The 57,078-nt window shown below is 58.1% G+C and carries 50 protein-coding genes, 1 other RNA gene and 7 pseudogenes (1 of these 58 only partly in view); 31 read left to right on the forward strand and 27 right to left on the reverse strand.

Features of this window, described 5'->3' with window-relative positions:
- Positions 1-127: 127 nt before the first annotated feature.
- Positions 128-895, reverse strand: coding sequence for a GntR family transcriptional regulator (locus C8K63_RS28795; RefSeq protein ID WP_108219783.1), 768 nt, complete (start codon positions 893-895; stop codon positions 128-130).
- Positions 896-1,156: 261 nt separating this feature from the next.
- Between C8K63_RS28795 and C8K63_RS28800 the strand changes: the two genes are divergently transcribed.
- The 11 genes from C8K63_RS28800 (at position 1,157) to C8K63_RS30270 (ending at position 14,255) form a co-directional block, all read left to right on the forward strand.
- On the forward strand, positions 1,157-2,851 hold the full coding sequence (locus tag C8K63_RS28800) for a lactate permease LctP family transporter (RefSeq protein WP_108219784.1): 1,695 nt from the start codon (positions 1,157-1,159) through the stop codon (positions 2,849-2,851).
- Positions 2,852-3,001: 150 nt separating this feature from the next.
- Positions 3,002-3,826 (forward strand): (Fe-S)-binding protein, encoded by an 825-nt coding sequence (locus tag C8K63_RS28805; protein WP_108219785.1) that lies wholly within the window; start codon positions 3,002-3,004, stop codon positions 3,824-3,826.
- Entirely contained in the window at positions 3,823-5,277 is a 1,455-nt protein-coding gene (locus C8K63_RS28810) for a LutB/LldF family L-lactate oxidation iron-sulfur protein (RefSeq protein WP_108219786.1), read from the forward strand. Before C8K63_RS28805 ends, C8K63_RS28810 begins: the two co-directional genes overlap by 4 nt.
- A complete protein-coding gene (locus tag C8K63_RS28815; protein ID WP_108219787.1) occupies positions 5,277-5,948 on the forward strand; it encodes a lactate utilization protein in 672 nt (223 codons plus the stop codon). The genes C8K63_RS28810 and C8K63_RS28815 overlap by 1 nt, the downstream gene beginning before the upstream one ends.
- Complete coding sequence (locus tag C8K63_RS28820) at positions 5,945-8,755, forward strand: FAD-binding and (Fe-S)-binding domain-containing protein (RefSeq protein WP_108219788.1); 2,811 nt, start codon at positions 5,945-5,947, stop codon at positions 8,753-8,755. The genes C8K63_RS28815 and C8K63_RS28820 overlap by 4 nt, the downstream gene beginning before the upstream one ends.
- 202 nt (positions 8,756-8,957) lie before the next feature.
- Positions 8,958-9,233, forward strand: a complete 276-nt coding sequence (locus C8K63_RS28825) for a hypothetical protein (protein ID WP_108219789.1) — start codon at positions 8,958-8,960, stop codon at positions 9,231-9,233.
- 326 nt (positions 9,234-9,559) lie between these two features.
- Positions 9,560-9,838, forward strand: a complete 279-nt coding sequence (locus tag C8K63_RS28830; RefSeq protein ID WP_108219790.1) for a hypothetical protein — start codon at positions 9,560-9,562, stop codon at positions 9,836-9,838.
- A gap of 94 nt (positions 9,839-9,932) precedes the next feature.
- Positions 9,933-10,326: a transfer-messenger RNA gene (gene ssrA, locus C8K63_RS28835) on the forward strand.
- Positions 10,327-10,513: 187 nt separating this feature from the next.
- Complete coding sequence (locus C8K63_RS28840) at positions 10,514-11,770, forward strand: integrase domain-containing protein (RefSeq protein ID WP_108219791.1); 1,257 nt, start codon at positions 10,514-10,516, stop codon at positions 11,768-11,770.
- Positions 11,771-12,674: 904 nt separating this feature from the next.
- Positions 12,675-13,391 carry a hypothetical protein gene (locus tag C8K63_RS28850; protein WP_108219793.1) on the forward strand — a complete coding sequence of 239 codons (717 nt, stop codon included), beginning with the start codon at positions 12,675-12,677 and terminating at the stop codon, positions 13,389-13,391.
- 615 nt (positions 13,392-14,006) lie between these two features.
- The gene (locus tag C8K63_RS30270; RefSeq protein WP_146176416.1) at positions 14,007-14,255 is read left to right on the forward strand and encodes a hypothetical protein; all 249 of its coding nucleotides are present in this window, start codon (positions 14,007-14,009) and stop codon (positions 14,253-14,255) included.
- Here the strand turns inward: C8K63_RS30270 and C8K63_RS28855 are convergent.
- Both C8K63_RS28855 and C8K63_RS28860 read right to left on the reverse strand, forming a co-directional pair.
- Positions 14,201-14,356, reverse strand: a pseudogene (locus tag C8K63_RS28855) (helix-turn-helix domain-containing protein); the annotation flags it as partial. The gene C8K63_RS30270 and the pseudogene C8K63_RS28855 overlap by 55 nt on opposite strands.
- Before the next feature lie 131 nt (positions 14,357-14,487).
- Positions 14,488-15,096, reverse strand: coding sequence for a LysE family translocator (locus C8K63_RS28860; protein ID WP_108219795.1), 609 nt, complete (start codon positions 15,094-15,096; stop codon positions 14,488-14,490).
- A 459-nt stretch (positions 15,097-15,555) separates the two neighbouring features.
- On the opposite strand from C8K63_RS28860, the gene gcvA reads away from it, so the two are divergent.
- From gcvA to pcaF, 7 genes and pseudogenes are all read left to right on the forward strand, one after another.
- A complete protein-coding gene (gene gcvA, locus C8K63_RS28870; RefSeq protein ID WP_108219797.1) occupies positions 15,556-16,458 on the forward strand; it encodes a transcriptional regulator GcvA in 903 nt (300 codons plus the stop codon).
- Between the two features lie 66 nt (positions 16,459-16,524).
- Positions 16,525-16,770, forward strand: a pseudogene (locus C8K63_RS28875) (integrase); the annotation flags it as partial.
- Complete coding sequence (locus tag C8K63_RS28880) at positions 16,767-17,060, forward strand: hypothetical protein (RefSeq protein WP_108219798.1); 294 nt, start codon at positions 16,767-16,769, stop codon at positions 17,058-17,060. The pseudogene C8K63_RS28875 and the gene C8K63_RS28880, both read left to right, overlap by 4 nt.
- Before the next feature lie 202 nt (positions 17,061-17,262).
- On the forward strand, positions 17,263-18,102 hold the full coding sequence (locus tag C8K63_RS28885) for a 3-keto-5-aminohexanoate cleavage protein (protein ID WP_108219799.1): 840 nt from the start codon (positions 17,263-17,265) through the stop codon (positions 18,100-18,102).
- Positions 18,099-19,088, forward strand: coding sequence for a porphobilinogen synthase (gene hemB, locus C8K63_RS28890; protein WP_108219800.1), 990 nt, complete (start codon positions 18,099-18,101; stop codon positions 19,086-19,088). The genes C8K63_RS28885 and hemB overlap by 4 nt, the downstream gene beginning before the upstream one ends.
- Entirely contained in the window at positions 19,088-19,765 is a 678-nt protein-coding gene (locus C8K63_RS28895; RefSeq protein WP_158273968.1) for an alpha/beta hydrolase, read from the forward strand. Before hemB ends, C8K63_RS28895 begins: the two co-directional genes overlap by 1 nt.
- 15 nt (positions 19,766-19,780) lie before the next feature.
- Complete coding sequence (gene pcaF / locus C8K63_RS28900) at positions 19,781-20,986, forward strand: 3-oxoadipyl-CoA thiolase (RefSeq protein ID WP_108219802.1); 1,206 nt, start codon at positions 19,781-19,783, stop codon at positions 20,984-20,986.
- Here the strand turns inward: pcaF and C8K63_RS28905 are convergent.
- From C8K63_RS28905 to C8K63_RS28930, 5 genes and pseudogenes are all read right to left on the reverse strand, one after another.
- Positions 20,970-21,926, reverse strand: a complete 957-nt coding sequence (locus tag C8K63_RS28905; protein WP_108219803.1) for a DMT family transporter — start codon at positions 21,924-21,926, stop codon at positions 20,970-20,972. The two genes, pcaF and C8K63_RS28905, sit on opposite strands and share 17 nt — an antisense overlap.
- A gap of 438 nt (positions 21,927-22,364) precedes the next feature.
- On the reverse strand, positions 22,365-23,195 hold the full coding sequence (locus tag C8K63_RS28910; RefSeq protein WP_108219804.1) for a helix-turn-helix domain-containing protein: 831 nt from the start codon (positions 23,193-23,195) through the stop codon (positions 22,365-22,367).
- 404 nt (positions 23,196-23,599) lie between these two features.
- Positions 23,600-23,884, reverse strand: a pseudogene (locus C8K63_RS28915) (reverse transcriptase domain-containing protein); the annotation flags it as partial.
- 226 nt (positions 23,885-24,110) lie between these two features.
- A pseudogene (locus C8K63_RS28925) lies at positions 24,111-24,640 on the reverse strand (class I SAM-dependent methyltransferase); the annotation flags it as partial.
- A gap of 349 nt (positions 24,641-24,989) precedes the next feature.
- The gene (locus C8K63_RS28930; RefSeq protein WP_108219806.1) at positions 24,990-26,378 is read right to left on the reverse strand and encodes a PLP-dependent aminotransferase family protein; all 1,389 of its coding nucleotides are present in this window, start codon (positions 26,376-26,378) and stop codon (positions 24,990-24,992) included.
- 348 nt (positions 26,379-26,726) lie between these two features.
- Here C8K63_RS28930 and C8K63_RS28935 point away from each other — a divergent pair, with 348 nt between their 5' ends.
- Positions 26,727-27,932 carry a benzoate/H(+) symporter BenE family transporter gene (locus C8K63_RS28935; RefSeq protein WP_108219807.1) on the forward strand — a complete coding sequence of 402 codons (1,206 nt, stop codon included), beginning with the start codon at positions 26,727-26,729 and terminating at the stop codon, positions 27,930-27,932.
- Between the two features lie 103 nt (positions 27,933-28,035).
- On the forward strand, positions 28,036-29,274 hold the full coding sequence (gene glyA, locus C8K63_RS28940; RefSeq protein WP_108219808.1) for a serine hydroxymethyltransferase: 1,239 nt from the start codon (positions 28,036-28,038) through the stop codon (positions 29,272-29,274).
- Positions 29,275-29,730: 456 nt separating this feature from the next.
- Here the strand turns inward: glyA and C8K63_RS28945 are convergent, their stop codons facing one another.
- Entirely contained in the window at positions 29,731-29,994 is a 264-nt protein-coding gene (locus tag C8K63_RS28945) for a hypothetical protein (RefSeq protein ID WP_108219809.1), read from the reverse strand.
- A 203-nt stretch (positions 29,995-30,197) separates the two neighbouring features.
- On the opposite strand from C8K63_RS28945, the gene C8K63_RS28950 reads away from it, so the two are divergent.
- From C8K63_RS28950 to C8K63_RS28960, 3 genes are all read left to right on the forward strand, one after another.
- A complete protein-coding gene (locus tag C8K63_RS28950) occupies positions 30,198-30,659 on the forward strand; it encodes a cysteine hydrolase family protein (RefSeq protein ID WP_108219810.1) in 462 nt (153 codons plus the stop codon).
- Positions 30,660-30,972: 313 nt separating this feature from the next.
- Positions 30,973-31,140, forward strand: coding sequence for a hypothetical protein (locus C8K63_RS30560; protein WP_177413328.1), 168 nt, complete (start codon positions 30,973-30,975; stop codon positions 31,138-31,140).
- A gap of 409 nt (positions 31,141-31,549) precedes the next feature.
- On the forward strand, positions 31,550-31,900 hold the full coding sequence (locus C8K63_RS28960) for a DUF6124 family protein (protein WP_108219811.1): 351 nt from the start codon (positions 31,550-31,552) through the stop codon (positions 31,898-31,900).
- 89 nt (positions 31,901-31,989) lie between these two features.
- Here C8K63_RS28960 and C8K63_RS28965 read toward each other — a convergent pair whose 3' ends face one another.
- The 4 genes from C8K63_RS28965 to C8K63_RS28980 all read right to left on the reverse strand — a co-directional run bounded on the left by C8K63_RS28965 (position 31,990) and on the right by C8K63_RS28980 (position 35,124).
- The gene (locus C8K63_RS28965) at positions 31,990-32,898 is read right to left on the reverse strand and encodes a YeeE/YedE thiosulfate transporter family protein (RefSeq protein WP_108219812.1); all 909 of its coding nucleotides are present in this window, start codon (positions 32,896-32,898) and stop codon (positions 31,990-31,992) included.
- 314 nt (positions 32,899-33,212) lie between these two features.
- The gene (locus tag C8K63_RS28970; RefSeq protein WP_178086801.1) at positions 33,213-33,533 is read right to left on the reverse strand and encodes a hypothetical protein; all 321 of its coding nucleotides are present in this window, start codon (positions 33,531-33,533) and stop codon (positions 33,213-33,215) included.
- A 51-nt stretch (positions 33,534-33,584) separates the two neighbouring features.
- Positions 33,585-34,418 (reverse strand): phosphatase PAP2 family protein, encoded by an 834-nt coding sequence (locus tag C8K63_RS28975; RefSeq protein ID WP_108219814.1) that lies wholly within the window; start codon positions 34,416-34,418, stop codon positions 33,585-33,587.
- A 34-nt stretch (positions 34,419-34,452) separates the two neighbouring features.
- On the reverse strand, positions 34,453-35,124 hold the full coding sequence (locus tag C8K63_RS28980) for a histidine phosphatase family protein (protein WP_108219815.1): 672 nt from the start codon (positions 35,122-35,124) through the stop codon (positions 34,453-34,455).
- A gap of 394 nt (positions 35,125-35,518) precedes the next feature.
- On the opposite strand from C8K63_RS28980, the pseudogene C8K63_RS31315 reads away from it, so the two are divergent.
- Both C8K63_RS31315 and C8K63_RS31320 read left to right on the forward strand, forming a co-directional pair.
- A pseudogene (locus tag C8K63_RS31315) lies at positions 35,519-36,445 on the forward strand (methyl-accepting chemotaxis protein); the annotation flags it as partial.
- Positions 36,440-37,303, forward strand: coding sequence for a methyl-accepting chemotaxis protein (locus C8K63_RS31320; RefSeq protein WP_371319131.1), 864 nt, complete (start codon positions 36,440-36,442; stop codon positions 37,301-37,303). The pseudogene C8K63_RS31315 and the gene C8K63_RS31320, both read left to right, overlap by 6 nt.
- Before the next feature lie 73 nt (positions 37,304-37,376).
- Here C8K63_RS31320 and C8K63_RS28990 read toward each other — a convergent pair whose 3' ends face one another.
- The 8 genes and pseudogenes from C8K63_RS28990 to C8K63_RS29025 form a co-directional block, all read right to left on the reverse strand.
- Complete coding sequence (locus tag C8K63_RS28990) at positions 37,377-37,682, reverse strand: XRE family transcriptional regulator (protein ID WP_108219817.1); 306 nt, start codon at positions 37,680-37,682, stop codon at positions 37,377-37,379.
- On the reverse strand, positions 37,675-38,040 hold the full coding sequence (locus C8K63_RS28995; protein WP_108219818.1) for a type II toxin-antitoxin system RelE/ParE family toxin: 366 nt from the start codon (positions 38,038-38,040) through the stop codon (positions 37,675-37,677). The genes C8K63_RS28990 and C8K63_RS28995 overlap by 8 nt, the downstream gene beginning before the upstream one ends.
- 168 nt (positions 38,041-38,208) lie before the next feature.
- Positions 38,209-39,666 (reverse strand): D-aminoacylase, encoded by a 1,458-nt coding sequence (locus C8K63_RS29000; RefSeq protein ID WP_108219819.1) that lies wholly within the window; start codon positions 39,664-39,666, stop codon positions 38,209-38,211.
- A gap of 1 nt (position 39,667) precedes the next feature.
- Positions 39,668-39,745: pseudogene (locus C8K63_RS29005) on the reverse strand (MurR/RpiR family transcriptional regulator); the annotation flags it as partial.
- A gap of 17 nt (positions 39,746-39,762) precedes the next feature.
- Entirely contained in the window at positions 39,763-41,208 is a 1,446-nt protein-coding gene (locus C8K63_RS29010) for a SulP family inorganic anion transporter (RefSeq protein WP_108219820.1), read from the reverse strand.
- Positions 41,209-41,410: 202 nt separating this feature from the next.
- The gene (locus C8K63_RS29015) at positions 41,411-42,304 is read right to left on the reverse strand and encodes an NAD-dependent epimerase/dehydratase family protein (protein WP_108219821.1); all 894 of its coding nucleotides are present in this window, start codon (positions 42,302-42,304) and stop codon (positions 41,411-41,413) included.
- Between the two features lie 103 nt (positions 42,305-42,407).
- On the reverse strand, positions 42,408-43,319 hold the full coding sequence (locus tag C8K63_RS29020; protein ID WP_108219822.1) for a LysR family transcriptional regulator: 912 nt from the start codon (positions 43,317-43,319) through the stop codon (positions 42,408-42,410).
- Positions 43,320-43,452: 133 nt separating this feature from the next.
- Positions 43,453-44,043 carry an NAD(P)H-dependent oxidoreductase gene (locus C8K63_RS29025; RefSeq protein ID WP_108219823.1) on the reverse strand — a complete coding sequence of 197 codons (591 nt, stop codon included), beginning with the start codon at positions 44,041-44,043 and terminating at the stop codon, positions 43,453-43,455.
- 163 nt (positions 44,044-44,206) lie between these two features.
- Between C8K63_RS29025 and C8K63_RS29030 the strand changes: the two genes are divergently transcribed.
- Complete coding sequence (locus tag C8K63_RS29030) at positions 44,207-44,521, forward strand: putative quinol monooxygenase (RefSeq protein WP_108219824.1); 315 nt, start codon at positions 44,207-44,209, stop codon at positions 44,519-44,521.
- Here the strand turns inward: C8K63_RS29030 and C8K63_RS29035 are convergent.
- The gene (locus C8K63_RS29035; RefSeq protein WP_108219825.1) at positions 44,511-45,275 is read right to left on the reverse strand and encodes a sulfite exporter TauE/SafE family protein; all 765 of its coding nucleotides are present in this window, start codon (positions 45,273-45,275) and stop codon (positions 44,511-44,513) included. The genes C8K63_RS29030 and C8K63_RS29035 overlap by 11 nt on opposite strands.
- 217 nt (positions 45,276-45,492) lie before the next feature.
- On the opposite strand from C8K63_RS29035, the gene C8K63_RS29040 reads away from it, so the two are divergent.
- The 4 genes from C8K63_RS29040 (at position 45,493) to C8K63_RS29055 (ending at position 47,870) form a co-directional block, all read left to right on the forward strand.
- The gene (locus C8K63_RS29040) at positions 45,493-46,377 is read left to right on the forward strand and encodes a LysR substrate-binding domain-containing protein (protein ID WP_108219826.1); all 885 of its coding nucleotides are present in this window, start codon (positions 45,493-45,495) and stop codon (positions 46,375-46,377) included.
- A gap of 42 nt (positions 46,378-46,419) precedes the next feature.
- Positions 46,420-46,998 (forward strand): NAD(P)H-dependent oxidoreductase, encoded by a 579-nt coding sequence (locus tag C8K63_RS29045; protein ID WP_108219827.1) that lies wholly within the window; start codon positions 46,420-46,422, stop codon positions 46,996-46,998.
- 49 nt (positions 46,999-47,047) lie between these two features.
- Entirely contained in the window at positions 47,048-47,419 is a 372-nt protein-coding gene (locus tag C8K63_RS29050) for a MerR family transcriptional regulator (protein WP_108219828.1), read from the forward strand.
- 106 nt (positions 47,420-47,525) lie between these two features.
- Complete coding sequence (locus tag C8K63_RS29055; RefSeq protein WP_007988984.1) at positions 47,526-47,870, forward strand: cupin domain-containing protein; 345 nt, start codon at positions 47,526-47,528, stop codon at positions 47,868-47,870.
- 33 nt (positions 47,871-47,903) lie between these two features.
- Here the strand turns inward: C8K63_RS29055 and C8K63_RS31070 are convergent.
- The 3 genes and pseudogenes from C8K63_RS31070 to C8K63_RS29065 form a co-directional block, all read right to left on the reverse strand.
- Positions 47,904-48,014, reverse strand: a pseudogene (locus C8K63_RS31070) (outer membrane lipoprotein carrier protein LolA); the annotation flags it as partial.
- A 17-nt stretch (positions 48,015-48,031) separates the two neighbouring features.
- Positions 48,032-48,919, reverse strand: a complete 888-nt coding sequence (gene mmsB, locus C8K63_RS29060) for a 3-hydroxyisobutyrate dehydrogenase (protein ID WP_108219829.1) — start codon at positions 48,917-48,919, stop codon at positions 48,032-48,034.
- A gap of 10 nt (positions 48,920-48,929) precedes the next feature.
- Entirely contained in the window at positions 48,930-50,456 is a 1,527-nt protein-coding gene (locus C8K63_RS29065) for a CoA-acylating methylmalonate-semialdehyde dehydrogenase (RefSeq protein WP_108219830.1), read from the reverse strand.
- Between the two features lie 150 nt (positions 50,457-50,606).
- Here C8K63_RS29065 and C8K63_RS29070 point away from each other — a divergent pair, with 150 nt between their 5' ends.
- A complete protein-coding gene (locus C8K63_RS29070; RefSeq protein ID WP_108219831.1) occupies positions 50,607-51,557 on the forward strand; it encodes a LysR family transcriptional regulator in 951 nt (316 codons plus the stop codon).
- A 4-nt stretch (positions 51,558-51,561) separates the two neighbouring features.
- On the opposite strand, the gene recD is transcribed toward C8K63_RS29070, so the two are convergent.
- Complete coding sequence (gene recD / locus C8K63_RS29075) at positions 51,562-53,670, reverse strand: exodeoxyribonuclease V subunit alpha (RefSeq protein ID WP_108219832.1); 2,109 nt, start codon at positions 53,668-53,670, stop codon at positions 51,562-51,564.
- Positions 53,667-57,078: the 3' portion of an exodeoxyribonuclease V subunit beta gene (recB, locus tag C8K63_RS29080; protein WP_108219833.1), read on the reverse strand. The gene runs 278 nt beyond the window's last position; 3,412 of the gene's 3,690 nt are visible here — the last part of the coding sequence; the start codon falls outside the window, past its right edge; the stop codon is at positions 53,667-53,669. The genes recD and recB overlap by 4 nt, the downstream gene beginning before the upstream one ends.

The following is a 57,078-nucleotide window of genomic DNA, read 5'->3' on the forward strand; positions in this document are numbered from 1 at the left end:
CTTGGAACACAAGGCGCGCAAGCTGGGCATGCAGTTGGTGATGGCTGGATAATTTTTAGAGCAAAAACAATGGGTTATTTTTTGTTTGATAAGAGCTGCCGAAGGCTGCGATCTTTTGTTTTAACGATCACATCCCCTTGCGCCGCTCTGCCCTGGCCATGCGCTGCACTTCCTGACGCACTTCTTCCAGCACCTCCTGCACATACAAAATGTGTCGACTGGAAACTTCCCGTGCCTGCTCCGCCCGCCCTTCGATAATCGCCTGATACAACTCCCGGTGCTGCGCAATCAACATGTCGCGGGTTTCAGTACGCTGCTTGTACATGCCACCGATGTTGGTCACCACGTTGCGCTTGAGCAGGTCGAACAGCCCGCGAATGGTGTGCAGCAACACGGCATTGTGGCTGGCCTCGGCGATCGCCAGGTGAAACTTTGCGTCCGCAGCCCCCTCTTCGGCACGACTCACCTCTTCATGACGGGAATAGCAGTCCTGCAATTCGTTGAACGCAGCGGTCAGCCGCTCGCGATCCACATCAGTGGCACGCAGCGCCGCGTAGTAGGCGCAAGACGCTTCCAGCGTATGGCGAAACTCCAGCAGATCGCGCTGCGCCTCGGGATTGCTTTCCAGCAGATGCAACAAGGGATCACTGAAGGTGCTACCCAGCGACTCCACCACATAGTTGCCGCCGCCCTGACGACTGACCAGCAGGCCCTTGGCGGTCAGCTTCTGAATGGCTTCGCGCAACGAAGGGCGTGACACGCCAAATTGCTCAGCCAGCGCGCGCTCGGCCGGCAAGCGCTCACCCGCTTTCAGCGTGCCCTCGAGGATCATGCCCTCAAGCTGCTCGACAATATCGTCAGACAAACGGCGCTGACGAATCTGATCAAACCCCATAACTCGATTACTCCACGATCCGACGGCTCGCCGGGGCTCTATTCTGGCCTATCGGCGCCACGCCAGCACCTGCCAAAGCGCATTTGGTCATACCAGACAGACGACTTGCGCACTTCGCATTCGACAAAAGTTTTAGGGCGGCAAATTGACACACCGCCTACAAGGCTTTTACCCTAGCCAACAGCGATTGTAAATTGGTCTTACCAATTATCCAAGAACGCTGAACAGTGCCTGACCAACAACAATTAGGGGCCACCCCATATGCAAACCTGGCAACAGCTCTATACCCCGCTCGGCAGCCTCGGCCTGTCCGCACTCGCAGCCGTTATCCCCATCGTGTTTTTCTTCCTGGCTTTGGCCGTGTTCCGCCTCAAAGGCCATGTGGCCGGCAGCATCACCCTGGCTTTGTCGATCCTGGTGGCGATCTTCGCTTTCCAGATGCCGGTCGATATGGCGCTCGCCGCCGCCGGGTATGGCTTCGCTTATGGCCTGTGGCCGATTGCCTGGATCATTGTGGCAGCGGTGTTCCTCTACAAACTGACGGTCAAGAGTGGGCAGTTTGAAGTCATCCGCAGCTCGGTCCTGTCGATCACCGATGACCAGCGCCTGCAGGTCCTGCTGATCGGCTTCTGCTTCGGTGCCTTCCTCGAAGGGGCGGCCGGTTTCGGCGCTCCGGTGGCGATTACCGCAGCCCTGCTGGTAGGACTGGGCTTCAACCCGCTGTACGCCGCCGGCTTGTGCCTGATCGCCAACACCGCGCCGGTAGCCTTTGGCGCGCTGGGCATTCCGATCATCGTTGCCGGGCAAGTGACCGGCATCGACGCCTTCAAGATCGGCGCCATGACCGGTCGCCAATTGCCGCTGCTGTCGATGTTCGTGCCGTTCTGGCTGGTGTTCATGATGGATGGCCTGCGCGGCGTGCGGGAAACCTGGCCCGCCGCCCTGGTGGCCGGCTTGAGCTTTGCCGTAACCCAGTACTTCACCTCGAACTTCATCGGCCCGGAGCTGCCGGACATCACCTCGGCCCTGGCCAGCCTGATTTCCCTGACTCTGTTCCTGAAAGTCTGGCAACCAAAACGCGCCGCCGGCCAACACATCGTCGGCGCTGTCTCGGCCTCCGTGGTAAGCGCCAGCGTCGGAGGTTTCGGCCAGAAGCGCACCACCGTGGCTTCGCCTTACAGCCTTGGGGAAATCTTCAAGGCCTGGTCGCCGTTCCTGATCCTGACCGTACTGGTCACGATCTGGACCTTGAAACCGTTCAAGGCGATGTTCGCCGCCGGCGGTTCGATGTACAGCTTCGTATTCAACTTCGCCATCCCGCACCTGGACCAGATGGTGATCAAGGTCGCACCGATCGTGGCCGCGCCGACCGCCCTTCCGGCAGTGTTCAAACTGGACCCGATTTCCGCCACCGGCACGGCGATTTTCTTCTCGGCGCTGATCTCGATGCTGGTCCTGAAGGTCAACTTCAAAACTGGTCTGACCACTTTGAAAGAGACCTTCTACGAACTGCGCTGGCCGATCCTGTCCATCGGCATGGTGCTGGCGTTTGCCTTCGTGACCAACTACTCGGGCATGTCCTCGACCATGGCCCTGGTACTGGCGGCGACGGGTGCGGCCTTCCCGTTCTTCTCGCCGTTCCTTGGCTGGCTGGGCGTGTTCCTCACCGGTTCCGATACCTCGTCCAACGCCCTGTTCAGCTCGCTGCAAGCGACCACCGCACACCAGATCGGTGTCAACGACACCCTGCTGGTGGCCGCGAACACCAGCGGCGGCGTGACCGGTAAAATGATCTCGCCACAATCGATCGCCGTGGCCTGTGCCGCGACCGGCCTGGTGGGCAAGGAATCGGATCTGTTCCGCTTCACCCTCAAGCACAGCCTATTCTTTGCAACGATTGTCGGCTTGATCACGTTGGCCCAGGCCTACTGGTTCACCGGCATGCTGGTGCACTAAGGACTACAGGCAACACGATAAAAACCGACGCCGGGCCACGCCCCCGGCGTCCGCTATTCACACCCCGGTCTGTAAGGCTGCTGAAAGCTTCCAACACTATATTCAGCAGCCTCGACAGACGAATAACCGGGATCACCCGGAGACCGCCTGATGAGCGAGCTTTTTTACAACGCCGTGCCGAACGCGACCCGTGTCGCCCCGCCACTGCCCGAGCCTCGGCAATACCCCTGCGAGAAACCGTCACGGGTCTACCTGTTCGGGACCTGCGTGGTCGATTTGTTCTACCCGCAAGCCGGGATGGACGCGATCCACCTGCTGGAGCGCGAAGGCATTCGTGTCGAATACCCGCAAGGGCAAAGTTGCTGCGGCCAACCGGCCTACACCTCGGGTTACACCGAACAGGCACGGACCGTGGCGCGCTCGCAACTGACGCTGTTTGCCGGCGACTATCCGGTGGTGGTGCCGTCAGGCTCTTGCGCGGGCATGCTGCGCGAACATTACGCCGACTTGTTCAAGGACGAGCCGGAGACGTTGAAACAGGTTCAGGCCCTGGCGGCCAGAACCTACGAGCTGGCCGAGTTCCTGTTGTTTGTCTGCAAGGTGCAGCTCAAAGACAGCGGCGAGCCGGTAAAAGTGGCGCTGCACACCTCGTGCTCGGCACGCCGCGAGATGAACACCCACCTGCACGGCCGCGAATTATTGGCGCAGTTGAGCAACGTGGAACGGGTCGACCACGACCACGAAAGCGAATGCTGTGGCTTCGGCGGGACATTCAGCGTCCGTATGCCAGACATTTCCGGCGCGATGGTGGCTGACAAGACCCGGGCGTTGAAGGAATCCGGCGCGCACAAGATATTGAGTGCCGACTGCGGCTGTTTGATGAACATCAACGGCTCGCTGGAAAAACAGCAGGAAGCGTTGCGCGGTCAGCATCTGGCCAGCTTCCTCTGGCAGCGTACCGGAGGTGCCCAATGAGCACTTCCGCGATTATTCCTACGGTTGCCGTAGAAGAAGATTTTCGCACCCGCGCCCACAAGGCGTTGGGTGACGCGCAATTGCGAAACAACTTTCGCAAGGCGATGGATTCACTAATGAGCAAACGGGCAGCGGCGTTCAGCGATGCCCATGAAAGAGAACACTTGCGCTCACTGGGCAATGCAATCCGTGCCCGCGCGCTCTCCAAGTTGCCCGAGCTGCTCGAGCAACTGGAACAGAACCTGACCCGCAACGGTGTGACAGTGCACTGGGCGGAAACGGTGGACGAGGCCAATGGCATCGTCCTCTCGATCATCCGCGCTCACGAGGGGCGGCAAGTGATCAAGGGCAAATCGATGGTCAGCGAAGAGATGGAGATGAACCATTTCCTCGCTGACCGGGGCATTGAATGCCTGGAATCGGACATGGGCGAGTACATCGTCCAGCTCGACCACGAGAAGCCTTCACACATAATCATGCCGGCAATCCACAAGAATGCCGGTCAGGTCGCGTCCTTGTTCCACGACAAACTTGGCGTGGAATACACCAAGGACGTTGACCAACTCATTCAGATCGGTCGCAGAGTCCTGCGGCAGAAATTCTTCGAAGCGGACATCGGCGTCTCCGGTGTCAACTTCGCCGTGGCCGAAACCGGCACCCTGCTGCTGGTGGAAAACGAAGGCAACGGCCGCATGACCACCACGGTGCCGCCCGTGCATATCGCCGTCACCGGCATCGAAAAAGTCGTGGAAAACCTGCGCGATGTGGTGCCACTGCTGTCGCTGCTGACCCGCTCGGCCCTGGGCATTCCGATCACCACTTACGTCAACATGATCTCCGGCCCGCGCAAGGAACATGAACTCGACGGCCCGCAGGAAGTGCACCTTGTACTGCTCGACAATGGCCGCAGCCAGGCCTTTGCCGACAGCGAATTGCGCCAGACCCTGAACTGCATTCGCTGTGGCGCCTGTATGAATCATTGCCCGGTCTACACCCGAATCGGCGGCCATGCCTATGGGGAGGTTTACCCCGGCCCTATCGGAAAAATCGTCACCCCGCACATGGTCGGCCTGGCGAAAGTGCCGGATCACCCGAGCGCCTCGTCGCTGTGCGGCGCCTGCGGTGAAGTTTGCCCGGTGAAAATCCCGATCCCTGCTCTGTTGCGGCGCCTGCGGGAAGAAAACGTCAAGGCCCCGGACAGCCCCCATCAAGTGATGCGCGGTCAGGGCAGCAAGTATTCGCGCAAGGAGCGGTTCATCTGGAATGCCTGGGCGAAGCTCAACAGCTCGCCGACGCTGTATCGCCTGTTCGGATTCTTCGCCACCCGTTTGCGCGCCCTCACACCGAGCAATGTCGGCCCGTGGACGCAAAACCACAGCGCCCCCAAACCCGCCGCCCGCTCACTGCATGACATGGCCCGCGAGCATTTGGCCAAACAGGGAGACCGTTGATGAGCGCCAAGCAAAATATCCTCGCCAAACTGCGTAAAAGTCTGACAGGTACCACGCCAGTGGCCGACAACTTCGATGTCGATTTGGTGACCCAACCTTACACCTACGCGCCTGAGCAGCGCATTGCGCAACTGCGCCAATTGATGGAAGCGGTGCACACGGAAATCCATCTGACGTCCGGCCAGGAATGGCCAGCTCTACTCGCACAATTGCTGCAGGACCGCCAATTGCCGAGTCTGCTGATCGCACCGACAACGCCCCACGGTCAACGGATCACGCAGCACTGGGCGAACAATCCCGGCCTGCCAATGCTCAAGGCCTACGACCGCCCGGTTGAAGAATGGAAGGCCGAGCTGTTCAACGACACCCCGGCCAGCCTGACTGGCACCCTCGGTGCCATCGCGGCAACCGGCAGCCTGATTCTCTGGCCGACCCGGGAGGAACCACGCCTGATGAGCCTCGCGCCACCGGTGCATTTCGCCCTGCTCAAGGCCAGCGAAATCCGCGATAACTTCTATCAGGTGCAACAGGAGTTCGAATGGGCCCAGGGCATGCCGACCAATGCGTTGCTGGTGTCCGGCCCGTCGAAGACTGCCGACATCGAGCAAGTGCTGGCGTACGGCGCCCACGGTCCGAAAGACCTGGTGGTGCTGATCCTGGAGGACCAATGAGTCTACCGGCCGCTTTCCTGCACGATGCACAGCAACTGATTCCACAAGAGCGACGGTTCGACGACCCGCTGTCGACCCTGGCCTTCGGCACCGACGCCAGTTTCTATCGGTTGATTCCGCAACTGGTGATCCGTGTCGAGTCCGAAGACGAAGTGGTGGCGCTACTGAAACTGGCGCAGCGCGATCAAGTCCCGGTGACTTTCCGTGCTGCCGGCACCAGCCTCTCTGGTCAGGCCATCAGCGACTCGGTTTTGATCGTGCTTGGGGATAACTGGAACGCTCGCGAGATCCGCGGGCAAGGCACACAGATTCGCCTGCAACCGGGCGTGATCGGCGCCCAGGCCAACGCTTGGCTGGCGCCTTTCGGACGCAAGATCGGCCCGGACCCGGCCTCGATCAACGCCTGCAAGATCGGCGGCATCGTCGCCAACAACGCCAGCGGCATGTGCTGCGGCACCGCGCAAAACACCTATCACACCCTGGCTGGCATTCGTCTGGTGCTGGCCGACGGCAGTCGTCTCGACACCGAGGATGCCGCCAGCGTCGCGGCATTTCGCCAAAGCCATGCCGCATTGCTGGAACGCTTGGCGACCCTGGGCCGCGAGACCCGGGCAAACGCCGAGCTGGCTGCGAGAATCCGCCACAAGTACCGTCTGAAAAACACCACCGGCCTGTCGCTCAATGCCCTGGTGGATTTCGACGAGCCTGTGGATATCTTGAGCCACTTGCTGGTGGGCTCCGAGGGCACGCTCGGGTTCATCAGTGCCGTGACCTACGACACGGTGATCGACCATCCGAACAAGGCCTCGGCCCTGATTGTGTTCCCGGATGTCGAGACCTGTTGCAACGCGGTCACCGTACTGAAAAGCCAACCGGTGTCGGCCGTGGAACTGCTTGACCGGCGCAGCCTGCGTTCAGTGCAGGGCAAACCCGGCATGCCCTCTTTCGTACAGCATCTGTCGAACAATGCCTGCGCCTTGCTGATCGAATCCCGCGCCGCATCGTTCACCTTGCTGCACGAACAACTGGCGCAGATCATGGCGTCGCTGAAGGCGTTCCCGGTGGAAAAGCAGGTCGACTTCACCGAAGACCCGCAGGAAAACGCCCGTCTCTGGGCCATCCGCAAAGACACCTTCCCGGCCGTCGGCGCGGTACGCAAGACCGGCACCACGGTGATCATCGAAGACGTCACCTTCCCGGTCGAACAACTGGCCATCGGCGTCAACCGCCTGATCGAACTGTTCGACAAACATCACTATGACGAAGCGATCCTTTTCGGACACGCGCTGGAAGGCAATCTGCATTTTGTCTTCACCCAAGGCTTCAACACCCCGGAAGAAATCGCACGCTATCAAGCGTTCATGGACGACGTGGCGCAACTGGTGGCAGTGGAGTTCGGCGGTTCGCTGAAAGCCGAACACGGCACCGGGCGCAATATGGCGCCGTTCGTCGAACTGGAATGGGGCAGCGATGCCTACCAATTGATGTGGCAGCTCAAGCGTCTGCTGGATCCCAACGGCATTCTCAACCCGGACGTGGTGCTCAGCGAAGACCCACAGATCCACCTCAAGCACCTCAAGCCATTGCCGGCCGCCGACGAGATTGTGGACAAGTGCATCGAATGCGGCTTCTGCGAACCGGTCTGCCCGTCGAAAGGCCTGACCCTGAGCCCACGCCAACGCATCGTGATCTGGCGCGACATTCAGGCGAGAAAACGCGCCGGCATCGACACCACCGAACTTGAAGCCGCGTACGAATACCAGGGCATCGATACCTGTGCCGCCACCGGCCTGTGCGCGCAACGTTGCCCGGTCGGCATCAATACCGGCGAGCTGGTGAAAAAGCTGCGCGGCCGAAAGGCAACGCATACGAAAACAGCCAACTGGCTTGAAGGAAATTTCGACATGGCACTGCAAGGGGCGCGTTTTACCCTGCATGTGGCCAATGGCGCGCGGATGTTGCTGGGGGCGCCAAGATTGGCGAAGTTGTCGGCGACGCTGACGCGCCTGTCCAAGGGTCAGGTCCCGCAATGGACCAACGCGATGCCGCAACCGGAAAAAGCCATTCGCTTCAGCCCGACAGTGACGGACGCGCGCCCGCGTGTGGTCTATCTGGCGGCCTGTGTATCCCGTGCCATGGGGCCTGCTGCGAGCGACACGGAACAAATGTCGCTGCACGAAAAGACCCGAGGCCTGCTGGAAAAGGCCGGCTACCAGGTGGTATTCCCGGACAACCTGGACAGCTTGTGCTGCGGTCAGCCATTCGCCTCCAAAGGTTACGCCGAGCAAGCCGAGCACAAACGACAGGAACTGATCGGCGCCCTGCTCCACGCCAGCCGTGGCGGGCTCGACCCGATCTACTGCGACACCAGCCCCTGCACCTTGCGCCTGGTTCAAGACCTCGGTGAAGTCCGTCTGGACCTGTACGACCCGGTACGTTTCATCCGCACGCACCTGATGGATCGCCTGGATTTCACGCCTCAGGAAGCGCCGATCGCCGTGCACGTAACCTGCAGCACACAACACCTCGGGGAAAGTCAGGCGCTGATCGATCTGGCGCGCAAATGCAGCAAAAACGTGGTCATTCCCGAAGGCATTCACTGCTGCGGCTTCGCCGGCGACAAGGGATTCACCACGCCGGAGCTGAACGCCCATTCGCTGCGCACGCTCAAGGACGCGGTGCAGCAGTGCAGCGAAGGGATTTCTACCAGCCGCACCTGTGAGATCGGTCTGACGCAACATGGCGGCATTGACTACCACGGACTAGTCTATCTCGTGGACCGCGTGACCCAGGCCAGGGTGCCCTGATAGCAGGATCTACAGGAAGGTGCATAGAGTTGCATTCCTTAACGCTACTTGCCGGAGTCGACAGCTCTACAGTGGAAAAACATAACCCTGACGTGCCGCCGCAGTCCACTGATCAAGTCCCGCAAATGTGGGACCTTCCCAAAACTCGGTTGTCCGATTTGATGGCCAGCAAAGCCTGGCCTTTCAGTCCAAGGAGATACACATGAATCGTTCTGTGCTGTTAGGTTTTTTCGTTGTTGCTTCCATGATGGCTTCCACTTCGTTTGCGGCCGAAAAAGACCAATGCGCGCTCAACCTGCAAACCATCGAAAACGCAAAGGCACAGATTCCCGGGGAAATGCTTGACCAGGTGGATGCCTCCGTCAAGAAAGCCAAAGCCGAGCAGGCAAAAGGCACCAAGGCAGGTATTGATGATTGCATCGCCGAGACCAACCAAACCATCATGGACGTCACGAACGCGCACAAAGGCGCGAAGTAACTCTGCCCAAGGCCAACCTTCGGGTTGGCCTTGTCGGCGTACATCAACAACGGAGTACTGGCAGCCGGGAGTTCAATGCCCGGCTGCGTCCGACACGAAGCAAACCAAAACCCGCCAGTTGCGGGTTTTGTTGCATCTGGGGTCTGGAAATGTGTAACCGCCCGCATCGCTGGAAAAAGCTCGACACGTTTTCTGAAAAAACCGAATTCTTGCGTTGAATCGTAGTCTTTGAGGTAAGCCCCATCAGATCGTGGCTGATTTTTCCGGCTCGGCTTGGCCGTCCACTCATACGGCAGCACCAAGACCATCAGTTCAAGGAGATATCCATGAAACGCACCACACTCGCTGGTCTGTTCATTTCTGCTGCAATGCTCGCCTCTCCTGTATTTGCTGCAGACAACAACCTTTGTACGAGCAAGCTGCAAGAGCTCAAAGGCAAAGTGAATGCGCTGCCGGCGACCTCCACCAACACCTCAATGGAAATCAAAAGACTGATGTCCAGCGCCGAAGCCTCACAAGCCTCCGGAGACGACAAAAAATGCGTCACCGAGGCCACCCAGGCGATGGCACTCGCTGACAAACAGAGCAACGAGCCAAACCCATGATCTGTGGTGGTCAACCTTCGGGTTGGCCTTCCGGGGCGTGATGACGTACACTGTACATGCCTGCTGCTCACTTGATTCAACGAGCATCAGGCTCGGGGCCGTTTAGGATTCGACGCCGGTTGCGAAACTTTAGGTGCATGCCGAGTTGGTAACAGAACTCGTAAATCCACTGTTGCAACTTCCTATAGTTGCCAATGACGAAACCTACGGGGAATACGCTCTCGCTGCGTAAGCAGCCTTAGCCCTTCCCTCCTGGTACCTTCGGGTCCAGCAATCATCAGGGGATGTCTGTAAACCCAAAGTGATTGTCATATAGAACAGAATCGCCGTGCAGTACGTTGTGGACGAAGCGGCTAAAACTTACACAACTCGCCCAAAGCACCCTGCCCGTCGGGTCGCTGAGGGTTAACTTAATAGACACGGCTACGCATGTAGTACCGACAGCGGAGTACTGGCGGACGGGGGTTCAAATCCCCCCGGCTCCACCACTTCATCATCTAAAGACGTCCACGGACGTCTTTTTTTGTGCCTGAAATCCAGTGAAATCAAGGGTTTGAGCGCTACTTGGCTCCGCAGAGGGTTTTTGAGTTCCAGCCGTCTGGGTATTCCAAATGGTATTCCAAGCCATCCGGTGCTATTTTTTGGAATACCAAAACGGTGTCAGAGGTAGCTCTCATGCCTGCTCCAGCCCTTCGCCTTTCCGACCGCCAGCTCAAGGCAGTCAAGGCAAAAGACAAGGATTACGTCCTCAGCGATGGTGACGGCCTCCAGCTCCGAGTCAGGAGCAACGGCTCGATGCTGTGGAACTTCAACTACCGCGAGCCGGTAACCAAAAATCGCATCAATATGGGGCTGGGCACGTACCCAGAGCTCTCACTAGCGAACGCCAGGAAAAAAGTGGTGGAAGCGCGCGAGCTGCTTGCACAAGGCATTGATCCCAAGGTGCAACGCAATGCACAGGACGAAGCCAAACGAGCAGAGACGGAACATACGTTCGAGAACGTGGCCACCGCCTGGTTCGAGCTGAAGAAGGACTCCGTCACGCCGGCGTACGCCGAAGACATTTGGCGCTCGCTCACGCTGCATGTATTTCCAGACCTGAAAACAACGCCGCTCTCAAAAATCAGCGCACCGATGGTCATCGAACTGCTTCGCCCAATCGAGGCCAAAGGCAGCCTCGAGACAGTGAAGCGATTGAGCCAACGGCTCAACGAGATCATGACCTACGGGGTCAATTCAGGACTGATCTTTGCGAACCCTCTCAGCGGCATTCGCGCAGTGTTCAAGAAACCCAAGAAACAGAACATGGCCGCGCTACGACCCGATGAGCTTTCCGAGCTCATGATCGAAATCGCGAACGCCAGCATCAAGCGGATCACCCGCTGCCTGATCGAATGGCAACTGCACACTATGACCCGTCCTGCCGAAGCGGCTACCGCCCGATGGGTAGACATCGACTTTGACAAACGCATCTGGACCATCCCGCCGGAGCGCATGAAGAAGCGTCGTCCGCACACCATCCCGCTGACCGAACAGGCACTCGCGTTACTGGAGGCGCTCAAGCCCCACAGCGGCCACAGGGAATACGTGTTCCCGGCAGATAGAAATCCGCGCACCCACACCAACAGCCAGACCGCCAACATGGCGTTGAAACGCATGGGCTTCCAGGACCGCTTGGTCAGCCACGGCATGCGCTCCATGGCCAGCACCATCCTGAACGAGCATGGGTGGGATCCGGAGCTGATCGAAGTCGCGCTGGCGCATGTTGACAAGGACGAAGTCCGGAGTGCCTACAACCGAGCGGACTACATTGAACGCCGGAGACCGATGATGGCTTGGTGGAGCGAGCACATCCAGAAAGCGGCCACTGGCAACCTGTCGGCATCTGCGATCAATCAAACCAGAGACCACAACGTCGTGCCGATACGGTGAGCGCTCACGGAGGCCGCCATTAACCGAAAATGCCTCCCCAGATGGAGTGATGGTTGATTTGGCGACAGCGGCGACAGCGGCGACAACCAGCGTAATACCTGGCCTGCAGCATGGCGACAGAGGTGGCGACTGTCGCCGTTGCAAGCCTCCCTCTTGGGGCTTTCTCGGCCAAGCCCACGCGAGCGGGAAGGCTCCGCATTCCCACTCGCATGGGCTCTGCGTAATTACATCTCACTTGACCATCTAATTGCATTGCCACTGACCAGTCATCTGCATTCGCGCTGACCAGCCGTTTGCAGTTGATGGGTGTCAGCGGGTGCCACTCAGCGCGAGTGCGTCAGCCAAGCACTGAAGGACTGCAACCGACCGATTCTGTTGAAAAAGTCGCTCTGCCCAAACTGCCTGATCATTGACTGGTTAAAACGCCTTTTTTGCACGCTGCTACGTGAAATCCGAGTCCGGATGCCTCTGCCAAATGTAAAAATTTCAATCTCGGACGCGTACTTTTCTGATGCGCAAACCATGGCCGACTTTTTCAACAGAATCGGCCAAAAGCAGATGGTGGGTGCCCGAGCAGCATTTTGCTAGCTTCGGCAGGCAGCATAAGATCAAAGCGGCTGTTTGAAAGAATAAGCTTGCACCATTTTTCACCCCAGACAATTGGGTTTGTGACCACCGTTACTATTGTTGCTCTGCCCGGCCGGCGCCCCCCCACTCCCCACTGCTGAACACCTCACGGAAAGGAACTTGTTGTCATACCACATAATCGTCACCTCCCGTCTTCTTCGCAAACACCGCATCCTAGGGCGGTAGCACACGTTCGCGACGGATTGTTATCCACCAAGTACATGCACCATCTGGTACCTGTTTATGGTATATCTCGCTAATCTAAACAGGTGCAACTATGACGAAACCAACTCCGCTCCGAAAGAAAGACATCCTAGACAAGCTGGCCTACTCGATGCAAAGGTACCAGGAGTTGATGAATGTGCTCTTTGAGGCCAAGAGGGAGTCCAAGGATCCTGCATTTTTGGTGCACGCCTGCGCCGATATCGTTTCGAATGTGCGGGAATGCTTTGATTACCTGGCTCAGGATATCGTTGAGTGCCACATTATTCCGTTCACATCGAATAATAAACTCAAGCAAGCTCACGCAGTTGGTAAATTGAAGGCCTACTTTCCCTATTACGAGGCTCAATTGAAGAGGTCCGACTCTCCCTTTTTTGACCTAAACACGACTAATGCACCGCTTTACCAATCCCTATTGCATTTCACACAATCCATTGCAATAAATGCAGTCATTCCGAAAACGTCATTTTCATATAGTCTGTTTCTAGATGTGAAGGATATGGTTAACAAGAAAAAACACGATAAACTCATTGCCGTGGTCTCGGAGGCTGATCGTGAGTACCTTATTGAAAATGGCTCGATGAAAATGCTGTTGCCCCTGAGCGGTCAATCCGGGTGGTCACACTTCTTTGTCGAACCCGGCACAATGGTTCAAAAGGCAGCTGAATACAGGTTTTCCTTCAATGAGCAGGAAGTCGGCAAGTTCTGCTTGTTCGCAACGAAGGCCACTGAGCTTGTCATCGGTGACCTATATCAGACCTATTTCGCCTGATCTCGGCCTACTAGCTTCACTGAGTGTTACGGAAGACGGAACGGAGTATTTATGCTGAATCAGCAGCTAGTGACCACGATTGGCTGGTTTTCACTCCAAAGCGGTCGCCTTTGACCGGCAGCTTCTGGCCCAGGCTGTGTGAAAACGTTTTAGAGCAAATTTGAAAGTCAGAATCTGAGCAAGAATCGCGTTCCTACGTAAATTTTCGGTCTGCTGACCAACCAACAATCGGCAGATTTTACGTAGCAACGCAGACGTCAAAACAGTGAATGCGTTTTCACACAGCCTGGACCGATCTCTGCCTGTCGCCACTGGCAGCTATGGGCAGTTCACTGCCAATCATGGTTCCGAAGCGTGCTGGTCAGATCGAATGCAAACGGGTGCTCAAGTGGAGTGCAGTATTCCAATTGGTATTCCAACTAAAAATAAAAACAAAAATTAATGCTATAAATCAATATCTTACTGAGCGGATTCAAATTACCCCGGCCACCACTTCATCATCTAAAGACGTCCACGGACGTCTTTTTTTGTGCCCGAAATCCAGTGAAATCAAGGGTTTGAGCGCTACTGGGCTCCATAGATCGTTTTTGAGTTCCAGTCGATTTGGTATTCCCAGTGGTATTCCCGGCCACGGGGCTTGTCGCCGGTGTCGCCGCTGTCGCCAAAAACCAAGGGAACGGCCCCCTCACCGGAGAACTGATTGAACAGCTGCGCGAGGAAGGCGCCGAACTGTTCTTCCTGGACAACAGGCTGTGTTTTCGCCCCAATACCGAAGCGCGTTATCCACCCACGACCATCGGCAACACCTTCGGCAATCCGCTGCGAGGAAGATCCTCCAACCCATCGATACCGGACGCCAAGTAACGGCTACGCCACTTGAACACTACCGGTGCCGAGATGTTCAGCCGGAAGCTGATTTCCTTGGGGGAGAGTCCGCTTTCCAGTAACAGCAGAATCGAAGCCCGGGTGACACTTCTATACGGCAGAAGTCCGGAACGGGCGATTTTCTTCAGTCACTCGCGGTCTTCGTCCAATAGTAAAAAGTTGATTGCCTTTCTGGCCATGAAGCCTCCTGGGTTAAATCATTCAAGTCTGTTTATTTGCTGGCTGAAGCCATCAGCACGCCAAAGCAAAAGAAGGTGATACCCGACAGTTTACCGACAATCCTGGCGCCCTTGTTCGTGGAGAGCCAGCCTCTTGCGCCGTTGGCCATGAGGGCATATCCGGTATGAACCAGTACGACGAGCAAGCTATAGGACGACACCAGCAAGAAGAACTGGCTGTAGTAGTTACCCTCCGGTTTGATGAACTGAGGGAATACTGCGAGAAAGAAGAAACCGGCCTTGGGGTTCAGCAACTGGATCGACAACGCCTCGACGAATCGACGCCACGGACGCGACGAAGTGACTTTGAGTTCGGGGATAAAACTCTTTGTACGCCACATCTTGATCCCCAGGTACAACAAGTACAGTGCGCCGATGTATTTGAGAATGGTGAACGCAGTTGCCGAGGCGGCCAGGATCAACCCTACGCTACTGGCGGAAATACCCGCCACGACAAAAGCGCCCAACGCGATACCGAAGATGCCGGGCAGCGAACCGGTCCAGCCGTGACGCAGCGAGTTGGAAATCGTCAGCACCACCCCAGGACCGGGGCTGAGCACAGTCAGGGTTGCCAGAATTAGAAACAGTCCGTAACTAGCCATGAATCACTCCACTAGGCAGGGCACTCAGAAGACTCTGTGTAGCCCAAACGATGTACTTGCTTAACAAACCCGTGAACAACAACCCGGCGCCGGTGACATAGAGGCAGGGCTGAATGTGCTTGTAGTAATTCCACACGCGCTCACTGCTCAGGACCTGAATGCATGTCGCGCCATCCAGTGGCATCACGGGCAGCATGTTGACCACACAGAGGAATAGATTGAGAGACGCGCAGGTCTCCAGAAACGCGACCAACCAACACCAAATACAGCAAGGTATCTGCGGGCAGACAAAGGCCTAATATTGACGCGGCTCGCATCGAGGCCCGATCAGCAGTATGGGTGTTTTTGACTGACATTGGATCAACGGCCGGCGAGACAAAGTGCGGCCTTTAGATTGGCGTGAAGCGAGAACGCTGACAAACGCTTTAATTGCACCTCGGATGTGACTAAATTAGACACATGATTTCCGACCTCCCCCCCTTGAACGCCGTCCGGGCCTTCGCCGCTGCCGCTCGTCATCAGAGCTTCAGCCGTGCGGCCGAAGAACTGCATGTCAGCCACAGCGCCGTCAGCCGTCATATAAAGCTGCTCGAAGAACACCTGGGGGTGTTGCTTTTCGAGCGTCGAACCCGGCAATCCTTGCTCACGCCGGCCGGCCAGACGTTTTATGAGCAAGTCAGCGTGGCCCTGGCGCAGATCGCCAACGCCGCCACCGCCCTGACCCGGGGCGCTTCGCTGCGCAAGGTGACCATCAACGTGCGCCCATCCTTTGCGGTGCGATGGCTGATCCCGCGACTGCCGAACTTCATGGCGCTGTATCCGGATATCCAGCCCGAAGTGGTCACCAGCACCCTGCCACCGGATCAATCGCGGGAGACATTCGACGTGGTAATCCGCCGTGGACAGTCCGGATGGTCGTCCAATGTTCAACCACAAATATTGCTGGAAGATGACTTGGTGCTGGTCGCAGCACCGTCGCTGCTGCAAAGCGTGCCATTAAACAGCGCCCACGATCTGGTCCACCACACACTGTTGTCAGGCAGAACCCGCAGCAGCGACTGGCAAAACTGGGTCGAGCACGCTGGCATCGCTCAATTGCGCAATCAGCCGATCCTGCAATTCGATCACATGCACCTGGTGTTGCAGGCCGCCGTCGATGGCCTCGGCGTGGCCCTGTGCCCGGCGTCACTGCTGGGCAAGGACTTGTCCACTAGGCGCCTGATCTGCCCGTTTCCCTCCTTGCGCCTGCCATTGACCCGCTATTACTACGGCGTCTCCCAGGAGGCGGCGGCTGAAACGCAGGTCTTTATCGACTGGATGTTTTCCCATATCCATCAGGACGCGACAGCCCGCACGTTATGAACTTCAGCCGAACCCTGATCATTGGCAACTCTGGCTCAGAATACAGCCCCCACGCCACCAGAACCACGGGAGACCGTGCTCCCCACCCGCGAAACGCTGCATAAACAAGAGCTGAAGGGTTTTCATGAACTGCGAGCAGCCTACGCCTGCGAGCGTTACGAGCAGCTCACGGGCTACGCCGCACCGATTAATGGTGGCCACTGCTATCTCATTGACCGCAACCTTGATCAACAGGCGCGGCAACAGATCAGCCTTGAGCTCGGGCATAACCGGATCGATGTAGTTTCCGCCTACATTGGAGGCAGAGCGTGAGTAAGCCCTTCGATATGGCGCTGTTCCTGAGCGGCGTCCTGACCGGCTCGAAGGTCACCCAGCAACGACACCTACGCCAAGCCCGAGCCACGCAAGCGGCCATTCAAAAACGATGGCAACGCGATAATCCCTGGACCTGGCAGCTCAAGCATGTGCGCTGGTTTTTCACTCAGCACCTAAAAGACCATTCCGCCGCCACCCGGTATTACTGTTGGCTCACGGCCCTATTGGTCTGGAAGCGATTAGGTAACAACCAAGAATTGCTGATCCGACGCTCGAATCATGAGTAGGCAGCCATCCAGGCTCACTTGTCCGCTACCCGAAAAGTACTGACATCTGGCTTTTTTATGGTTGATTGGATGCCTGACAGAAGTTGCCCGGAGATCCTCTGATCATTTCCGGATCTCAACAAATCATGTCTGCTTACAAACAGTTATTAGTGGAAGGCTGATATAGCCTATTGCCTCCTAATACGTGAGAGTTTATTTCATCATGCAAAAACTAATTATTACTGCTGCCGTAAATGGGGGGATTACGCCCCGCAGTAAGAATGGTGCGGTGCCATATTCGCCCGAGGAAATTGCCGAGTCCGTTGTCCAGTGCTGGGATGCCGGAGCCAGTATTGCTCATATACATGCCCGTAATGCGCAGGGAAGGCCCAGTTATGAACGACATGTTTGGGGAGAGATTGTCGAACGGGTGCGTGCCCGCTGCGACATTATTCTGAATTTGAGCACCTCCGGTTTGAATCTTCCCCATGGGGCACCTGAAGAGCAAGCCTGGAATCATCTGGTATATCAGCCCGAGATTGCCTCGTTCAACTGTGGCTCGGTCAACCATGGTGATAAACCGTTCATAAACTCCCCCGCTCTGGCAAAAAAACTAGCTGCCGATCTGGTGCGCTATCAAGTTCAACCTGAAGTAGAAATTTATCATTCGGGCGTTATCAATGAAGCCTTGACCCTGTTCAAGCAGGGCTTTCTGAAGTCGCCACTTATTTTTGCCTTCGCAATGGGTATCCACGGCGGGGTGACGGCCACCTGCAAAAACTTGCTAAATCTAATTGATAACTTACCGGAAAATAGTATTTGGTCCGCACTGGGTATTGGTCAGGATCAATTGCCGGTGAATATGCATACTATTTTGCTCGGTGGGCATGTGCGTACCGGCTTGGAAGACAATGTTTATTACCGCAAGGGAGAATTGGCCACTGGCAGCGCGCAACTGGTAGCGCGCATCGTGCGGCTATCGCGGGAATTGGGACGGGAAATCGCGACCCCTGCCGAGGCACGTGAGTTAATGGGCTTACCTACCGGCTTCAGCTCGCGATGAGTCCGCTCCAATTGCTTGTACACCGCCCACGTCGTCTGCGGCGTACTCCGGCATTACGGCAACTTGTACGAGAACATAAAGTCGATTTGCGAGACCTGATCCAGCCCCTGTTCATTGATGAGGGGATCAGCGAAGCCCGGCCTATCGAAACCATGCCAGGCATCTTGCGTCTGCCGGAATCCGCTGTGCGTAGCGAAGTGGAAGATCTTTATCGTTTGGGCATTCGTTATGTAATGCTTTTTGGTATTTCCCATCATAAAGACGAAGAAGGAAGTGATACCTGGAGCGATGAGGGGTTGCTGACACGCACTATTCGCAGAATCAGACAGTCTTGCCCCGAGATGGTCATCATTCCTGATGTCTGCTTTTGTGAATACACCACTCACGGACATTGTGGTGTCGTGCGAGATGGACATGTAGATAACGATAAAACCGTCGAGAACCTGGTTAAACAGTCTTTGGCTGCCGCGCGTGCCGGTGCTGACATGCTTGCTCCGTCCTCAATGATGGACGGTCAGGTGGGTGCGATACGAATGGCGCTGGATAAAGCAGGCTTCAGTCATGTTTGCATTTTGGCCCACGCAGTTAAATTCGCCTCGTCATTCTATGGCCCCTTTCGGGTGGCCGTAGAGTGCGAGTTGGACGGTGATCGTGACGCCTATCAGGCAGATTATGCAAACGGCAGGCAGGCTCTGATAGAGGCGCATCTGGATGAAGAACAGGGTGCTGATATTTTGATGGTCAAACCCGGCACGCCCTATCTGGACGTATTAAGTCAGCTTCGACAACGAACCGAGTTGCCATTGGCGGTTTATCAAGTGGGCGGCGAATATGCCGCTATCAAGTTCGCGGTACTTGCCGGCGCACTGAATGAAGAGCGAACAGTGATGGAAACACTGGTCGGGTTCAAACGCGCAGGCGCTGACATTATTGTGAGTTATTACGCCAAGCAAGTGGCGCAATGGATGGAAAAAGGAGTTGTATGATGGCGGTTTTTCACGATTTGAGTGATCTGAATACGGTTTTTAACGATCAGGATTATACCGTTACACAAGTAGGCGCTGCACCGCTGCAGGGTAACAAATTCGTGATTTTGTTACATGGCCGCAGGCAGGCACCTGATGATATTTACGAGATCGGTCGGCGCATCGACCTGGAAAATATCACTTATCTATTACCGTCGGCACCTGGCAAAACCTGGTATCCCAGCGGTTTTCAAAGAGAACTTGAACAGAACCAGCCTCATGTCGATAGGGCGCTTGTTTATGTCAAGCGACTTGTTCAATACTTGCTTGAGCGCGATGTACCGGCGAATAACATCTGGCTGATGGGTTTCTCCCAAGGCGCCTGTATCGGTAGTCAGTACTTATTCTGTTCACGCGATAAACTGGGAGGCGCCTTATTGTTCACCGGCGGACTTTTTGGGCCGGAGGTGAATCTGACCTCGAGTGAAAGCAATTGTCTCGCGAAAATGCCTATTTTATTGACAGGAAGTACGACCGACAGTTGGGTGCCAGAAGCCCGGGTTCGCGATACTGCCTGTTTATTTCGCAAGCTTGGCGCCAGCGTGCAGGAAGAAATATTCAGCGAGCGCGACCATCTGGTTTCGGAGCAAGAAATTGATATCGCCAGGGACTGGTTGACCGCAACTCAAGTCGCGTGAAAAGGAAAAGAAATCATGACGGATGCTTTTATTTGCGATTACGTTCGCACACCTATCGGTAAGTATGCAGGTGCCCTTTCTTCGGTTCGGGCCGATGATCTGGCTGCCATTCCCCTGCAAGCGCTGAAGTCCCGTAACAATACTGTCGATTGGCAATGCCTGGACGATGTCATCCTGGGTTGTGCCAACCAAGCGGGCGAAGATAATCGCAATGTTGCGCGTATGAGCCTGCTGCTTGCAGGGTTCGATGTTAGTACACCTGGCACGACCATCAATCGTTTGTGCGCCTCCGGTATGGATGCGCTTGGCATGGCGGCACGTTATCTCAAAAGCGGTGAGGCGGATCTCTTGCTCGCTGGTGGAGTGGAGTCCATGTCACGAGCGCCCTTGGTAATGCCGAAGGCCGACATCGCTTTTTCACGGCAGGCAGAACTCTACGATACGACCTTGGGATGGCGTTTTATCAATGCCCGCCTGCAAGCGCTGTACGGTACAGACTCCATGCCTGAGACAGCGGAAAATGTTGCCGAACAGTTTGGCATTGGTCGTGAGGAGCAGGACCTTTTTGCGCTGCGCAGCCAGGAAAAATATGCTTTGGCTGCGAAGTCCGGCGTTTTCGATAGGGAAATTGTACCGGTCACTCTTTCACTTCCGCGAAAAGAGCTCCGCCGGATTGAATTCGACGAGCACCCACGAGAAACAACGTTAGAAACATTGCAGCGTCTCGCTACACCGTTTCGAAAAGTGAACGGCAGCGTTACAGCAGGTAATGCTTCAGGGGTGAACGACGGAGCCGCAGCCTTGTTGCTCGCCTCGAAAACAGGGCTTATGCAGCATGGATTGAAGCCTCGTGCGCGCATTGTGGCGTGCGCATGCGCTGGTGTTGAACCACGGATCATGGGTATCGGCCCGGTTCCTGCTGTGCATAAAGTATTGAAACTGGCGGGCATGACGCTCGAACAAATGGACGTTCTAGAAATCAACGAGGCGTTTGCATCGCAAGCACTGGCCGTGATGAAAGAGTTGAAGCTGGACAGTGACGACCCACGGATCAACCCGAACGGTGGTGCAATTGCGCTTGGGCATCCGTTGGGCATGAGTGGTGCGCGCTTGATCGGGACGGCCATGAACCAGCTTGATCTGAGCAACGGCCGCTATGCGTTGTGCACCATGTGCATTGGCGTAGGTCAGGGCATTGCGATGATCATCGAGCGCTGTTAATCGATTCTGGTTCAGGTTCGACGCTATTTTCCACAGACTGCCCGCTGGTATAACGCCAGCGGGACATCACATACAGCCCCATTCCAATGAGTACGCCACCCGCTATTTCATGCCCGGTGGGAACCTGGCCGGTTAAACCAAAAGAAATCAAGGCGGCGAAAAGTGGACAGAGAAACAGAAAACCACTGGTTTGTACGGACCCGCCAATTTTCAGTGCGACGAACCAGAGCCCCATGGCACCGGTCGATGCCGGGATGGCAAGCCATAAAAACATGCCCCAGTGATACGCAGTGGTAGGGAGGGCTAATTGTTGTGGGCTAAGCGCTGCGATCAGGGCCAATATCATCGAGCCCAGCAACATCTGCCAAAACGTTACCAGCCAAGGGGAAAGCGCAAGGTTAAATTTCTTGTTAAGAACGGTTGAGCACGCCCAGCAAATTGAGGCCAGTATCACCAAACCTTCGCCATACCCCACACTCATTGAACCTGTTGAGCTGATGCCAATGCAAATGACAACGCCGATGAATGCCAGTAACAAGCCACCGAGAGCCACTGGCGAAGAGCGTTCTCCAAGAAACATCCAGGCCAGAACCACAACCAATAAAGGATTGCTCGCCATCAAAATGGCGGCCGTAGAAGGCGAAGTCGAGGTCAGACCGATATTCAGAAAAGCCATTACCCCCGCAGTCTGGAAAGAACCTAGAACAAGGATTCTAAGCCAGGGGAAATACTTCAGATTTAACTTCTGCCGCCACATGATCAGAAAAACAAAGGGTAATAAAGAAACTGCTGCGACAAAAAAACGTGCGGAAGCCGTCCATAAGGGCGGCATTTCGCTCATCACGATTTTTGTGCTCACAAACGAAGAACCTTGCAAAAAAGTAGAGGCCAGAACCAGCAAAAAATACTGATTTTGACTCGGGTTGTTGGCCACTTGCATAGTTTCTCCACAGGGTTTGTCCAGATGGACAGACTCTAAGACACTCAGCTTCTCCTAGAGCGCGCGTTTCCGACAGATGTTATTGAGAACGAGACTTTAGGGCCTGTTAATGTTTCACATCGGTAGCCATAGAACAGCGCATCACATGACCACCCCCGCTTTCAGTTCCAGATCTGGGCTCGACTAAAAGCACTTTGAAAAAGTGCTGAGCCAATTGCCGCTGGCTGACCAAGCGTTGAATCCTCTATAAACGGCGCTCCAGCAAGACAATCCGCTCCTTTCCAGGACACGACCTGATCATCTCGATGAGGAATCACTCGTGGCGGGGTTGCTGATGTTTACCGGCGTATTTGGCATCGGCGAAGGACATTTGTTTCATCAGGGCTCAACGGCTCAGTTCAGGTGATAGGTGTATTTTCAGCAGATCTGGAAGTCGTTTCAGGGTTTCCTTAGGTATTCACTGGGTAGATTTCCTGTGACACGCTTGAACATTACGGTGAAGGCACTCTGCGAGCTGTAGCCCAAGCACTCGGCCACCTGGCTGATGGGCTCACCTGTATTGAGGCGGAAGATAGCGTTCACAATCCGCAGCTGTTGTCGCCAGTAGACAAAGGAAGTGCCGATCTCATTCTTAAAAAGACGAGTCAATGTTCGTGTGGTCGCCCCGACGATCTGTGCCCAGTCCGCGAGTGAGCGCATGTCGCCAGGGTTGTTGATCAATGTATTGCAAATATGGCGAAGACGCCGGTCTTTTCCAGTCGGTAAATTCAGTCCTTTTGCCGATGAGTTGAGAATTTCTTCCAGAGTGATTTCCAATAACCGAGACTCGAAACTGTCGGCTTTGTAGTCAATGGAAAACAGTGAGGCGCGAATCAACTGCTCTCGTAAAAGAGGAGAAATGTTGATCCCTACCGTCCGGGAAGGTAAGTCCATGGAAAGTCTGGCGAGATCAACATAGAGCGTACGCAGCGATACCGGGGTTCGTGTTCGCATCTGGTGATCGACAAAAGGCGGGATCCAGACCCCACGTAAAGGGGGCAAAAGCCAATATTCGTGCAACGTGCGTAGTTCCATCATGCCATCGACCGCATAGACCAATTGCGCTCGAGGATGCTGATGAAGAGGTATTTCATGACCGGCTGGATATTCTTTGGGCATTGGAACAATCGGATTTGTTGCATATATCCATTTATCAAGGTCGTGGCTCAAACTCATCGTTTTGTCTGCTCGGTAATTATCTGTGGCGCGTTGCTCATTAAAAAAATCCATTCGTCAGCCAGCAGTCGAGCGCACAGGTCTGCCCGTACTAGCGTGAATTGATCTTTTTAAAGGGACATGTCAATCGCTGGAAAAACCTATCTCGGGACGTGCCTGATACCTCGCCCAAAAGCAGCGGGGAGTATGAATGCGAGCTTGAATGGCGAGATAGAGAACCCTTGCATTGCACGGGATGATCCTGAGCATTGTGCACGAGGCGGTTTGGCCACGCGGAGTGATGGCAAAAAAAGCTACGTTCCATCGTCCTGCCTCTCGGTAAATCGTTTACCTGAGTGTGAGCCATAGGCCTTGCCCGACATGGCCACAGCACCATCGCAATCCGCCAATGTTCAAGAGCGTCGCACAGGGAAATGCAATATCACTCACATATGATTACGTTTTACCGTACAGCTGTCCATGTTGTTGAAACAGCCTTGGATGTCGCCCTCTAAAACCCAAGATGCGTTTGCTTTTCGTGACGGCATACCAAAGCAATGTACTGCGGCATCAGCAGTTGAGCGCTCCGGCCTGAACCCATAAGAGTTCGGATCGGCGATGGTTTCCGCGATCGGTTCCAGGACCAGCAGATACAACGCCTGCATGGCCCGGCATTTCATTGCGAGGATTCCGAGGTGGCTCGTCTTACTGTTTCTCTTCGGAATAAGGACTCTCCGAAGCAGAAGCGATGAGTAGCCTCGCCGATCAGTTTGTGTCGTCGAGGATCAGCAGGTCGAACAGTGCAGCCAAAACTAAGGTTGCTCAGTGCAAGCGCACTGAGCAACCAAGTAGCCGCTCCTGCCCACTCGATAACTGGCCCATCATGTTCCGTGCATTCCTGCTGGCCGATGAGTTGATTTTGCCGCAGGCCAGCTAGGGGAGCTATTTTTTCAGTAGAATCTGCCAAAAGCTGTCCATCGGGTTCCATTTTTAGACAGTTTTGCGCGTCAACCAGGCACCCCAGAAAAGACTGCTGAAGAAACGAGTAGCGTCTCCGAATCCGGCGTCGTGTAACAGTTTTTGAACCGCCGCCTCGGAATGTGGAGGGTCAGCGCCTTGGAAGATTTTCCCCAGCTTGGCCTTCACTTCATCCGGGCTGGCTCCATGCTGTCGCCACCGCTGCCCCCAGACATCAAGCAATAACGGTTGGCTGGCTAAGCATATTGAATTCCCGCCACAATCAGTGGCGCACCCGGCTTGAGATGAGCCCGAATGAATCGTAGAAGTTGTCGCTTGGCGTCATCTCCATCGAGATGATGAAGTACGCCGATCAAGGTGCCCGCATCGTATGACTCGTCTGCTGGCAGGTAGTCGACTTGCCCAAGATGCATGTCCGTTCTTCCAAGCAACTTATTTGCCTTCAACTGCTGCGTCGCTGCCCCCAGCATCGGCTCAGATGGATCTACGGCAGTGAAGCGCCAACTCGGCTCCAACGTTGCCATCGCGATAATCTCTTGGGCCCAGGCTGTGTGAAAACGCATGCGCCGTTTTGAACGTCTGCGTTGCTACGTAAAATCTGTCGGCATTTGCTTAGGTCAGCACAGACCTAAAATTTACGTAGGAGTGCGATTTTCGTTCCGGTTCTGACTGTCAAAACCTGCTCTAAAACGTTTTCACACAGCCTCGGTCGATTCCGGTCAGTCACGATCCAGTCGCTTCAAGTAGGGTCCTACTACCAAAAGAACTTCGCTGTTTGGTCAGTTGTCCGAGCGTACCGAGAGCAACACAACCGCCGTGAAAGACAAGTCATACGTAGCTTCCAAACCGGGAGCTAAACTGGGAGCGAGAAAGATCGCAGCCTGCAGCGACTCAGTAGTAACGTCGCGGGTCAGAATCGATCAGGCTGGTCAGTTTGGTCAGGGCGAAGCGCAATTCGTCCTGGCTGGTGGGCGACATCAATACCAGCCGCACGCAGCGGGTAATCCCGGAGCGTTCGGCCTGGAACTGTGTGCCACTGAGCACCAGCACGCCATTGGCACGGGCCAGCATGGTGAATTCGTCGCTGGTCCAGGGCTCGGGCAGGCTCAGCCAGATGTGGTAGGAATACGGTTGTGTCTTGAGCTCGAAATTGGCAAAGATTTCCCGGGCAATCGCCTGCCGCCCGGCGGCTTCGTTGCGCTGAATGCGGATCAGCTTTTTATCCAGTCCCTCAGTGATCACATTGCTGGCCAGTTGCGCCGTCAACGGCGACGGCATCCAGACACTGCTGCGCACCATCGAGGTCAGGCGCGACAATAGTTTTGGCGGACTGTAGAGATAGCCGATTCGCAACGCCGGCATGACCGCTTTCGACAGACTGGTCAGGTACACCGAGCGATCCGGGGCGAAGGCCGACAGCGGTTTGATCGACGGGTCGGTGGCGAGAAAGCCATAGATGTCGTCATCCAGAATGATGAAGTCAAACTCCTCGGCCAATGCGGCGATTTGCGCCCGGCGTTTTTGCGACATGATCGCGGCCGTCGGATTCTGGCAGGTTGCCACGCAAACCAGCATTGCCGGTTTCTCCCGCAGGCACAGCTCGCGCAGCGCCTCGGGAATGATCCCTTCATCGTCCATGGCTACGCCCCGCAGGCGTCGCTCAAGACCGTGGGCCAGGGAAATGATGCCGGGGTAGCAAAGCTCTTCACACAGCACCAGGTCGCCAGCGTTGGTCAGCGCACTCATCGCCACCATCAAGCCATGCTGCGCACCCGCGGTGATCACCACCTGCTGCCATTGGGCATCGGGCAACGAATGACGCAACCACTGCGCCCCTGCCTCGCGGTGCGCCGGATGGCCGCCGTCCGGCGCGTAATCCAGGGCGCGAGCGAAATCGGTGCTCTTGGCTATACCTACCAGCGCCCCGCGCAACCAGTATTCCAGGGTTTCGCTGTAAGGCTTGATGATCGAAAGATCCAATAATTCGGACTGCCCCAGATTCAGCGGGGCGGCACTGTTGCTGGCCGGCAGTTCAAGCTGTTTCTGGTTGAGCACATAAGTGCCCCGCCCTACCTCTCCCTGCACCAGACGCCGCCGATGGGCTTCGCTATAGGCCCTGCTGATAGTGCCCGGTGTGACATTCAGCGTGGTTGCCAGCTCCCGCAGGGTCGGCAGGCGATCACCTTCGTTCAACACGCCGTTGCTGATATCGCGCGCCAACGCGTCGGCAATCGACAAATACATCGGCTGGCTGAACTCGCTTAGCTGAGGAACCCACATGAATGATCACTACCCATCGTAGAAATGATGAATATCCGAGCATATCACATGGAGGTTAGGCAACTAATAAATCAACTCAATCGATAAATTGATTCGATTGAAGCGGTGATTGAATCGGTAAGCATTTTTACTGAACAATATTTTTAAACAATATTATTTATATCAAAATCAAATAGTTATATCAAAATCCGTCGAGAAATAAGCAGTAATAGCAAAAAAACATTTCGCAACAATCTCTCGACCTATTGAATCAACTCAATTCATTCAAATACACTCATCTCGAATCGAAGCAATCGACTCAATCTCAATCCGAATCACCGCGTGCCTGCCGCGCCCAGTCGAGACATCATGGACACACTCAGAAAGGATCTATCCCTGTCAGCGGTCATCGCAGGCTTCATCGCGGTGATCATTTCCTATGCCGGCCCGCTGATCATCGTGTTTCAGGCGGCCCGGGAAACGCACCTGCCCAACGACGAGGTGTCTTCCTGGATCTGGGCCATTTCCATCGGCAGCGGCATTACCGGCCTGTTGCTGAGCTGGCGCTTGCGGGTTCCGGTGATTACGGCCTGGTCCACGCCGGGCGCGGCGCTGCTGGTGTCGATGCTGCCCACGGTCTCCCTGCCCCAGGCCATCGGCGCGTATGTAGTGGCGTCGGTGATTATCGCGGTGGTCGGTTTGTCCGGCGCGTTCGACAAGTTGATGAGTCGTCTGCCCAAAGCCATCGCCGCTGCCATGCTCGCCGGCATCCTGTTTCGTTTCGGCGCCGAACTCTTCACCTCGATCAAGCTGCAGCCGGGCCTGGTGCTGTCGATGATCGCGGCGTACCTGATCTTCAAGCGCTTTTCACCGCGCTACGCGATTCTGTCGGTATTGATTGTCGGTTGCGCCGTGGCCGCCTCATTCGGTGAACTCAACAGCGGATCGATCACCATCGACGTCGCCCACCCGATCTTCATCGCCCCGGAGTGGAGCTGGCACGCGATCATCAATATCGGCCTGCCGCTGGCCCTGGTGACCCTGACCGGGCAATACGTGCCGGGCATGGCAGTGTTGCGTACCTCGGGCTACAACACCCCGGCGCGCTCGATCATTTCGGTCACGGCAATCGGTTCGATCCTGATGGCGCCCTTCGGCTCCCACGGTTTCAACCTCGCGGCCATTACCGCCGCCATCTGCACCGGTCGCGAAGCCCATGAAGATCGCGACAAGCGCTATATCGCCGGGATCGCCTGCGGGGTGTTCTACATCCTGATGGGTACCTTCGGCGCGACCCTGGCCTCGGTGTTTTCCGCCTTGCCCAAAGAGTTGATTGCCTCCCTCGCCGGCCTGGCCCTGTTCGGGGCGATCAGCGCCGGGCTGACCGGCGCCATGGCTGACGAGAAACAACGTGAAGCGGCGCTGACCACCTTCCTGGTCACAGCATCGGGCATGAGTTTCCTCGGGCAGGCCGCTGCATTCTGGGGGCTAATCTTCGGGCTTGTAGCGCATTTCGTACTGACCTATACCCGGGAACGCAAAGCCACCGCCATCGCCGAGGGCAACCGATCATGACGGCTCGATACGACTTCATTGTGATCGGCGGCGGACTGTTACACGCATCACCGCATCTCGCGCCAGCCTCCGTGGCCGAAGCACTTATCCAAGGAATGATTCCATGAGCCTGCACAATTTCGACCCTGTCATCGCCCGCCTGATCAGCCGTGAACGCAACCGTCAGGAAACCCATCTGGAGCTGATCGCTTCGGAAAACTACGTCAGCGAAGAAGTGCTGGAAGCCCAGGGTTCGGTGCTGACCAACAAGTACGCCGAAGGTTACCCGGGCAAGCGGTATTACGGCGGTTGCAAGGTGGTCGACGAAATTGAAACCCTCGCGATCGAACGCGCCTGCAAACTCTTTGGGTCCGACTATGCCAACGTCCAGCCGCACTCCGGCTCCCAAGCCAACCAGGCGGTGTTTCTCGCGGTGCTCAACCCCGGCGATACCATCCTGGGCATGTCTCTGGCCCATGGCGGACACCTGACCCATGGCGCCTCGGTGAACTTCTCCGGCAAGCTCTACACCGCGTTCTCCTACGGCCTGGAGCCATACAGCGAAACCCTCGACTATGCCGAGATGGAAGCCCTGGCCCGGGAACACCGGCCGAAAATGATCATTGCCGGCGCCTCGGCGTACTCCAGAACCATCGACTTCCAGCGTTTTCGCAACATCTGCGATGAGATCGGGGCTTACCTGATGGTCGATATGGCGCACTACGCCGGGCTGATTGCGGCCGGCCTCTACCCCTCGCCGGTCGGCATTGCCGACTTCGTCACCTCCACCACCCACAAAACCTTGCGCGGCCCACGGGGCGGCTTGATCCTGGCCAAGCGCGAGTACGCAGCGCTGCTCGACAAGACGATTTTCCCGGTTTACCAGGGTGGGCCGCTGATGCACGTCATCGCGGCCAAAGCCGTGGCGTTCAACGAAGCCCTCGGGGATGAGTTCAAGCACTATCAGCAACGGGTGATCAACAATGCCTGGACCATGGCGAACGTCCTCACCCGGCGCGGCCTGCGGGTGGTGTCGGGCGGCACCGACTGCCACATGTTCCTGCTCGATCTGCGCTCGATGAACATCACCGGCAAAGACGCCGAGGCACTGCTGGAAAGCGCCCACATCACGCTAAACAAAAACGCGATTCCCGACGACCCGCAAAAACCGGCGATCACCAGCGGCATCCGCATTGGCACGCCAGCACTGACGACCCGCGGCTTTGGCGAAGCGGAATGCGCTGAAGTGGCGAACCTGATCGCCGACCTGATGGAACAACCGAATAACGCGGCGCTGCTGGATAACACCCGGCGTCGGGTGATGCACTTGTGTGAATGTTTTCCGGTGTATCTGCTGAGTTGATTGCTGGAGGAACATACCGGATAACGATCAAGCACCTGGCTGACGTACTGACTGAGCGTGGCTTGCTAGCGACTGGCTTCGTAACGACGGTCATCCGCCTTGCGCTTGTACCTCTTGCTGCTGATCATCTGACGAATCCGAGCAACCAGTACGTTCATGGAATGATGGAAATCCAGATAGGCCGTCCCTTGCTCATTCAGGCAGGTCACACCTGCGGGACAGTTCCCGCAACCAAACCAATCTACACACTACTGCTTGGGTGATCCTTCGAGAAACGGTATTCCACAATAAAGTTACAACCGATAATGTTGTTTAAAATCAATAATTTATTGTACGAATTCAAATTACCCCAGCCCACCACTTGAGACACCAACAAAGCCCGCCCTGTGCGGGCATCGTTGTTTCTGGCTGTATCGCAAGCCCTGCAACAGTCTGAAGGAGCCCCCACACGAACGATCAGTACTTGATGTCCCGGGCCGTGCGACGGGTATCCTGCTTGGTGCTGCGCTTGTCCTGGCGACAGTCTACGTTGCTCTTGTCATTGCCTTTTCTACAATCATCCTTGGTTTGCCGGGCAGTGGAGCGACCTTCCTGCCTGGTATCGCGAGCTTCACGCCGTTGTTGACCCTGCTCGGTCGCGTAGGCGGGTAGCGTCACCCACTGCACGCCAGTGGCGATGAGCAGCGTCGCCAGGGCTATCAAGTAGTGCTTGCGAATCATGATTTTTCTCCAAAGCCATATCGCTCAGTCGCTTCGTTTACTCCCCCCAGGAATTCCGCGAAAACGTGAATTACATCGTACGCTCACAACTCACAAAAGCACTTTGTGGCAGGTGAAATCTGACGATAGGGTTACATGGACAGTCGCGCGATGCCGCTATGTGCACAGTCGCCCCTAAAACTGCCACCTCCTCGGAAAAGCCCATGCGCCAAGCCCTCCTGATCATCGACGTACAACCCGGCTTCGCCCCGCCGCAGTGGCTGATCGACGGTATCCAGGCGCTCATCGGCACTCTGCCCAGTGTCGCCACGGTCGAGCGCCATGACGAATCCATAACCCCCTTCGAAAAACAGCTCGGCTGGCACCCCGCGCAGGACGATGACAGCCTGATTCCGGCCGACCGCATTTTTATCAAGCACGGCTACGCGCCCACACCGGAAACCATCGACTACCTGAGAAGCCTCAATGTCGAACGCGTGCTGATGTGCGGCCTGCAGACCGAAACCTGCTGCCTGGCGGCGGGGTTTGCGCTGTTTGATGCGGGTTTGCAGCCGACGTTGATCACGGATTTGACGATGGGGTCTTCGCTGGACCGGACGGGTGGGTTGGGGGTCAGGCTTTGGGAGCATCATTTCAAGCACACGGTGAGCTCCAAGCAACTTTGAGCTGCAATTAGCACCACATCATCGAGCCAATCAACCGACGTTAAGCAAGGCAAAAACTCACTTCCAGGAAATTTCCCTCAAGCCGTGTCCCCCTCAAGGACTTGAGCTTGATATGCGGCCATGTACGCTGACTTTTCAATCGAATTCACCGCCTCAGCTGTTTCACCTTTGATGCGCTTCTGCTGATCAAGCACATAGACAATTCGGGACGTCTTTACAAAGCTGGGGTCGATGAAATTGACTACCATATCCCTGAGCAATACACGCGGGCTGATTTAATGGCCAGGCTCGGGTTAGGATCAGGAGCACATCAATGATTTCGATCAAGCCAGGTCTGCCCAAGGGTGCCAAAAGCTCCTTCGCTGACTTTATTCGCAACGCCAAGTCGGAACAGAAAAAGCGCGTCTATAGCGAAGTGTTGACTGAAGCTACGAGGCTGCAAAATCTTGTGGTGATGGAAGCCGAAGCAAAACGAAGCTAACTGACCGCGCCAAGATGAAGCCCGACAAATTGTCGGGCTTTTTCGTTGTGTTCTTTGAATATTAAATGGCGTGCTTCGCACTCGATTGGCACGTAGTCACCGTCCTAGGACATTTCCCGCAAAACGCGTCGCCTTTCGTGAACTGGTGGACGCAGCTTCTCGACGATAGCCTTCAGGGGTCGCTGCACATCAGTGATCAGCTTTGACAGGCTGAAAACAGGAACCTTCCACTCGCCCCAATAAAACGGCATGCTTTCGCGCGTGCAGTTTCCATGGTGGCTGTGCGTGGGGCATCTTCGGATGCACCGGTTTCCTGGGTTTCCGGTCTGTCAACCTGCGTACAGCTGCCACCCACCTTGTTTGACAGCAGGAGAATGGCGGCTCCTCTAAACAAACCAGGAACTCCATCATGAAAAAGCACAGCCCTAATCCGCCAGATTCAACTACCGAAACATCCAACTTGTCCAACCTCTCCAAAACTACCGAACCCGCCATCAGCGCCCGCCTGCGCAACCCCAATCACCTCGACCCCATCAGCCACGTATTCACCCTGCGCCCCAACATCGACACACCCTCCCTGCTCACCCACGCCTGCGAAACCCTGGCCTCGCTCAACGTCATGAGCACTGACCTTGCCTGCGAGCTTGAGAGTTCGCGTCGCAACATCGCCCTGGCGATCCAGCAGTTGGCCGTGCTGGCGCAATTGCTGGTGAACCGGGCACTGGACAACATCGCGCCACTCGACGAAGTTGAGGCGTGAAATGAAGGCCTGCCTGATGGCAGGCCATTACCGGCCCGCACACACAAAATCTGACACTCTCAGGTCGTCCGACTCCAGAGCCGCGATCATCAAGCACGCAGCCGCCTCACCCCAATCCCCACCAATATCCCCAACACAATCGACACCAACGGCACCGCTCCCACCCAGGTCAGCGTCGGAAACACCAACAAAATCTGCGAGTCATTCCCTCCGAGCATCATCGATGCACCGGTCCCCATCAACACGCCCGCGAGCAAATGCCTGGCCGCTGTCATCGCTGCAAACCGCTGATAGCTGAACGTACGGCGGTGCAACGTGTAACAGAGCATGCCCAGCATCAGCATGGCGAACACCGTCACACGCGGGGTAGTCAATGATGTGTCGCCCGCCCCCCGGAACAGTTGCGAGAGATCGTAGAAAAATACGCTGGGCGTCCACAGCGGTTCGAAGGTGTAGAGGGCGCTGGTCAACGCCCCCAGCAGCAGGGCCGACAGCACCAGGTGCCTGTCGCCGTGAATCCGCACCAGGAACAGCAAAATCAGCAGCACGATGCCAATGACCAGCCAGTAATGACGGCTGGTGATCATCGGCATTTGCAGTGCCCGGTGTTCGGGCAGCATGTTCAGGTGATGCCACAGTACGATGCCCAGCACCCACCCGAAGATGGTGAAGACCTTGTTGAGGTTGCCGCTGGAGAGTTTGGTCAGGGTGCCGACGCTGCATCCGTCGTTGAGCACCGAGGCGAGGCCAAACAACAACCCGCCACCGACCAGCGACAGATAGCCGACTTCAGGGATGAACAGCGGCTGACTGACGCCAGACAAGGCGTAGAGCGGTGCGAGCAACAGACCGAACAAACCACAGCTGACCAGTGACACGAACAGGGTCGGACGGCGCTTGAGCAGCAGCCCGATGGCATTGACCAGGCACATACCCATGCGCTGAGAGACCCAGCCGATGAGGAACGCCAGCAGTAGCGAAATCAGCAATGAAAACACGGGCCTCCCTGTTTCCGCGTGGTGGCATCAAGTCGATACCTGACAGACAGATTAGTCGCTGGGTTAACCGAGCAGAACAAACGCGATTTACAGCGGTTCCAGCAAGCCTGCCGCAAGGGCCGTTTGCGTGACCGGCCAGAAGCGGACTTTGCCGCGGATCAATTGCCGTAGCGCTGTCGCAAGCTCTGGTACGGGGCTTTGATCCAGATGAATTTTTCTTCACTCCACGGTTCCGTTTACTGCCTGTACATTGCACTCGCTCATTCAAGAAACTACGGTTTGCCCGCCCTCCCGCGGGCTTTTTTTTTGGTTCTTCACGCAATTCCGGGAAACACCGATAACGCAATACCTGTAGGAGCCGGCTTGCCGGCGATGGACTCACGTGCGCCGCGTTTATCCGATTTACACGCGTTATCGTTAACGACCTTCGCTGCGATGCGGCGACCCGACAAGCCAGCTCCTACAAGAGCCAGCTTGCTGGCGATGATGGACTCAAGTGCACCGCGTTTATCCGGTTCACAGGCGTTATCGTTAACGACCATCGCTGGCAAGCCAGCTCCTACAGGAGAGCGTGCCCACGCTTTTTTTGTCTGCGAATTCGCAATCCGAGACTCATTGAAGGTTTCTTCGAGCAACAAAAAACCCGCAACCCTTTCGAGGTGCGGGTTTTTCAGTTCAACGCCAACTCAATTCACTGGTTGAGTCTGAGTCGCCGCTACCGGTTTTTGCACTTTGGAGAGCACCGGCTGTTCCAGCCTCGCTCGCCCGTAAAACGCCAGCGCCGTCAGCAAGCATGCCAGCCACACAAAGATCCCGGCCCAGAAGGTGTGGGACATGTAGTGCCAGCCTTGCAGCACCCGCGTTGTGCCGTAGATGAAACCGAGGGTCAGTGAGCCGTACATGATCGCTTTCGAATAGCGCCAGCGATAACGGCGAGCCACGAAGTACAAGGCCAGCATGGTGAACCCGCCCGATGCGTGTCCGCCCGGCCAGCAGCGCCCCTCACCGGCGACTTTCAGCAGGTCGAAGTTTTCATACCACTCAACGTGCTCCATTTTGCCGCCGTACTGGGTCGTCTCGATCGGGCAATACACGCTGGTGTGGCCCTTGAGGTAGTGAATGACCCCGGTGCTGATGGAGAACGCGAACACCACGTAGAGAAAGTCGCGACGATGCCGGGTGGCAAAGCGCAGCACCGGTGCGACTTTGATTTTTTCCAGGAAAGCGATGATTTTCGAGTGCTTTTCGGCCTTCAGGCGTGGCCAGAGAAATGACAGCAAGGCACCGATAATCGCAATTTCGCCGGTCCAGTTCGGAATGATCCGCGCCCATTTATGGGTGATTTTTTCGAACAGATGGACGTGGTCCAACGGGTACGTCTGCGTTACCGGATCAAAAAAATAATTGTTGAAGGCGATGTCGATGCTGGTCATGTCGAACATCAGAAACACCGCGACCGCGCAGGCCAGCGGAATACCGAAATTCACCCAGTAAAAGCGGTAGCGAGAAGCGGTCAACATTGTGAATCCTGATTCAGAAAGAGGAGGGAAAAACTCAATGAGTGCTCACCGAGCTCCAGTCGGAAGCGTCGATGAAGCCAAGCAAGCGCGGAGTCTGCGGGGTTTCGGCGGAAATAAACAGTGAAGCGCCATAACCCAGGGTCGAAGGTGGTAACTCGAGGTCTTTCTCCAGTTGCTCCATGCACTCGCTGTGGGTCACCAGAACCAGGTTACGCCCGGCCACTTTATGCGCTAGCGCGTCACGCAGCATGGTGCCCTTGCAAATGATCAGCCAGTCTTCCCCCGTGCCAACCTTGTTGAACATGAAGTTGGCGGTCTGTGCCGTGCGCAGGATCGGGCTGTTGTAGATATCGGCCTTGTCCAGGCCAAGGTGTTTGAACTGTGCCCCGAGGCTCTCGGCAACACTACGAGAGCGCTCGGTAATGCCATCGTTGCCGACCAGGCAAGGCGCCGAGGAGTGATCGCAACGCTCGACGTGGCGCACCAGCACGATCATGTCGCCCTTGGCCCACCCCGTCATCAAAGCCTGTGCTCCGGCCACATTGCCGTGAGCCAGGTCCGGCGCGGTGGCGGGACGCAGCAAAAACACGGTCAGCGGGATGACCAGCAGCGCCGAGGCCAGCACCACCGCCGCGTTGCGATAGCGGGCGAAGCGGTTCAGATCGATCGAGCGTTTTATCCCGAAAAGACTCAGTCTTAATTCCACATCAAGCCGCCTCGCCGGCACGTATCACCTCATCAGATCACGGGAGGTTAGTGAAACGTGCGTTGCCTGCGGGTGAAAGACATGTGAAAAAAAGCTTAAAACGCTGCAAAAACCTTGTTACAGAATCCGCCGCACAAAAACCTTTCAGCTCCCGGAATTGCTGCCGATACATCCTGCTTACACAGCTTGGCGGCCTCCAAAAAAAACAATCTTCCAGCCGACCGACGAAAAAGAAGCACCACGTTCCTGGAGGAATTTGATGAATAGCTGGTTCGGCAACATCAGCGTGAACCTGAAACTGGGCCTGGGATTTGGCCTGGTCCTGGTACTGACCTGCGTCCTCGCCCTGACCGGCTGGACCAGCCTGGGCAGGTTGATCGACCGCAGCAACTGGATGAGCGACATCACCCAGCTCAACACAGGCCTGACCAAGCTGCGTGTGGTTCGCCTGCAATACATGCTCACCAACGGCGACGAAACCGCCGCGCAGAGCGTGCAGACCACCCTCGACGCCTTCTCGGCTCAGCAGCAAGACCTGCTGGCGAAGTTCAAGAGCCCGGAAAACCTCAAGCTGCTCCGGGAGCAAGGCGCCGTCATCGACGCCTACAAGACGTCCCTGGGCAAGATGCGCAGCGCCTATCGCGCCAGCAACAGTGCCCGCGACGCCATGAGTGCCAACGCCGAAACCGCCAACACGCTGATCAATGACATCAATACCCGCGCGCAGCAAATGCCGTTGAGCGACCAGCGCTTTGAACAGTTCCAGGCCATTACGGCGGCAAAGGAGGCGTTCCTCTTGGCCCGCTATGAAGTGCGCGGCTACACCGCCAGCACCGATGCCCAGACAGAGCAAAAAGCCGTTGGCCAACTGGACGCCGCCATTGCCAGCCTGAAACCGCTGAATGCGCATTTCGCCGATTCCCAACAAGACGCCCTGCGTCAGCTGGAAACGGCGCTTGGCAACTATCGCGGTGCCTTGCAGGCCTACAAGGCCGCCAGCAATGACGCGGTGCAAGCGCGCAAGGAAATGACCGACCAGGGTGCCGCCATCGTGGCCCAAAGCGATCAGCTGTATCAGATCCAGCTCGACCGCCGGGACGCCGAAAGCGCCCAGGCGCGCACCCTGCAACTGATCAGCACATTGCTGGCGTTGCTGGTGGGCATCATTGCCGCCGTGGTCATCACTCGCCAGATTACCCGCCCACTGCGCGAAACCCTGGCGGTGGTCGATCGCATCGCCAGCGGTGACCTGTCCCAGAACGTGGTGGTCAGCCGTCGCGATGAACTCGGCGTGTTGCAGCAAGGCATTGCGCGCATGGGCGTGACGCTGCGCGACTTGATCAGCGGCATCCGCGACGGCGTGACCCAGATCGCCAGCGCCGCCGAAGAGCTGTCGGCTGTGACCGAACAGACCAGTGCCGGGGTCAACAGTCAGAAAGTCGAGACCGATCAGGTCGCCACCGCCATGCACGAGATGACCGCCACCGTGCAGGAAGTCGCGCGCAACGCCGAAGAAGCCTCGCAAGCCGCTGCGGCGGCGGATGGCGAAGCCCGTGAAGGTGACAAAGTGGTCAACGAAGCCATCGCCCAGATCGAGCGCCTGGCCAGCGAAGTGGTACGTTCCACCGAGGCCATGAGCGTGCTGCAACGGGAAAGTGACAAGATCGGCAGCGTCATGGACGTGATCAAGGCTGTGGCCGAGCAGACCAACCTGCTGGCGCTCAACGCCGCCATCGAAGCGGCCCGTGCCGGTGAAGCCGGTCGTGGTTTTGCGGTGGTGGCCGACGAGGTCCGTGGCCTGGCCCAGCGCACACAGAAATCCACCGAGGAAATCGAAGGCCTGGTGGCCGGCTTGCAGAACGGCACGCAACAGGTGTCGGCGGTGATGAACAACAGCCGCGTCCTCACCGACAGCAGCGTGGCCCTGACCCGCAAGGCTGGCGAGTCGCTAGAGAACATCACCCGCACGGTGTCCAACATCCAGTCGATGAACCAGCAGATCGCCGCCGCTGCCGAACAGCAAAGCGCCGTGGCTGAAGAGATCAGTCGCAGCATCATCAATGTGCGCGACGTGTCCGAACAGACTGCTGCTGCGAGTGATGAAACGGCTGCGTCGAGTGTTGAACTGGCGCGGCTGGGGAATCAGTTGCAGATGATGGTGAGTCACTTCAGGGTCTAGGCCAAACACGTCAGCGAGTTGCCAGGAAGCCCTTTGAATAAAGGGCTTCTCTCATTCCAGGCAGTCGAGCTGCCTATTTGGCGAAGTTTTCGATTTTTACCTGGCCTTCAGGAAAGGTGGCGATGATTTCCAACTCGCCACCCATCGCGCGGATGTAGTTGCGCAAAGTGCTGATGTACATGTCTGTGCGCCGTTCCATTTTCGAGATTGCCGCCTGGTTGATGTGCAGGGCCTTGGCCAATGTTTCCTGGCTCAGTTCCTGGGCTTTTCGAAGCTCATGCAGAGGCATTTCTTTCAAGTGTTGTTGGAGCAACTGCTCGGCATCGGCACGTGACTCAGGCGACATGCGTGCTTGAAGCTCAGCGAATTTTTTAGCCATCGTTGCGGCCCTCTTTACGCAGTGTTTCCAAATGTTCGTCATACAACTTTTCGGCCATGGGGACATGAACTTCATACCAGCGATCCTGACCGGTCTTATCGCCACCGATCAGCAATAACGCAAATCGACGCGGATCAAATGCATACAGCACGCGATAAGGGCGACCACCATGCTGTATCCGCAGCTCTCGCAGATTGCCATGTCGCGAGCCCTTGATATCGCTGCTATGGGGAAATCCGAGACCCGGGCCGATGAGTTCCAACAAGTCGACACTCGCCGATACGCAAGCCTGCTCCTTTTCATTCAGATTGCCCCACCAATCGCCAAATTCATCCGTGTATTCAACGTCCCATTTCATACAAATATGCCACCTGCGGAATATAACCTCAAGGGAATAACTGTATGAGTTTCAGCGACGCTTCGACTAGCCTTGAGCCTCCACACAATTGTTAATGATGATTGCTGGTGGAACCTGGATGTCGTCGAGTTCTAGTGGGCGCGCGAGTGCTGGCGCAGTCCTCGAAACTCACTGGAACCCCGTACGCAAATCCCCTTCCCGTGCCAGGAACCGCCCTTCCCTGCGCCCGTTGGCCTGACCATCGCGGTAGCTCAACGCACCGTTGACCCATACGCCCTCGATACCTTGTGCTGCCTGCTGCGGATCGTTGAAATCGGCGACATCGCAGATGGTCGCCGGATCGAACAACACCAAGTCCGCCCAATGACCTTCGCGGATTTGGCCGCGTTCCTTCAAACCGAAGCGCGCCGCCGACAGCCCGGTCATTTTGTGCACGGCGGTGTGCAACGGGAACAATCCGACGTCGCGACTGAAATGCCCGAGCACCCGGGGGAATGCGCCCCACAAGCGTGGGTGCGGAAACGGGTCTTCCGGCAAGCCGTCGGAGCCGACCATCGACAGCGGATGCGCGAGGATTCTGCGCACATCCGCCTCATCCATCCCGTAGTACACCGCACCGGCCGGCTGCAGTTGGCGAGCGGCATCCAGCAACGGCACATTCCATTCGGCGGCGATGTCCATCAGGTCGCGGCCGCCCATTTCCGGGTGCGGGGTCGACCAGGTGATGGTAATGCGGTGGGCATCGGTCACCTGCTTGAGGTCCAGGGTCGAGGAGCTCGCCGCATATGGATAGCAGTCGCAACCCACCGGGTGGGTTTTCGCCGCTTCTTCGAGGGACACCAGCAATTGCGGACTACGCCCCCAGTTTCCGGCGCCGGCGCATTTGAGGTGGGAAATGATCACCGGGCTTTGCGCATGGCGGCCGATCTTGAACGCCTCGTCCATGGCCTCCAGCACCGGTTCGAATTCGCTGCGCAAATGGGTGGTGTAGACCGCCCCGAACGCGGTCAACTCTTCGGTCAGTTGCATCACTTCATCGGTGGATGCCGAAAAGGCGCTGGCATAGGCAAGACCGGTGGACAGGCCCAGCGCGCCGGCCTCAAGGCTTTCGCGCAGTTGCTCGCGCATCGCGCTGATTTCGTCTGCCGTGGCGGTGCGGAACAGGTCGTCCAGATGATTGCTGCGCAGCGCCGTATGGCCGACCAGCGCGGCGACGTTCAGCGTGGTGTTCGCCGCTTCGACCGCCGCGCGGTAGTCATGGAAGGTCGGATAAACGAACGCAGCAGCGGTGCCGAGCAGGTTCATCGGGTCCGGCGGATCGCCACGCAAACTCACCGGCGAAGCACTGATCCCGCAGTTGCCGACGATCACCGTGGTCACGCCCTGGCTGAGCTTGGGCAGCATCTGCGGCTGACGAATCACAACGGTGTCGTCATGGGTGTGCACGTCGATGAAACCCGGCGCCAGCACATGGCCCTGCGCGTCGATTTCCTCGCTGGCACGGGCATCGCGCAAGTCGCCGATACGCTCGATGCGCCCGTTGAGAATGGCCACGTCGGCGGGGTAACCGGGGCTGTTGCTGCCATCGATGATCAGGGCCTTGCGAATCAGCGTGTCGTACAGCATGTCAGTCTCCCGGCGGTAAGTGATCGTCGCCGTCGCGGTATTCGTCGAGGGCGAGTTTGATCCGCCGTCGACGTTCTTGCACCAGGCGCATTACGCTCAGTCGTGTTGCATCCTGGCGCGCTTGAGCAATTTCTTGCAACGCTCGGACAAATGCAGCACCCGCAGATGCTTGCCGGCCTTGGCGTAGCGCTCGCGCAAGGTGTCCAGTGCGGCGATGGCCGAGTAGTCGACAAAACTCAGGTGCTGGCAATCCAGCGTCACTTGCACCGGGTCATTGGCCGTATCGAACTGATTGAGAAAAGGCGTGGTCGAGGCGAAGAACAGCGTGCCATGCACCCGGTACAGCTTACTGCCGTCGTTCTCCAGATGGCTGTCGGCATACAGCTGACGGGCCTGCTGCCAGGCAAAGTTCAGCGCCGCAATGATGATGCCGCAGAGCACCGCAATGGCCAGATCGGTGAAAACGGTAATCACCGTCACCGCGATGATCACCAGCACGTCATTGAGCGGCACTTTGTTCAGCACCCGCAACGAGGCCCAGGCGAAGGTCTGTTGCGACACCACGAACATCACCCCGACCAGCGCGGCCAATGGAATGCGTTCGATCAGCGGCGACAGAAACAGAATGAACAGCAGGATCGACACCCCGGCCACCAACCCGGACAAGCGCCCGCGTCCGCCGGAACTGAGGTTGATCACGGTCTGGCCGATCATCGCGCACCCGCCCATGCCGCCGAACGCACCAGACACCAGATTCGCCGCCCCCAGCGCCACGCACTCGCGATCCGGGTAACCACGGCTCTCGGTGATTTCGTCGGTGAGGTTCAGGGTCAGCAGGGTTTCCAGCAACCCGACCAGCGCCATCAGGATCGCGTAGGGCGCGATGATGCCCAGGGTGTCCAGGTTCCACGCAATGTCCGGCAGCGCCAGCGTCGGCAAGCCACCGGCAATGTGCGCCATGTCGCCCAGGGTGCGGGTCGGCAGGCCAAGCAGATACACCGCCAGGCCCACACCGAGAATCGCCACCAGCGCCGGCGGCACGGTACGGGTCAGACGCGGCATCACATAGACAACGGCCATGGTTACCGCGACCAGCCCAAGCATCATGTACAGCGGCGTACCGCTCAACCAGGCCTCCCCGCTCTTGAAGTGCTCCAGTTGTGCCAGGGCAATGACGATCGCCAGGCCGTTGACGAAGCCGAGCATCACCGGGTACGGCACCATGCGCACCAGTTTGCCGAGCTTGAGCAGCCCGAACGCCATCATGATCAGCCCGCCCAGCAACACCGTGGCCAGCAGATACTGCACGCCGTGCTGCACCACCAGCGCGACGATCACTACCGCCATCGAGCCGGCCGCGCCGGACACCATGCCGGGTCGCCCGCCGAACAGCGCGGTCAGGGTGCAGATGATGAACGCGCCATAAAGCCCCATCAGCGGATTGAGATGAGCCACCAGCGCGAAGGCGATGCATTCGGGCAACAGGGCGAAGGACGTGGTAAGTCCGGCCAGGGCATCGGCGCGTAGACGTTTTGCTTTCATGAGGGATCGCACACAGGGAGAGACGAGAAATGAGTGTGCGGATGTTACGGAAATGCAGTCAGACCGACCAGTTGTTGTGCCTGCGCAAACGCCATCGCGAGCAGGCTCACTCCTACATTTAACCGCGTTCCATCAGAAGGAATGCAATCAAATGTAGGAGTGAGCCTGCTCGCGATGAACGATAACGCGGTCTATAGCGAACTCACACCATCTCGTCGCGAATCCACTCCACTACCGACGTGCGCTTCGGCACCCAGCCCAGCAACTCCCGCGCATGCTTGCCGCGCACCCGGCTGTTGGAGCCCAGGCCATAGTTGGCCATTTCATAGCCCCACTCGGCTTCCGCGTCCTTGAGCGGCCAGTCCTGCGGCTCGCCCAGGTTCAGCGCCTGGGCCATGGCGGTGGTCATGTCGATGAATGATGCTTCACCGCTTTCAACAAAGTAGAAGGTGCCGGGTACGTTTTCAGTCAGCGCCAGCAGGTACAGCGCAACCACGTCCTCGATGTGCACATTGGACCAGATGTTCCGGCCCGGGCCGACATGGCGCACCACGCCGCTGTTGCGCGCCTGTTTGAGCAAGCGCGGCAACTGCACGCTGTCACGATGGACGCCCAGGCTGTGGCCGTAGATCAGCGTGTTGCAGATCACCGCCGAGTTCACCCCGTCCATGGCCGCCGCCAGGATCAGATTATCGATGGCCACGCGTGCAGCCTTGTCGACGGTCGGCTCCGGAAGGTTGTCTTCGACGTAGATGACATCACTGGATTTACCGCCCGAGGCATCCCCGACGATGCTCGAACCGCTGGTGTGCAGGAACACTTTGCCAGATCCGCGCAAGGCATCGAGCAAGGCTTGCACCGCGCCGCGATGATCGCTGCTGGCGGCGTTGATCACCGCGTCGGCAGCCAGCGCCTGATCGGCCAACAGAGCGGAGTCATCGAGGGTGCCGATCACCGCAGTGATGCCCAGTGTGCGCAGCTCGTCCGCTTGTTCGGCGCTGCGCACCAGACCGGTGACGTTGTGGCCGGCCTGGACCAGGCCCGTGGCGATGGAACCGCCGATAAAACCGGCGGCACCGGTAACGAATACGTTCATGGAGAAACTCCCTGCGTGGATAAGTGATGCAAGGAGTATCAAGGAGCGATCACTGTCGAAAAATGCCCTCTGACCCAATTCACTTTTGCGCAGGAGTCACGAGTCAGCCCTTGAAATCTGCGCTCGCATAATCCGCCAATTTGCCCTGGATAAAGTCCAGGAAGCATTGAATCCGCAGGGCCAGCTGCGAGTTGCGGTAGTACACCGCGTTGATCGGCTGGCGATAACCGCTGTTGAATTCGGCCAACAACACTTTCAAGCGTCCGGCACGAATGTCGTCGATGGTCATGAAATGCGACAGGCTGGCGATGCCCTGGCCGTCCAGTGCGAGATGGCGGATGGTTTCGCCGCTGGAGGCGCTGATCGACGCCTGGATCGGCCAGCGATCGCCATGCACGTAACGCAGCGGCCATTGGTTGAGGCCTTCGTTCTGGGTAAATCCCAGCAGCGAATGTTCGGAGAGGTCGGCCACGGCTTGCGGTGTGCCGTGCTTTTCCAGATAGGCCGGGCTGGCGACGATGTGCAGCGGACTGCAACCCAGGGAGCGGGCATGCAGGGTCGAGTCGGTCAGGGTGCCGATGCGGATGGCGATGTCGGTGCTCTGTTCCAGCAGGTCGATGATCAAGTCATTGCTGTTGAGTTCGAGCTGGATGTCGGGGTAAAGCCTGCGGAATTCATCGATGTAGGGCACGATGGCGTGCAGCATGAAAGGCGATGCCGCGTTGATCCGCAAACGCCCGGACGGCGTTTGCTGGCGTGAGGACAGGCGCTCTTCGAGCTCGTCCATCTGATCGAGAATTCGCTTGGCGTGTTCGAAGAAATACTTGCCCTCCTCGGTCAGGTCCATGCGCCGCGTGGTGCGATTGATCAACGTGGTGTCGAGCTTGGCCTCCAGCCGCGACAGCGTGCGACTGACCGCCGAAGGCGTTTGCCCGACCTGCTCGGCCGCCGCAGAAATCGACCCGCATTCAATCACACAGACGAAAACCTGCAATTCATCGGATCTGGCTTTCACGTGTGTCCTCTTCGCTAATCGGTATGGGAAAAGATCGCAGCCTTCGGCAGCTCCTACAAAGTATTGCGTACACCCGTAGGAGCTGCCGAAGGCTGCGATCTTTTTTGCCGGTACGACCGATAGTAGCCGAGCGCTAAGCCTTGAGGCCAAACACCTCAGCCAAATGCTGCTCATAGCGCGCCACGTCGCCTTCGATGTTCGGGCGTTTCATCACGTCCACGCACAAGAACGTCGGCAAGCCGGTCATGCCCAGGAACTCGTTGGCCTTGTGGAACGGGAAGTACACCGCGTCCACGCCTTTGGCCTCGAAGAAGTCGGTCGGGTCGTCGAAGGCTTGCTGCGGGGCGTTCCAGGTCAGCGACAGCATGTATTGCTTACCGTGAATCAGGCCGCCGCTGCCGTATTTCTGCGAGGCGTCGGAGCGAGTGCGACCGTCGCTGGCATAGAGGCTGCCATGGCCTTCGGTAAAGACCTCGTCGATGTACTTCTTCACGGTCCACGGCGCGCCCATCCACCAGCCGGGCATCTGGTAAATGATCACATCGGCCCAGAGGAACTTGGCCACTTCTTCGGCGACGTCATAACCCTCGTCGATGAAGGTGGTTTTGACATCCACGCCGCCGCGATCCAGCACGCTCAACGCGACTTCATGCAGGGTGGTGTTGTAGCGGCCGTCGGAGTGCGCAAATTTTTTGCCGCCATTGAGCAACAGGACTTTTTTCATGAGAGAACTCGGGAAGGGTCGGGAATCGGATGGCGGCAGAGTACCGATCAGCCTCGCGCGGAATAAGCCTCGATCGAGCAAAATTCATTTGATCTACAAGCACGAATCAGCAGCCGATTGTTGCCTTAGACTGGCATCAGTTCTGACTTGAGGAGAGATGTAGATGAGTGAAATCCAGGGTTTCATCCTGCACGCCAAGACCCACCCGGAAAAATCCGACGCCTTTGAAGCATTTTTCAGCGGCTACGTGCAAGCGAGCCGCGCCGAGCCTGGCTGCATCGAATACCACATGCTGCGCGACAAACAGGACCCGACCCTGTTCATCTTCTACGAGATCTGGCAATCCCGGGCCCACCTCGACGTGCACTCGAACCTGCCGCACATGAAGCAGTTCCTCGAGCAGCGCGATGAATACCTGGAGCGGGACTTCGAGATCCGCGCCATCGAGATGATCAGTCCGTCGTCCGCTAGCCGCTGATCAGCAAATGGCCGCCGAGAACACCCAGGCCAACGAAAAACACGCGCTTGAACCACAGGGCGCTGATCCGCTGGCGCAGCGATTGCCCCAGCCACATGCCGAGCATGGCCGGGATCAGCGCCAGCAACGATGCGCTCAACTCGCCCCCGCCGAGAGCGCCACGCCATAGCAATCCTCCGGCCAGGGCCAGGGTCGAGACGGTGAACGACAGGCCCAGCGCCTGCACCAGCTCGTCCTTGCTCAAGCCCAGCGCTTGCAGATAAGGCACCGCCGGAATCACGAACACGCCGGTGGCCGAAGTGATGACGCCGGTCAGCACACCACATAATGGACCGAGCCAGTGTTCGCTGCGCCGTCCCACGCGCAGAGTCGGCAGGCACAAACCGCTCAGCGCATACAGCAACAACGCCGCCCCCAGCCCCCGCACCACCCAGTGACCACCGCTCATGCCGATCCACAGCGTGCCCGCCCCGGTGCCGATGAAGATTGCCAGCAGCATCGGCCACAGTCGTTTGATCAACCCGGGCAAATGCCCGCCGAACGCCAGTTGCCAGACGTTGGTGAATGTCGCCGGAATGATCAACAACGCCGCTGCCTGCGTCGGCGCCATAGCCAGGCCGAGCAAGCCCATGGCAACGGTCGGCAGGCCGAGGCCGATCACACCCTTGATCATGCCGGCCAGCACAAAGGTGCCGATAACCAACAGTGAAAGGGCCAAGCCAAGATTTTGATAAAACGCCGAGAGTGTATTCATGGGGCTATGGTGAGCCCGCAAGGGGTGATTGAAAATCTGCCATATACTGAGGTTGCCTCTCTCCGTACAAGAGGCTGAATAATCGGGTGCGGCATCTGTCGTCATCGCGAGCAGGCTCGCTCCCACAGGGGATTTGTGAACGACACATAACCACTGTGGGAACGAGCCTGCTCGCGAAGACGCCCTTCCAGACAACATTCAACTTGGGATTGTTGTAATGCACTTCGACCTGACCGACCTGCGCCTGTACCTGAACATCCTCGACTGCGGCAACATCACCGCCGGCGCCGCACGCAGTCATTTGTCCCTCGCGGCGGCCAGCGCGCGAATTCGCGCCATGGAGGCGTCGCTGGGTGTCGACTTTCTACTGCGCAATCGCCGTGGGGTCAGCCCGACGCCGGCCGGCAATGCCCTGGCCCGACACGCCCGGGTTCTGTTGCAACAGGCCGAACGCCTGCAACAGGAACTGGCCGAGTACGCACAGGGCGTCAAAGGTCAGGTGCGGCTGCTGTGCAATACCACGGCGATCACCGAGTACCTGCCAGAATTGCTCGCGGACTTCCTGCGCAGCCATCCCAACCTCGACATCGACCTGCAGGAACTGCCCAGCACCCGCATCACCCATGCCTTGCGCCAGGGCGCGGCGGACCTGGGCATCGTTTCCGACGCGGTGGACACCGATGACTTGCAGACACGACCGTTCCGCGATGATCCGCTGGTGCTGATCATGCCCCGCGAACACCCCTTGGCACAGGCGACATCATTGAACTTCACCGACACGCTGCATCACGACTACGTCGGCCTGAATGCCAACAACGCGTTGGCGGTGTACCTGGAAGAGCAGGCACTGCACGCCGGCCTGCGCATGCAGATTCGCATCCGCGCCGATGGCTTCGATGGTGTGATGCGCATGGTCGCCCGTGGAGCGGGCCTGGCAATCGTACCGCTGGCCGCGGTCGAACGCGGGTCAGGCGGACTGTCTTTCAAAAGCTGCGCCCTGCAAGAACCCTGGGGCCAACGCAAACTGTTGCTCTGTGCCCGGGACTTCGCCGCATTACCCGGCTATGCCAAGGCGCTGCTGCACGCCTTGACTCTCCCCTGAGGGGCAGACTTTATCCTTGAGGTTTGATCTTCAAGGACAGCGATGATGGGTAAACGAATACTGGTGATCCTCGGGCATCCATCAAGCAATAGTTTTTGCGCCGCCCTTGCCGAGCGTTACACACAGTCGGCAGCGCGTGCCGGGCATGAGGTGCGGCAGTTGTTTCTGGGCAGCATGGATTTTGATCCGGTACTGCGCGAAGGCTATCAGCAGGTCCAGCCGCTGGAAGCCGACTTGCGTAACGCCCAGGCCGATATCCTGTGGGCTGAACAACTGACGCTGGTCTATCCGATCTGGTGGGGTGGCGTACCGGCCTTGCTCAAGGGCTTTTTCGACCGGGTGTTCTTGCCCGGTTTTGCCTTCAAATATCGCCAGGGCAAAGCCTTCCCCGACAAACTCCTGCGCGGCCGAACCGCCCATTTGCTGGTGACCATGGACACACCGCCCTGGTACTACCGATGGATCTACCGCATGCCCGGTTTGCATCAGGTCCGTAAAACCACCCTTGAATTCTGTGGCATCAAACCCACCCAAACCCTCACCTTCGGGCCAATTCTCGGCGCCAGCGCAGACCGGTATGCGGCCTGGTTGCGGCAAGCCGAAGCTATCGCCAGCGCTTGAGTCGGTCGATAATGCGCCGAGCTTTATCCTCGGAGAAAAGGACCTTCCCATGTACATCGGCCAAGCCGCGCAACGTTCCGGCACCACTGTCAAAAGCATCCGTCACTACGAGTCGATTGGCCTGCTGCCCGCCGCATGCCGTCAGGGCAAGTACCGCATCTATGACCAGCACAGCGTCGACCTGCTGATGTTCATCAAATGTGCCCAGCAACTCGGGTTCAGGCTCAAGGAATTGCAGTCGGTCTTAGCCGGACATCAGGGCCCGCAGTTGCCATGGGAACAGGCACAACAGGTCATCGCCAGCAAAAAACAGGAAATCGCCGAGCGAATAGCGGCGTTGTCGCAACAGCACTCGCAATTGGTCGAGTTCGAGAACAGCCTCGAACAATCCAGGCGCGACTGCCCGCTGAACCATCTTTGAGAGCAGTGCGTTTCTGGGCAGCTCAGTGTCGAGCACAGACAACTGATGATTGGACAAGCGCTATAGGGTGCGACTTCAGTTCTTGAGCCCACTGCCCGGAGTCATCATGACCGCACCGATTACCGTTCTTCGCGACACCCACCCGCTGCCCGTGCTCGACGCCTGCAAATGGGAAAAGCTCGAAGGTGACCCGCACACCGTCAACCTCAACGCCTACACCAGTGAAGACGGCAGCAAGATCATGGGCACCTGGATTTGCACGCCGGGCAAGTGGTACGTGGAATATGTGAAGTGGGAGTATTGCCATTTCCAGGAAGGCTACTGCGTCATCACTCCGGAAGGCATGGCGCCGATCCACCTGCGCGCTGGCGATATTTTCGTCATCGAGCCAGGGATGAAAGGCACCTGGGAAGTGGTGGAAACCGTGCGCAAATATTTCGTGTTTGCCTGATACAAAAAAACCGGGGGATCACCCGACGTGATCTCCCGGTAAATATCTTTGGGTACATGCAATTTTTGTAGGAGCGAGCTTGCTCGCGAAAAACCTGAGAACAACGCGGGGTGTCAGCCTCCCCGCATTATCGTTAACGACCATCGCGAGCAAGCTCGCTCCTACAACGGTTTGCGATAGCCGTTGATGATCGCCGAGAAGTCCTGCCCACCCTCCCCACGCAAACTCATCGCCTGATACAACTGCTGGGCCACCGCGCCGAGTACCACCGGCTGGTGCGCCTGACGCGCCGCTTCAGTGGCCAGCCCCAGGTCCTTGAGCATCAGTTCGGCCCCAAAGCCGCCGGTGTAACCGCGCGACGCCGGCGCCGTTTCAACGATCCCCGGCCACGGGTTGTACATCTCCGAACTCCAGCAACGTCCGGTGGAACTGTTGATGATGCCCGCCAGCACCTTGGTGTCGATGCCCAGGGCATCGCCCAGCGCCATGGCTTCGCTGACGCCGACCATGGAAATCCCCAACAGCAGGTTGTTGCAGATTTTAGCGATTTGCCCCGTGCCGACCTCACCACAATGGACGATGTTGCGGCCCATCTGCGCCAGCACCGGTTGCAGGGTGGCGAACAGTTCAGGCGTGGCGCCGACCATGAAGGTCAGCGTCCCGGCGGCTGCTCCACCGGTGCCGCCAGAAACCGGCGCATCGGCCATGGCCACGCCCTGTTTGGCAGCGGCGGCGGCTACGTCCCGCGCGGTCTGCGGGTCGATGGTGCTGCAATCCACGGCCGGTACACCTTTGCCGATACCGGCGAGCACACCGTCTTCACCCAGCCACACACTGCGCACATGCACCGCGGCGGGCAGCATGGTGATGACCAGTTCGGCGCCCCCTGCCGCTTCACGGGCCGATGCGCTGATGCTGCCGCCCAGCTGTTCCAGTTCCGCCAGCACAGCTTTGTTCAGGTCCACCAGGCGCAGTGCATGGCCGGCCTTGATCAGGTTGCGCGCCATCGGCGCGCCCATGTTGCCCAGACCGATAAAAGCGATTTTCATGTCCGGCTCCTTAACGCAGGTTGATGGTGGTGTTCACACCGTCGTTGACGCTGTCGTCGTCGAACCAGCGGCTGGTGACGGTCTTGGTCTGAGTGTAGAACTGCACCACTTGCTTGCCATACGGGCCGAGGTCGCCGAGCTTGGAACCGCGCGAACCGGTGAAGCTGAAGAATGGAACCGGCACCGGAATCGGGATGTTGATGCCGACCTGGCCAACGTCGATTTCGTTCTGGAATTTACGCGCCGCCGCGCCGCTCTGGGTGAACAGGCCCGTGCCGTTGCCAAACGGGTTGGCGTTGACCAGCGCGATGGCCTCGTCGAGCGTATTGACTTCCAGCACCACCAGCACCGGGCCGAAGATTTCCTGGGTGTAGATCTGCATGTCGGTGGTCACGCCGGAGAACAGGGTCGGGCCGACAAAGTTGCCCTTCTCGTAACCAGGAACCGTGATCTCGCGACCGTCCAGCTCCAGTTTCGCGCCTTCCTTGATGCCGCTTTCGATCAGGTCGAGAATCCGCGCCTTGGCCTTTTTCGAGATCACCGGCCCCACGTCAGTGCCCGGCTCGCTGCCCGCATTCACCTTGAGTTTCTGCGCCAGCGCTTTCAGGTCGGGCAGCCATTGCTTGGCCGCGCCCACCAGCACCACCACCGAGGTGGCCATGCAGCGTTGACCGGCAGCGCCGAAGCCGGCACCCACCAGCGCATTCAGCGCTTGTTCGCGATTGGCGTCTGGCAGCACCACGGCGTGGTTCTTGGCGCCCATCATCGATTGCACGCGCTTGCCGTGCTTGCCCGCCAGGTCATAGACGTGAGTACCGACGGCGGTCGAACCGACGAAGGAAACCGCCTTGATGTCTTTATGGGTGCAGAGCCCGTCCACCACGTCCTTGCCGCCATGCACGACGTTGAGCACGCCGGCCGGAATGCCGGCCTCGATGGCAAGTTCCACCAGGAGCATGGTCGACATCGGGTCCTGTTCCGACGGCTTGAGCACGAAGGTGTTGCCGCAGGCGATGGCCATCGGGAACATCCACAGCGGAATCATCGCCGGGAAGTTGAACGGGGTAATGCCTGCGCACACGCCGATGGGCTGGCGCAGGGTGTAGGTGTCGACGCCACCGGCGACGTTTTCAGCGAACTCGCCCATTTGCAGGCTGCCGATGGAGCAAGCGTGCTCGACCACTTCCAGGCCACGGAAAATGTCGCCTTCGGCGTCGGCAATGGTCTTGCCCTGCTCGGCGCTCAGGACTGCGGCGATGCGCTTGGAGTGCTCGCGGATCAGCGCCTGGAGCTTGAGCATGATGCGCATGCGGGCGCCGATCGGGGTCAGCTTCCAGGTCTGGAAGGCACGATGGGCTGCGCTGATGGCTGCGTCGACTTCTTCAGCGGTGGCAAACGGCACTTTGGCCAGCACTTGCTGGGTCGCCGGGTTGATGATGTCGTGCCATTCGGTGGTCTTGGATTCGACCCACTCGCCGTCGATCAACAGCTTGACCTTCTGCACGGTGGTTTCGTTGGGCGTAAGCGATGCGTTCATGTGGGTCTCCTGGACTTTGTTGTTATCAGGGGAACCAAGGCGAGAAAGTCGCCTTGAGATGAGGCGTGTGCCGCGAATTGGTTAACGGGCTGTTTTTGGAGTATAGATGTGCAAACTTCTAATAAGAACGCACATAAAAACCGGTCCAACATGCAAAAAAACATCACCTCCCTCGGCTCGTTGAACTGGGATGACCTCAAGTTTTTCCTTGAAGTCGCCCGCACCCGCAAGGCCAGCACCGCGGCAAAGCGCCTGGCGGTGGACTACACCACAGTGTCGCGGCGCATCAGTTCCCTGGAAACGGCACTGGGCACATTGCTGTTCGAAAAATCCCGGACCAACGGCTTTGTCCTGACCGCCGAAGGCCAGCGGTTGATGGGGTATGCCGAGTCGATCGAAAGTACCCTGCACATGGCGTGCGAGCAGGTTTCCGGGTCCGGCGTGGCGCTGTCCGGGCATGTGCGCATGGGGTGCACCGAAGGCTTCGGCAGCTTTTTCATCACGCCGCAGCTGAGCCACTTCGTCGACACCTACCCGGCGATTTCGGTGGATATCCTGCCGCTGCCGCACTTCATCAGCCTGTCCAAGCGCGAGGCCGACATCGTCATCGCCCTGGAGCGTCCGGAGCATGGCCCGTACGTCTGCTGCAAACTGTGCGACTACCGACTGCAGCTGTATGCGACCCAGGATTATCTGGACAACCACCCGCCGATCCGCAAACCAGCCGATTTGGCCAAGCATTCGTTTATCAGTTATGTCGACGACCTGGCGTTCAGCTCGGAGCTGTTGTACCTGGCCAACGTATTGCCCGGCGCCAGTGCCAACCTGCGCAGCACCAGCGTGATCGCGCAATTCGTGGCCGCGCAGCAAGGACGCTCACTGGCGATCCTGCCGTGCTTCCTCGCCACTCAGGACCCTCGCCTGCTGCCGGTGTTGCCGCAGGAAATCAATATCACCCGACAGTTCTGGATGTACTGCCGCGAAGACCTGCGCAAGCTCAAGCGGATCACCTTGTTGTGGGATTACATCCGCCAGGTGACCGAGCAGAATCAGGGGCTGTTGATGGGCGAAAGCCGGGAGATGCTGTTTGCCGATGACTGACCTTTCAGTCTGTCGGCTCGCGGCCTTCCTTTAGCTCCAGCATCAGTCCGCTCAAGCGTTTGACCCGGCGTTTCACCGCCTCTTCAAACACGCCTGCACGCGACTCGATCAAGGTGAACCAGTCCTTGGCCCGGGTAATTCCGGTGTAGATCAGTTCCTTGGTGAGGACCGGATTCAAGGCGTCAGGAAGAATCAACGCGGTATGTGCGAACTCCGAGCCCTGGGATTTATGCACGGTCATGGCGTACACGGTTTCGACATCGTTCAGGCGACTGGGCAGGACAAACCGCACGCCACCCTGGCCATCATTGCGTGGGAATGCCACACGCAGAACCTGCTTTCCATTTTCATGTCCGTCCTGTTCCGGGAGCTTGAGGGCGATGCCGATATCGCCGTTCATCAACCCCAACCCGTAATCGTTGCGGGTCATCAGGACAGGGCGACCTTCGTACCACTGCTGGTCACTGTCGATCAGGCGTGCCCTCAGCAACGCGTCCGTCACTCGCTGGTTCAAGCCCTCGACACCCCACGGCCCCTTGCGCACGGCACATAGCAACTGGAATGCGTCGAAGGCCTGCAACACTTTCCGAGCCCAATCGATCCAGCGCGAATCTTCCAGAGGGCTGTCCAGTGGTGGCCGCTGATTGCGCAGCACGCTCAGGTAATGCCGATAACCCTGCGGGCCTTCACCATGACCGTCGAGAAGCAAGCGTTCCAGAGCACGATCCTGCTCGCCCTTGAGGGCCAGGCAATACACATCGTCATGGCTTCGCGCCGACAACAACTTGCGTGCTTCTTCGGGCTGCTGCTGGTTGACCCAACGAGCGAGTTGACCAATACCGCTGCCTTCACCGAATCGCCGGGAATGGCGCAACATCACGACCTGTTGGGCCAATGGATGAGTGCCCTGGGCGTCCTCCTGCAAGCCGCTGGCCTGCAGGTTTTCGCCACTGACGGCTTCCAGCCACTGGCGTGTCTGCGGGCTGTACCAGCCAGCCTCCGCGTCGCGACACAGGTCCCCCAATACCGCACCGGCCTCTACCGAAGCCAGTTGATCCTTGTCCCCCAACAGCACAAGGCGCGCATGGGCCGGCAAGGCGTCAAGCAGATTGGCCATCATTTCCAGGTCGATCATCGAGGCCTCGTCTACCACCAACACATCCAGCGGCAGACGATTGCCCGCGTGATGGCGGAAGTGTCGAGTCCCGGGTCGGCTGCCGAGCAGGCGGTGAACGGTGGTGACGTCGGACGGGATCTTTTCCCGTATTTCCTGGGTGACCTTCAAGGTCCGGACTTGCTGGCTGATGGACTCCGTCAGGCGCGCCGCGGCCTTGCCGGTCGGCGCGGCGAGACGAATGCGCAGGGGCACGCCGGCCTCGACCGCTGGCGCCTGGAGCAACGCCAGCAAGCGCACGACAGTGGTGGTCTTGCCGGTCCCCGGCCCCCCGGTCACGATGCTGAAGGCGCTGCGGGTCGCCAGGGCGCAGGCGAGCTTCTGCCAGTCGATTACGTCACCGGACCGGGCAGGACCAAACAGACCGGTGAGGCGCTGCAGCAAGTCGTTCGGCGTGGACTCGTGTTCCGTCAAACGCTCGCGCAGTGAAAGGTCGATCCGTCGCTCGTAGGCCCAATAGCGGCGCAGGTACAAGCGTTTGCCCGATAAAACCAAAGGTCGGTCGCGCACGTTGTCACGGCTGTCAGCGGCCAGCGCGACGAGGTTGCTCGCGGCCAGTACCTTGCACCAATGGGCCCCGTCCAGTGATCCCAGCAATTGCGAGGGCAACAGCATTGCACCGCCTTGTACGTCACCTTCAGGTGGTAATGACAGGGCGAAATCCGGTTCTTTCAGTGTCTCGAACAGGTCGAGACAGACATGCCCGTGGCCCAATTGGTGGCTGGTCAGGGCGGCCGCCAGCAACACCAACGAATCATCCTCCGGAGCCAGTTCATGCAGAAACGCCACAAAGGCTTTGTCCAGCGCGCGCAACCAGCCACGCTCGACCCAACGCGTGAGCAACAACAACAAGTCGTCGGCACGACTCAGCGGCGCCAGATCGGCCAGGCTTTCGGCTGCCAGCGATGTGGGCAACAAATCGGCGAATGTGCGATTCATAACAGTACTCCCTGTTCCCAGGCGGGTTCGGCCTTGGGTTCCGGCTTGCCCTGGAACAGCCTGTCCAGACGCTCGATCAGTTCTCTTGGCGGCCGGGCGAAAAACACACCCTGGCTGGCCGCACGCGTACCCCGCAAAAACAGGTACAACGCACCGCCGACATGCCGGTCGTAGTCGTAATCGGCGAGCCGCGCCTTGAGCTGACGGTGCAGGGCCAACAGGTACAACACGTATTGCAGGTCATAACGGTTGTCGAGAATCGATTGTTCCATGGCCTGCGCGGTGTAGGCCGCATCATCGACGCCGAGCCAGTTGGATTTGTAGTCGGCAACGTAATAGCGGCCGTCATGTTCGAACGTCAGGTCGATGAAACCCTTGAACATGCCATTGAGCAACACCGGTTCCGCGGCCACCCGGGCCACGCCGTTATGGGTGTATTGGCACACCAGCGCATCGAGCTTGAGCACATCGACCTTATGGCTGGCGAACCAGAACTCCATCTCGACCTGATACTGCGTCAACTGGCCGAATACCACCGGCGCCTGACCGCCGCCCAGTTGCAACGGCGACTTGAGCAGATGCTGCAGCCAGTCACTCAGCGTGGTGATCCAGCCCTCCCAGCCTCGACGATTGCAGCGACGGGCAATGGCGTCGATCACCTCTTGTGGTGGCGCAGCAAAACCTTCGCCTCCCGCCCATTCGAGCAAGCCATGGAGGAAGGTGCCGGGGTTCGGGCCGCGTGGGAAGCGATGGATATCGCCGCCACCGGCCACCACTTCCCTGGGGGCCTGTGGGTCGAGGCGTTCGTCATCGAACAGTTTTTGCGCCTGCGGGCTCTCCGGCGCCTCGTCGGTGCCGACGCTGAGGGTGTCGCCAATGCGCAACGCGCTGTAAGAAGCGATCCACCAGTTTTCACTGGCCTTGCGTTTCGGAACCCGCGGAACAAGCAGCGCCGCGTCGTTTTGCGGTGGCTGGTAGTGCTCCGCTGTTGCTTCAGGCATCTCGGCATAGGCCAGCGCCGGGCAGTCCTGTTGCAGGTCCCGCAACCAAAGCTGCAACGCCGGGGATTCAGCCAAAGGCGCGCCGCCGCCAAGCAGATAACCCAATGCCGACAGATGCAGCACCGAGCCATTGTTGTTGCCGCGCTTGAGGTCGGCCACCCCCAGCCAGCAGGCGTGTTGCGCCCGGGTCAGGGCGACATAGAGCAAGCGCAGATCCTCGGCCAGACGCTCATCGTCAGCCTGGGCAATCAACTCCGCCGTTGGCTTCAACGTGACCTGGGCATTGCCGGATTCATCGTGGTAGTGCAACGGCAGGCGGCTGCCATCCACCGGTTTCGCCGAGCAAATGAACGGCAGGAACACCAAGGGGTATTCAAGGCCCTTGGACTTGTGAATGGTCACGACCTTGACCAATTGCTCATCACTTTCCAGACGCAGGATCTGCTCTTCGCCAGCCTGCCCGGACAACGCCAGATGCTCGGACAGATGCCGGATCAGGGCTTGTTCGCCATCGAGTTCGGCGGCGGCTTGTTGCAGTAGTTCGAAAAGGTGCAGAAGGTTGGTCAACACGCGCTCGCCGTCACTGCGGGCGATCAACGCCTGGGGCAGACGGAAGTCGTGCAGCAAGCGCCGCAGCATCGGCAGTACGCCCTGCTTGCGCCAGACTTCGCGATAGCCACGGAACTGCATGACCCGGGCTTCCCAGGCCAACTCGTCCTGATTCAGCCGCTCCAGCTCAGTCAACGACAGGTTCAACGTGATGCTGGCCAACGCGGCTCGTAGCGGGCGCTCGACGTCCGGCTCGGCGCAGGCCTTGAGCCAGGTCAGCACGTCATGCGCTTCCTGGGCGGCGAACACCGAGTCCTTGTCCGACAGGTAAACACTGCGCACGCCACGGGCGGCCAATTGCGCACGAACCGCCTGCGCCTCCTTGCCGTCGCGGACCAGGATGGCGATGTCCGCCGGCAGCAGGCCCCTGAAGGCTTTGCCATCCTGGGTGAATCCCGCTTGCTCCTGCTGTCCGCCATTGAGCAATGCCGTGATTTCACTGGCGCAGGCAGCCGCCAGGTGTTGCCGGTACACCGCACCGGACAACGGTTGTTCGGCCGGCAAGTGCCAAATGTTCAAGGCCGGGATTGCCTGGTCATTGATGCGCAAGACTTCTTTGCGGCCCTGGGAGGCAACCGGCGTGAACGGAACCGGGTTGTCGCCATTCTTCTGCCTGAAGAGGAAAGCGCCGCGTCCTGACGCCCGGGCTTCGGCGCGCTCGAACACATGGTTCACCGCGTTGACCATGCCGTGGCTCGAGCGAAAGTTGGTGCCCAGGGTGTGCAGGCGGCCGGTGGTGGCCTGCCGGGCACGCAGGTAGGTATGGATGTCGGCACCGCGAAAAGCGTAGATCGCCTGTTTCGGGTCGCCGATCAGGAACAGACCGCACTCGGGGCTGTTCTCTTCAATGCGGTAGATGCTCTCGAAGATCCGGTATTGCACCGGGTCGGTGTCCTGGAACTCATCGATCAGGGCGACCGGAAACTGTTCACGAATCAGGGTTGCCAGTCGCTCGCCGCCATCGGACTGCAAGGCCGCATCGAGGCGCAGCAACATGTCGTCGAAACCCATTTCCGCGCGGCGACGCTTCTCTTCCTCGAATCGCGCCCCGACCCAGCGGGCCGCATGTTGCAGCACGGCGGCATCAGGCGTTGGCAACCCATCGAGACAGGCCTTGAGGCCGGCCATCGCATCGAGCCCCGGATGTCGAGGCGCTTCGCCCTTCCAGGCTTCGGCCATGCCATCAGGGGTCAGGCGCGTGAAGCCGGTGCCGATATCCAGTTGCTCAAGGGATTCGTCTTCGGCCCAGGCTTTGATCTTTTCAAACCAGGGCTCGAAATAGCGAGCCTGCATCTTGCGACCGTCGACAGCCTTGCCGGCAACGCCCTGGTGACAGATGGCAAGCAACTCGTCCGCCCACTGCAGCCAGGGCTTCTTCAGTTCGATCAGGGCAACCCGTCGCTCTTGCAAGCATTGCGAAATCACCTCGGCGGGCTCTTTCCCTTCAAGGGTATCCCGCTCGCTGGCGAACAGCGCACGAATCCGCGGCAGCAGCGTCGCCGGTCCGCCCCAATTGCTGCGCACCCAATTCAATGCATCACCTTGCATCGGGTAACAGAACAGTCGCCAGTAATCGCGCAGGACTTCCCCCAGCAAGTCGCTGTGGTCGGTTACCAGGGTCTGGGTAAACAGGCTGCCGCTGTCGAACGCGTGCTCGCGCAACATGCGCTGGCACCAACTGTGGATGGTCGACACCGCCGCCTCGTCCATCCACTGCGCGGCGATATCCAGGCGGTTTGCGCACCCGGGCCATTGCTCGGGTAAGTACTGAATACGCAACTCGGCAATCAGGCTGTCC

Origin of the sequence: Pseudomonas sp. GV085 (genome assembly GCF_003050925.1) — a bacterium.
Classification (GTDB): Bacteria; Pseudomonadota; Gammaproteobacteria; order Pseudomonadales; family Pseudomonadaceae; genus Aquipseudomonas.

Excerpts from the sequence above, each read along its gene's own strand:
- C8K63_RS28795 (WP_108219783.1), bottom strand. The coding sequence starts at position 895 with ATGGGGTTTGATCAGATTCGTCAGCGCCGTTTGTCTGACGATATTGTC.
- C8K63_RS28800 (WP_108219784.1), top strand. The coding sequence starts at position 1,157 with ATGCAAACCTGGCAACAGCTCTATACCCCGCTCGGCAGCCTCGGCCTG.
- C8K63_RS28805 (WP_108219785.1), top strand. The coding sequence starts at position 3,002 with ATGAGCGAGCTTTTTTACAACGCCGTGCCGAACGCGACCCGTGTCGCC.
- C8K63_RS28810 (WP_108219786.1), top strand. The coding sequence starts at position 3,823 with ATGAGCACTTCCGCGATTATTCCTACGGTTGCCGTAGAAGAAGATTTT.
- C8K63_RS28815 (WP_108219787.1), top strand. The coding sequence starts at position 5,277 with ATGAGCGCCAAGCAAAATATCCTCGCCAAACTGCGTAAAAGTCTGACA.
- C8K63_RS28820 (WP_108219788.1), top strand. The coding sequence starts at position 5,945 with ATGAGTCTACCGGCCGCTTTCCTGCACGATGCACAGCAACTGATTCCA.
- C8K63_RS28825 (WP_108219789.1), top strand. The coding sequence starts at position 8,958 with ATGAATCGTTCTGTGCTGTTAGGTTTTTTCGTTGTTGCTTCCATGATG.
- C8K63_RS28830 (WP_108219790.1), top strand. The coding sequence starts at position 9,560 with ATGAAACGCACCACACTCGCTGGTCTGTTCATTTCTGCTGCAATGCTC.
- C8K63_RS28840 (WP_108219791.1), top strand. The coding sequence starts at position 10,514 with ATGCCTGCTCCAGCCCTTCGCCTTTCCGACCGCCAGCTCAAGGCAGTC.
- C8K63_RS28850 (WP_108219793.1), top strand. The coding sequence starts at position 12,675 with ATGACGAAACCAACTCCGCTCCGAAAGAAAGACATCCTAGACAAGCTG.
- C8K63_RS28860 (WP_108219795.1), bottom strand. The coding sequence starts at position 15,096 with ATGGCTAGTTACGGACTGTTTCTAATTCTGGCAACCCTGACTGTGCTC.
- gcvA (WP_108219797.1), top strand. The coding sequence starts at position 15,556 with ATGATTTCCGACCTCCCCCCCTTGAACGCCGTCCGGGCCTTCGCCGCT.
- C8K63_RS28885 (WP_108219799.1), top strand. The coding sequence starts at position 17,263 with ATGCAAAAACTAATTATTACTGCTGCCGTAAATGGGGGGATTACGCCC.
- hemB (WP_108219800.1), top strand. The coding sequence starts at position 18,099 with ATGAGTCCGCTCCAATTGCTTGTACACCGCCCACGTCGTCTGCGGCGT.
- C8K63_RS28895 (WP_158273968.1), top strand. The coding sequence starts at position 19,088 with ATGGCGGTTTTTCACGATTTGAGTGATCTGAATACGGTTTTTAACGAT.
- pcaF (WP_108219802.1), top strand. The coding sequence starts at position 19,781 with ATGACGGATGCTTTTATTTGCGATTACGTTCGCACACCTATCGGTAAG.
- C8K63_RS28905 (WP_108219803.1), bottom strand. The coding sequence starts at position 21,926 with ATGCAAGTGGCCAACAACCCGAGTCAAAATCAGTATTTTTTGCTGGTT.
- C8K63_RS28910 (WP_108219804.1), bottom strand. The coding sequence starts at position 23,195 with ATGGATTTTTTTAATGAGCAACGCGCCACAGATAATTACCGAGCAGAC.
- C8K63_RS28930 (WP_108219806.1), bottom strand. The coding sequence starts at position 26,378 with ATGTGGGTTCCTCAGCTAAGCGAGTTCAGCCAGCCGATGTATTTGTCG.
- C8K63_RS28935 (WP_108219807.1), top strand. The coding sequence starts at position 26,727 with ATGGACACACTCAGAAAGGATCTATCCCTGTCAGCGGTCATCGCAGGC.
- glyA (WP_108219808.1), top strand. The coding sequence starts at position 28,036 with ATGAGCCTGCACAATTTCGACCCTGTCATCGCCCGCCTGATCAGCCGT.
- C8K63_RS28945 (WP_108219809.1), bottom strand. The coding sequence starts at position 29,994 with ATGATTCGCAAGCACTACTTGATAGCCCTGGCGACGCTGCTCATCGCC.
- C8K63_RS28950 (WP_108219810.1), top strand. The coding sequence starts at position 30,198 with ATGCGCCAAGCCCTCCTGATCATCGACGTACAACCCGGCTTCGCCCCG.
- C8K63_RS30560 (WP_177413328.1), top strand. The coding sequence starts at position 30,973 with ATGATTTCGATCAAGCCAGGTCTGCCCAAGGGTGCCAAAAGCTCCTTC.
- C8K63_RS28960 (WP_108219811.1), top strand. The coding sequence starts at position 31,550 with ATGAAAAAGCACAGCCCTAATCCGCCAGATTCAACTACCGAAACATCC.
- C8K63_RS28975 (WP_108219814.1), bottom strand. The coding sequence starts at position 34,418 with ATGTTGACCGCTTCTCGCTACCGCTTTTACTGGGTGAATTTCGGTATT.
- C8K63_RS31320 (WP_371319131.1), top strand. The coding sequence starts at position 36,440 with ATGGGCGTGACGCTGCGCGACTTGATCAGCGGCATCCGCGACGGCGTG.
- C8K63_RS28990 (WP_108219817.1), bottom strand. The coding sequence starts at position 37,682 with ATGGCTAAAAAATTCGCTGAGCTTCAAGCACGCATGTCGCCTGAGTCA.
- C8K63_RS28995 (WP_108219818.1), bottom strand. The coding sequence starts at position 38,040 with ATGAAATGGGACGTTGAATACACGGATGAATTTGGCGATTGGTGGGGC.
- C8K63_RS29000 (WP_108219819.1), bottom strand. The coding sequence starts at position 39,666 with ATGCTGTACGACACGCTGATTCGCAAGGCCCTGATCATCGATGGCAGC.
- C8K63_RS29010 (WP_108219820.1), bottom strand. The coding sequence starts at position 41,208 with ATGAAAGCAAAACGTCTACGCGCCGATGCCCTGGCCGGACTTACCACG.
- C8K63_RS29015 (WP_108219821.1), bottom strand. The coding sequence starts at position 42,304 with ATGAACGTATTCGTTACCGGTGCCGCCGGTTTTATCGGCGGTTCCATC.
- C8K63_RS29025 (WP_108219823.1), bottom strand. The coding sequence starts at position 44,043 with ATGAAAAAAGTCCTGTTGCTCAATGGCGGCAAAAAATTTGCGCACTCC.
- C8K63_RS29030 (WP_108219824.1), top strand. The coding sequence starts at position 44,207 with ATGAGTGAAATCCAGGGTTTCATCCTGCACGCCAAGACCCACCCGGAA.
- C8K63_RS29035 (WP_108219825.1), bottom strand. The coding sequence starts at position 45,275 with ATGAATACACTCTCGGCGTTTTATCAAAATCTTGGCTTGGCCCTTTCA.
- C8K63_RS29040 (WP_108219826.1), top strand. The coding sequence starts at position 45,493 with ATGCACTTCGACCTGACCGACCTGCGCCTGTACCTGAACATCCTCGAC.
- C8K63_RS29045 (WP_108219827.1), top strand. The coding sequence starts at position 46,420 with ATGATGGGTAAACGAATACTGGTGATCCTCGGGCATCCATCAAGCAAT.
- C8K63_RS29050 (WP_108219828.1), top strand. The coding sequence starts at position 47,048 with ATGTACATCGGCCAAGCCGCGCAACGTTCCGGCACCACTGTCAAAAGC.
- C8K63_RS29055 (WP_007988984.1), top strand. The coding sequence starts at position 47,526 with ATGACCGCACCGATTACCGTTCTTCGCGACACCCACCCGCTGCCCGTG.
- mmsB (WP_108219829.1), bottom strand. The coding sequence starts at position 48,919 with ATGAAAATCGCTTTTATCGGTCTGGGCAACATGGGCGCGCCGATGGCG.
- C8K63_RS29065 (WP_108219830.1), bottom strand. The coding sequence starts at position 50,456 with ATGAACGCATCGCTTACGCCCAACGAAACCACCGTGCAGAAGGTCAAG.
- C8K63_RS29070 (WP_108219831.1), top strand. The coding sequence starts at position 50,607 with ATGCAAAAAAACATCACCTCCCTCGGCTCGTTGAACTGGGATGACCTC.
- recD (WP_108219832.1), bottom strand. The coding sequence starts at position 53,670 with ATGAATCGCACATTCGCCGATTTGTTGCCCACATCGCTGGCAGCCGAA.